This window comes from Verrucomicrobium sp. BvORR106, from assembly GCF_000739655.1.
Taxonomy (GTDB): Bacteria; Verrucomicrobiota; Verrucomicrobiia; order Verrucomicrobiales; family Verrucomicrobiaceae; genus Verrucomicrobium.
The window spans coordinates 172,396-230,066 of the sequence record NZ_BATR01000162.1 but is presented as its reverse complement, the minus strand read 5'-3'; the positions used below and the strand labels follow the sequence as shown (position 1 = coordinate 230,066).

The 57,671-nt window shown below is 60.7% G+C and carries 48 protein-coding genes (1 of these 48 running past the window's edge); 20 read left to right on the top strand and 28 right to left on the bottom strand.

The window, feature by feature from the left end:
- Positions 1–2,005 carry the 3' portion of a PVC-type heme-binding CxxCH protein gene (locus BV106_RS36885; RefSeq protein WP_063768012.1) on the top strand. The gene continues 1,754 nt to the left of window position 1, outside the view, so only the last 2,005 of its 3,759 coding nucleotides appear in the window; its start codon lies off the left edge, out of view; its stop codon occupies positions 2,003–2,005.
- 42 nt (positions 2,006–2,047) lie between these two features.
- Here BV106_RS36885 and BV106_RS28775 read toward each other — a convergent pair whose 3' ends face one another.
- The 4 genes from BV106_RS28775 to BV106_RS28760 form a co-directional block, all read right to left on the bottom strand.
- Entirely contained in the window at positions 2,048–2,365 is a 318-nt protein-coding gene (locus BV106_RS28775; RefSeq protein ID WP_038170522.1) for a hypothetical protein, read from the bottom strand.
- Between the two features lie 65 nt (positions 2,366–2,430).
- Positions 2,431–3,024, bottom strand: coding sequence for a hypothetical protein (locus BV106_RS28770; RefSeq protein WP_265596179.1), 594 nt, complete (start codon positions 3,022–3,024; stop codon positions 2,431–2,433).
- A gap of 61 nt (positions 3,025–3,085) precedes the next feature.
- The gene (locus BV106_RS28765) at positions 3,086–3,364 is read right to left on the bottom strand and encodes a hypothetical protein (RefSeq protein ID WP_038170517.1); all 279 of its coding nucleotides are present in this window, start codon (positions 3,362–3,364) and stop codon (positions 3,086–3,088) included.
- A 141-nt stretch (positions 3,365–3,505) separates the two neighbouring features.
- Positions 3,506–3,919: a VOC family protein gene (locus BV106_RS28760; protein ID WP_038170515.1), complete on the bottom strand. Its 414-nt coding sequence runs from the start codon at positions 3,917–3,919 to the stop codon at positions 3,506–3,508.
- Between the two features lie 165 nt (positions 3,920–4,084).
- Here BV106_RS28760 and BV106_RS28755 point away from each other — a divergent pair, with 165 nt between their 5' ends.
- Both BV106_RS28755 and BV106_RS28750 read left to right on the top strand, forming a co-directional pair.
- Positions 4,085–4,291 (top strand): hypothetical protein, encoded by a 207-nt coding sequence (locus BV106_RS28755; RefSeq protein WP_038170514.1) that lies wholly within the window; start codon positions 4,085–4,087, stop codon positions 4,289–4,291.
- A gap of 62 nt (positions 4,292–4,353) precedes the next feature.
- On the top strand, positions 4,354–4,647 hold the full coding sequence (locus BV106_RS28750; RefSeq protein WP_038170511.1) for a hypothetical protein: 294 nt from the start codon (positions 4,354–4,356) through the stop codon (positions 4,645–4,647).
- A gap of 50 nt (positions 4,648–4,697) precedes the next feature.
- Here BV106_RS28750 and BV106_RS36400 read toward each other — a convergent pair whose 3' ends face one another.
- Positions 4,698–5,711, bottom strand: coding sequence for an alpha/beta hydrolase (locus BV106_RS36400; protein ID WP_051946450.1), 1,014 nt, complete (start codon positions 5,709–5,711; stop codon positions 4,698–4,700).
- A 312-nt stretch (positions 5,712–6,023) separates the two neighbouring features.
- On the opposite strand from BV106_RS36400, the gene BV106_RS28740 reads away from it, so the two are divergent.
- Entirely contained in the window at positions 6,024–6,284 is a 261-nt protein-coding gene (locus BV106_RS28740; RefSeq protein WP_038170507.1) for a hypothetical protein, read from the top strand.
- Positions 6,285–6,309: 25 nt separating this feature from the next.
- Here the strand turns inward: BV106_RS28740 and BV106_RS28735 are convergent, their stop codons facing one another.
- From BV106_RS28735 to BV106_RS36395, 4 genes are all read right to left on the bottom strand, one after another.
- Positions 6,310–6,891 (bottom strand): lipocalin family protein, encoded by a 582-nt coding sequence (locus tag BV106_RS28735; RefSeq protein ID WP_051946449.1) that lies wholly within the window; start codon positions 6,889–6,891, stop codon positions 6,310–6,312.
- Positions 6,892–6,963: 72 nt separating this feature from the next.
- Complete coding sequence (locus tag BV106_RS28730) at positions 6,964–7,599, bottom strand: hypothetical protein (protein WP_038170505.1); 636 nt, start codon at positions 7,597–7,599, stop codon at positions 6,964–6,966.
- A gap of 105 nt (positions 7,600–7,704) precedes the next feature.
- Positions 7,705–8,163, bottom strand: coding sequence for a hypothetical protein (locus BV106_RS28725; protein ID WP_038170504.1), 459 nt, complete (start codon positions 8,161–8,163; stop codon positions 7,705–7,707).
- A 175-nt stretch (positions 8,164–8,338) separates the two neighbouring features.
- On the bottom strand, positions 8,339–9,112 hold the full coding sequence (locus BV106_RS36395) for a helix-turn-helix transcriptional regulator (RefSeq protein WP_265596178.1): 774 nt from the start codon (positions 9,110–9,112) through the stop codon (positions 8,339–8,341).
- Between the two features lie 195 nt (positions 9,113–9,307).
- Between BV106_RS36395 and BV106_RS28715 the strand changes: the two genes are divergently transcribed.
- Positions 9,308–9,844: a hypothetical protein gene (locus BV106_RS28715; protein WP_265596177.1), complete on the top strand. Its 537-nt coding sequence runs from the start codon at positions 9,308–9,310 to the stop codon at positions 9,842–9,844.
- 71 nt (positions 9,845–9,915) lie between these two features.
- Here the strand turns inward: BV106_RS28715 and BV106_RS28710 are convergent, their stop codons facing one another.
- Positions 9,916–10,560: a DUF2959 family protein gene (locus BV106_RS28710; RefSeq protein ID WP_038170497.1), complete on the bottom strand. Its 645-nt coding sequence runs from the start codon at positions 10,558–10,560 to the stop codon at positions 9,916–9,918.
- Positions 10,561–10,710: 150 nt separating this feature from the next.
- Here BV106_RS28710 and BV106_RS28705 point away from each other — a divergent pair, with 150 nt between their 5' ends.
- The 4 genes from BV106_RS28705 to BV106_RS28690 all read left to right on the top strand — a co-directional run bounded on the left by BV106_RS28705 (position 10,711) and on the right by BV106_RS28690 (position 14,399).
- Positions 10,711–11,340 (top strand): LysE family translocator, encoded by a 630-nt coding sequence (locus BV106_RS28705; protein ID WP_038170495.1) that lies wholly within the window; start codon positions 10,711–10,713, stop codon positions 11,338–11,340.
- An 89-nt stretch (positions 11,341–11,429) separates the two neighbouring features.
- The gene (locus tag BV106_RS28700; RefSeq protein WP_038170493.1) at positions 11,430–12,104 is read left to right on the top strand and encodes a hypothetical protein; all 675 of its coding nucleotides are present in this window, start codon (positions 11,430–11,432) and stop codon (positions 12,102–12,104) included.
- 53 nt (positions 12,105–12,157) lie between these two features.
- Positions 12,158–13,081 (top strand): alpha/beta hydrolase, encoded by a 924-nt coding sequence (locus BV106_RS28695; RefSeq protein WP_038170491.1) that lies wholly within the window; start codon positions 12,158–12,160, stop codon positions 13,079–13,081.
- Positions 13,082–13,148: 67 nt separating this feature from the next.
- Positions 13,149–14,399 (top strand): glycoside hydrolase family 2 TIM barrel-domain containing protein, encoded by a 1,251-nt coding sequence (locus BV106_RS28690; protein WP_265596176.1) that lies wholly within the window; start codon positions 13,149–13,151, stop codon positions 14,397–14,399.
- Here BV106_RS28690 and BV106_RS28685 read toward each other — a convergent pair.
- The 3 genes from BV106_RS28685 to BV106_RS28675 all read right to left on the bottom strand — a co-directional run bounded on the left by BV106_RS28685 (position 14,386) and on the right by BV106_RS28675 (position 18,754).
- A complete protein-coding gene (locus BV106_RS28685) occupies positions 14,386–15,141 on the bottom strand; it encodes a response regulator transcription factor (RefSeq protein WP_081892391.1) in 756 nt (251 codons plus the stop codon). The two genes, BV106_RS28690 and BV106_RS28685, sit on opposite strands and share 14 nt — an antisense overlap.
- Before the next feature lie 257 nt (positions 15,142–15,398).
- Positions 15,399–18,044 carry an FAD-dependent oxidoreductase gene (locus tag BV106_RS36390; protein WP_265596175.1) on the bottom strand — a complete coding sequence of 882 codons (2,646 nt, stop codon included), beginning with the start codon at positions 18,042–18,044 and terminating at the stop codon, positions 15,399–15,401.
- 182 nt (positions 18,045–18,226) lie between these two features.
- Positions 18,227–18,754 carry a hypothetical protein gene (locus tag BV106_RS28675; protein ID WP_038170487.1) on the bottom strand — a complete coding sequence of 176 codons (528 nt, stop codon included), beginning with the start codon at positions 18,752–18,754 and terminating at the stop codon, positions 18,227–18,229.
- Positions 18,755–18,929: 175 nt separating this feature from the next.
- Here BV106_RS28675 and BV106_RS28670 point away from each other — a divergent pair, with 175 nt between their 5' ends.
- Both BV106_RS28670 and BV106_RS28665 read left to right on the top strand, forming a co-directional pair.
- Complete coding sequence (locus BV106_RS28670) at positions 18,930–20,015, top strand: hypothetical protein (protein WP_265596174.1); 1,086 nt, start codon at positions 18,930–18,932, stop codon at positions 20,013–20,015.
- Between the two features lie 100 nt (positions 20,016–20,115).
- The gene (locus tag BV106_RS28665) at positions 20,116–20,463 is read left to right on the top strand and encodes a hypothetical protein (RefSeq protein WP_038170482.1); all 348 of its coding nucleotides are present in this window, start codon (positions 20,116–20,118) and stop codon (positions 20,461–20,463) included.
- 104 nt (positions 20,464–20,567) lie between these two features.
- Here the strand turns inward: BV106_RS28665 and fabV are convergent, their stop codons facing one another.
- Together fabV and BV106_RS28655 are read right to left on the bottom strand one after the other, a co-directional pair.
- Positions 20,568–21,776, bottom strand: coding sequence for an enoyl-ACP reductase FabV (fabV, locus tag BV106_RS28660; RefSeq protein ID WP_038170480.1), 1,209 nt, complete (start codon positions 21,774–21,776; stop codon positions 20,568–20,570).
- Between the two features lie 237 nt (positions 21,777–22,013).
- The gene (locus tag BV106_RS28655) at positions 22,014–23,654 is read right to left on the bottom strand and encodes a CocE/NonD family hydrolase (protein WP_265596173.1); all 1,641 of its coding nucleotides are present in this window, start codon (positions 23,652–23,654) and stop codon (positions 22,014–22,016) included.
- 276 nt (positions 23,655–23,930) lie between these two features.
- Between BV106_RS28655 and BV106_RS28645 the strand changes: the two genes are divergently transcribed.
- Together BV106_RS28645 and BV106_RS28640 are read left to right on the top strand one after the other, a co-directional pair.
- Complete coding sequence (locus tag BV106_RS28645) at positions 23,931–24,596, top strand: hypothetical protein (protein WP_265596172.1); 666 nt, start codon at positions 23,931–23,933, stop codon at positions 24,594–24,596.
- 171 nt (positions 24,597–24,767) lie between these two features.
- Positions 24,768–26,261 (top strand): YiiX/YebB-like N1pC/P60 family cysteine hydrolase, encoded by a 1,494-nt coding sequence (locus BV106_RS28640; RefSeq protein ID WP_038170472.1) that lies wholly within the window; start codon positions 24,768–24,770, stop codon positions 26,259–26,261.
- Positions 26,262–26,426: 165 nt separating this feature from the next.
- Here the strand turns inward: BV106_RS28640 and BV106_RS36880 are convergent, their stop codons facing one another.
- A complete protein-coding gene (locus BV106_RS36880; RefSeq protein WP_063768011.1) occupies positions 26,427–30,860 on the bottom strand; it encodes a PVC-type heme-binding CxxCH protein in 4,434 nt (1,477 codons plus the stop codon).
- A 147-nt stretch (positions 30,861–31,007) separates the two neighbouring features.
- Here BV106_RS36880 and BV106_RS28630 point away from each other — a divergent pair, with 147 nt between their 5' ends.
- From BV106_RS28630 to BV106_RS28605, 6 genes are all read left to right on the top strand, one after another.
- On the top strand, positions 31,008–33,068 hold the full coding sequence (locus tag BV106_RS28630; protein ID WP_038170469.1) for an FAD-dependent oxidoreductase: 2,061 nt from the start codon (positions 31,008–31,010) through the stop codon (positions 33,066–33,068).
- Between the two features lie 57 nt (positions 33,069–33,125).
- Positions 33,126–33,890 carry a class I SAM-dependent methyltransferase gene (locus BV106_RS28625; RefSeq protein ID WP_038170468.1) on the top strand — a complete coding sequence of 255 codons (765 nt, stop codon included), beginning with the start codon at positions 33,126–33,128 and terminating at the stop codon, positions 33,888–33,890.
- 15 nt (positions 33,891–33,905) lie between these two features.
- Positions 33,906–34,748, top strand: a complete 843-nt coding sequence (locus BV106_RS28620) for an AraC family transcriptional regulator (RefSeq protein WP_038170467.1) — start codon at positions 33,906–33,908, stop codon at positions 34,746–34,748.
- A 105-nt stretch (positions 34,749–34,853) separates the two neighbouring features.
- Positions 34,854–36,275 carry a DUF1501 domain-containing protein gene (locus tag BV106_RS28615; protein ID WP_038170466.1) on the top strand — a complete coding sequence of 474 codons (1,422 nt, stop codon included), beginning with the start codon at positions 34,854–34,856 and terminating at the stop codon, positions 36,273–36,275.
- Positions 36,276–36,279: 4 nt separating this feature from the next.
- Positions 36,280–38,160, top strand: coding sequence for a DUF1549 and DUF1553 domain-containing protein (locus BV106_RS28610; RefSeq protein WP_051946445.1), 1,881 nt, complete (start codon positions 36,280–36,282; stop codon positions 38,158–38,160).
- A 787-nt stretch (positions 38,161–38,947) separates the two neighbouring features.
- Entirely contained in the window at positions 38,948–39,772 is an 825-nt protein-coding gene (locus BV106_RS28605) for a dienelactone hydrolase family protein (protein WP_081892389.1), read from the top strand.
- Positions 39,773–39,802: 30 nt separating this feature from the next.
- On the opposite strand, the gene BV106_RS28600 is transcribed toward BV106_RS28605, so the two are convergent.
- The 4 genes from BV106_RS28600 to BV106_RS28585 form a co-directional block, all read right to left on the bottom strand.
- A complete protein-coding gene (locus BV106_RS28600) occupies positions 39,803–41,146 on the bottom strand; it encodes a DUF1552 domain-containing protein (RefSeq protein WP_038170459.1) in 1,344 nt (447 codons plus the stop codon).
- A 3-nt stretch (positions 41,147–41,149) separates the two neighbouring features.
- Complete coding sequence (locus BV106_RS28595; protein WP_038170457.1) at positions 41,150–43,684, bottom strand: DUF1592 domain-containing protein; 2,535 nt, start codon at positions 43,682–43,684, stop codon at positions 41,150–41,152.
- Between the two features lie 99 nt (positions 43,685–43,783).
- Complete coding sequence (locus tag BV106_RS28590) at positions 43,784–45,142, bottom strand: sorbosone dehydrogenase family protein (RefSeq protein ID WP_051946444.1); 1,359 nt, start codon at positions 45,140–45,142, stop codon at positions 43,784–43,786.
- A 67-nt stretch (positions 45,143–45,209) separates the two neighbouring features.
- Positions 45,210–46,547 (bottom strand): hypothetical protein, encoded by a 1,338-nt coding sequence (locus BV106_RS28585; RefSeq protein WP_038170454.1) that lies wholly within the window; start codon positions 46,545–46,547, stop codon positions 45,210–45,212.
- Positions 46,548–46,690: 143 nt separating this feature from the next.
- On the opposite strand from BV106_RS28585, the gene BV106_RS28580 reads away from it, so the two are divergent.
- Complete coding sequence (locus BV106_RS28580) at positions 46,691–48,094, top strand: DUF1552 domain-containing protein (protein ID WP_038170453.1); 1,404 nt, start codon at positions 46,691–46,693, stop codon at positions 48,092–48,094.
- A 65-nt stretch (positions 48,095–48,159) separates the two neighbouring features.
- On the opposite strand, the gene BV106_RS28575 is transcribed toward BV106_RS28580, so the two are convergent.
- The 8 genes from BV106_RS28575 to BV106_RS28540 all read right to left on the bottom strand — a co-directional run bounded on the left by BV106_RS28575 (position 48,160) and on the right by BV106_RS28540 (position 57,604).
- Positions 48,160–49,302, bottom strand: coding sequence for an aspartyl protease family protein (locus tag BV106_RS28575; protein ID WP_038170452.1), 1,143 nt, complete (start codon positions 49,300–49,302; stop codon positions 48,160–48,162).
- 213 nt (positions 49,303–49,515) lie between these two features.
- Positions 49,516–50,184: a phosphate signaling complex protein PhoU gene (phoU, locus tag BV106_RS28570; RefSeq protein WP_009963330.1), complete on the bottom strand. Its 669-nt coding sequence runs from the start codon at positions 50,182–50,184 to the stop codon at positions 49,516–49,518.
- Between the two features lie 152 nt (positions 50,185–50,336).
- The gene (locus tag BV106_RS28565) at positions 50,337–50,690 is read right to left on the bottom strand and encodes a DUF3147 family protein (RefSeq protein WP_038170448.1); all 354 of its coding nucleotides are present in this window, start codon (positions 50,688–50,690) and stop codon (positions 50,337–50,339) included.
- Between the two features lie 183 nt (positions 50,691–50,873).
- Complete coding sequence (locus BV106_RS28560) at positions 50,874–51,344, bottom strand: hypothetical protein (RefSeq protein ID WP_038170446.1); 471 nt, start codon at positions 51,342–51,344, stop codon at positions 50,874–50,876.
- 132 nt (positions 51,345–51,476) lie between these two features.
- Positions 51,477–54,602, bottom strand: coding sequence for a CusA/CzcA family heavy metal efflux RND transporter (locus BV106_RS28555; RefSeq protein ID WP_038170445.1), 3,126 nt, complete (start codon positions 54,600–54,602; stop codon positions 51,477–51,479).
- A gap of 9 nt (positions 54,603–54,611) precedes the next feature.
- The gene (locus BV106_RS28550) at positions 54,612–55,781 is read right to left on the bottom strand and encodes an efflux RND transporter periplasmic adaptor subunit (protein WP_081892385.1); all 1,170 of its coding nucleotides are present in this window, start codon (positions 55,779–55,781) and stop codon (positions 54,612–54,614) included.
- 33 nt (positions 55,782–55,814) lie between these two features.
- Positions 55,815–57,071, bottom strand: a complete 1,257-nt coding sequence (locus BV106_RS28545) for a TolC family protein (RefSeq protein ID WP_265596171.1) — start codon at positions 57,069–57,071, stop codon at positions 55,815–55,817.
- A 92-nt stretch (positions 57,072–57,163) separates the two neighbouring features.
- Complete coding sequence (locus tag BV106_RS28540; protein ID WP_038170440.1) at positions 57,164–57,604, bottom strand: hypothetical protein; 441 nt, start codon at positions 57,602–57,604, stop codon at positions 57,164–57,166.
- Between the last annotated feature and the right edge of the window lie 67 nt (positions 57,605–57,671).

The following is a 57,671-nucleotide window of genomic DNA, read 5'->3' as shown; positions in this document are numbered from 1 at the left end:
CTTTGTGCCGGATCCGACCGGTCAGTTGATGGTGCGTTATCATCCTGAACCCAAAGGAGCCAGCTTCAAAGCCACGCGGGTGGGGGAGCACACGGAGTTCTTCCGGAGCCGGGACGAATGGTGCCGGCCGGTCAATGTGACGACCGGGCCGGACGGTGCGATGTATGTGTGCGACATCTACCGTCGCTACATCGACCACGCACGGTTCTTCCCGGAGGAGTTCGCGAAGACGCATGACATGAGGCAGGGAGAGAACGAAGGCCGTATCTGGCGGGTGGTGCCCAAGGGGGGCAAAGGCAAGCTTCGCAAAATTGCCGCTGCTCCGACTGACGTTGCAGGACTGGTGGCGTGGCTGGGGCATGAAAATGCCTGGCAGCGGGAGACGGCGCAGCGGGTGCTGCTTGAAAAGAAAACGGAGGAGCTGAAGGGCTTTTGGGAGGCGGTGGCCAAGCAGAAGCCGACCGAGTTGTTCCGTCTGCACGTTCTGGCCATGAACGAGGTGTCGCTGTCATCGCGTGACCATGGCATGGGCGTGCCTGCGTCGGATGGTAGTGGTGGGGCTATGCAGAAGACCTTGCAGGTGGACGCCAAGGCCAGTCCCCGGCTGCAAGAGGTGTCGTCCGCCTTCATCGTGCCGATGGTTGATGAAGTCACGCTGTCACCAGCAGCCATGAATCGGGTTGAAACAGATGCCCGGGCAGCCTTCATGCAGATCCTGACCGGCGGGCAGAGCTTTGGAGCACGAGCCGCTGATGCAGGCCGGTTTGCAGGAGACGTCTGGATCAACCGTGCCGTTCTGGCGGAATCCAAGGGGGAAGCTGGAAAGGTCCTTTCCGAGGTGCTGAGGGGACCGCTGGCGGCATCATACTCGGTGGAAAGCGCCGAGTTCATCCGAGCACTCGCTTCGGCATCGGCGGCAGACGCGCAGGCGGATGATTTTGCAGCATCGCTTGCGGTCCTCAACAAAGAACCCGGCAAGTTGCTCTGGTGGAAGCCGGCGGTTCTGCAGGGGCTTTCGGAAGGCTTGCCCAAGTCGGGCAAGAAGTTGGGAGTCGGGACTCTCGCGGAACTGGCTGCCAAGGCACCTGCTCCGTATCAAGCCGCCGCGAAGGAAATCAATGCGCTTCTCTCTGAAGTGGACCGCGTGATGGCGGATGGCGCTGCGCCAGTGGAACAGCGCCTGGCGGTGTTGCCGTTGCTGGCCCAGAGATCATGGGACAAGGCTGAACCCGTGCTCCGGATGTTGCTGGCGGATGGGCAGCCGGAAGCGGTGCGTGCGGCGGCCCTGCCTTTGCTCAAGAAGTATGGTGCCGACAAGACATCTTCCTTGCTCTACGAATTGCTGCCCACACTGGGGCCCGCGGCCAAGCGCGAGGTGGTGGCCATGCTCACGGGCAACGGGAAGACGGTGCAGGGATTCTTTGAGCGCATTGAGCGCGGTGAGATCTCCAAAGGTCTTGTGGATGCTGAAACCCGCTGGCGTTACTTGCACACCTCCAGCAAGCCATTGCGTGAGCTCGCAGAGAAGTTGTTCGGCCGGCCGAGCGAAGACCGTGCGGCAGTGATCGCAAGCTATAAAGACTGCCTCTCCATGCAGGGTGATGCTGCGAAAGGTAAAGTGGTCTTCATGACGATCTGCATGGTCTGCCACAAGGTGAAGGGGGAGGGTATGGACGTGGGCCCAGATATCACGGACGTAAAGCTAAAGGAGAAGGAGGCGCTGCTCAGTGATATCCTGGATCCCAACCGGATGGTGGAAGCCCGCTGGAGCGCTTATCAGATTGATACCCGGGAAGGACGCATGGTCTCGGGACTGATCGCTGCAGAATCAGCCGACGCCGTGACGGTCAAGATGGCGGGCGGGATCACTGAGGTGGTGCCTCGCGGTACGATCAGCAAGATGAAGAGCCTCGATGCCTCCCTCATGCCTGTCGGATTGGAAGGCGGAATCAGCAAAGAACAGATGGCGGACCTGCTGGCCTTCCTGAAGGGCGAAGGCAAGTGACGACTGAGGTCTTGTGCAGCACCTCGTGTGCGAATTGATCGCTCAGCCGCCGCCAGCCACGGCGGTCTTGAGCGCATTCAGCCAAAGACCTGCTCCGATCATGAGGACTAGGCCGATGATGACGTAGATGATTCGCAGATTGGTGGGTTCAAACAGACCCACATGATGGTCCACCAAAGAGACGCTGACAGCTCCGACCACAAACATAAGCACACACCGCAACCACGCTTGCTTGACCTTGGCCGGGACATGATACCCTTCTTCTGGTGGGATGGGGACGTCAAAACCTCCAAAAGCGTAGAAGGCACCAAGACAGACCAGCAGGATCAACAAGCGGAGCGGAGCAAAGGTGAAGCTCATGCGTAGAAAATGAGATGGGAGAACTAAGAACCTGTACGCCCCCAGCGTTTTTATCCAAACAGGTTCTAAGAGCTCTCTGGTTCTGCCTTGAACCGCGGGTTGCCTTTGGCAACGCTGAAATCAATCAGCTCCATCTTGGCCAGGAGCAGGATCTCCTGCCGCACGTCTGGATGATCGGGTAGACCCTGCCACTTGTTGATGTTACGAAGGCGGTTCAGCACGGTTCCCAAGCGTTCGTCGAGACCGGCCTGCGTGGGGATGAGATTGCGAAAGTGGGTCATGGCTCTGAGCGCGAGCAAGTGGCCGGCGAGGAACAATTGACTCAGGACGTAAGCGGGCCCGGTCACGCGATGCGCGTAGTAGTCCACCACCAGTGCGCCAGCAGTGTCTTCACCCAAGTCGTGGTAGAGACTGGACTCGTGATAGCTATAGAAGCCGCCGCGCTTCTTCCACTGGCGATAACCTGAATAAGTGACGACGCTCAAAATCAAGAGAGCCAGAGCGTCAAACGCCAGCGCTGGAAACTGAATGCCAAACCCATGGGCCACGAAGGCTGGCATGTAGCGAAAGAACAACCACGCGGCTCCATAGCCAATCAAGCTGCCGAAAGAACTACCAATGCCTGCGAGAATCTGGAAAGTGTTGTAACGGGTGACCATTTGCCCATCTGGTTGGTGCATCCGGTTGACGGATGCAACCAAAATGTTCGGAACAGGCCGGTCAAGACGCCTCGACTGCGGCTTTCATCTGCTGGATCCACCACAAGGAAACGGACATGAGTACGACTCCAAGAATGATGTAGATCCAGCGAATATTGACTGGCTCCATGAGACCAATGCGATGGTCAATGACAGAGACAGCGATCGTGCCCAGGCCGAAGACGATGGCTGTGCGAATCCACTCTGCATTAGCAGGAAGCGAGAAGGCACCTCCATAGTAGAAGACCAGGATGCAAACGACGAGAATAACCAAGCGAATGGGGGCAAAATTGAGACTCATGGATGAACCTTGTTAATCTTTGTGGCCTGTTGAATAAGAACTCATTAGGCGAGGAGAGTGAGAAGGCAAGATGTGAATCGCACGGGATAAAATTTCCGACTGAAATTTTATCTCAACTATGAAGCCGTCGACGATGCGAACTTAGTAAGTGGGCCACACGCCTGGTGAAAGAAGCTCAAGCAGATGTCCGTCGGGATCACGGAAATAGAGGCTGGTACCACCACGCGGCCAGGTGAACTCGCTTTCCACCGTGATGCTGAGGTGGTGAAGGTGTTCACGCCATTCATCAAGCGTCTCCGTAGGGATGGCAAAGCCAACGTGAGATCGACCCGAGGAACCATGGGCGGGGATGTGCCCGCCGAAGGGCATGGTGGTCCCTTCCGGATCACTGCCCTTGAGGAAAAGCAGGAGGACCTGTCGGCCTTGAACATCGAAGGCGCACAGCCTCTCATCGGAGGCAAGGACGGGATAGCTGAACAGCCGGGAGTAGAACTCTCGTGACCGTTCAAGATCCGAGACGCTGAGGGCAGTTTCCAGGATGGATGAGGTGGGCATGGCGGAAGGACCTGCGGCAGGATTCTGTTTGGATGATCTCGTGGAGGGAATACGGTCGATGGGCTGGCGGCGCGTGTCTCCGGCTGCGACCAAGGTAATTTTGAACGGGACGCCAGGACTGGGATCTCATGTGGTGGCCATTAACGAACCTCTCACTACAAAAAAATGGAACTCGTCTCCCTGCTTCGTCCGCTGTTTGCCTCTGTTCTCAGTGCCGGACTTTTGATCGGTGCCCTGGCTTCGTGCGCCAGTTCCAGCAAAGTCAAAGATGAAGGCTCTTACACCACGACGGGGAAAGCCGCGCCAGAGAAGAAGAGTAAGAAAGCGTCCGCAGGAGGAAGCGTGGGGGTGTACACCGGGACGGTCCAGTGAGCCCGCACGGAGGCTCAGCTTAGCCCTTGTCACCCAGTCATTCCCCTCTAGGGTTGGATTGTATGAAACTCCCGTCCACGGTGCGGCCCGTTTTTTATCTGGCAGTCTGGCTTGCCTGCGCTGGACCGGCGCTGCTGCTGTCCAGCTGTGCCAGCAGCAACACGTTCAAAGACGAGGGGAGCTACACCATTGGAGCCCCGCCTGAGAAAGAGCGCGGGGAAATCCATGGGAGTGTGGGGGCGGGAGCGGCCTTTGGGTCCGATGGATACAGCTCCCAATGGACGGGTGGAGAAGTCTATTACACGCGTGGAAACCTGACGGTAGGTGCCGCTGCCGTGCAGGAGTCGGAGCTGTAGGAATGTAGGAATCTTCGGGGGCAAAGTTCGGCCCCGGCAGTCGGCCGCGCCTAGGGCATCAGGTTCTGATTGAAGAACACGATGGTCTCCTGCATGAACCGCTTTTGGTTTTCACGGCTCTGAAAGGCATGTCCCTCGTTTTCCAAGGCGAGCAACTTCGTGGGAGTGCCGTTTTTTGTCAGGGCTTCATGGAGACGCTGGGCGTGGTCGAAGGGTACGATATCATCTTTGGTGCCGTGGATGATCAGGAAGGATGAGGCTTTGGCATCCACATGGCTCAGGGGGGAAGCATCGCTCACCAGGCTGGACTTCTCCGCGACAGGGCCACCGAAGAGCCCTTTGAGGTGGTCATTGACGGCACCTCCCTGCTTCACCTTGCTGCTGAAGTCATCCGCCAGATCGGTCGGCCCGCTGACGTCCACCACACAGGCGACGCGGCTAGACTGATCGGCATATTTGGCGGTGGCGGGATCGCGTGTTTCCCGCAGGCCCAGACTAGCTACGAGCTGACCTCCAGCTGACACACCCACGGCGCCGATACGCTTGGGATCAATACCATACTGTGAGGCATGGTTGCGGAGCCAGCGAACGGCCAGCTGCACATCGTCAAGCTGGGCGGGCCAGGTGTTGGCCGCGTTCGTGGTGAGGCGGTAGCTGACGGGAACTGTCACGTAGCCGAGTTGGGCCATGAGCAAGGCTAGATTCCGAAACTCCTTCTTGTTCCCACCTGCCCATCCGCCTCCGTGCACCATCAAGACCGCCGGGCGGAGTTTGGGGGTTGCAGCAGACCCCGCTTTGGGAGGGGCCACGGGGGGCTGGTAGAGATCCAGCAGCAGTTTTTGACCATCCGCAGTTTCGCCATACACCACGTCCAGTTGAGGGGGCGTCTGAACCGGTTTGGCGGCACCGATTTGAAACGGGGTCGGGGGCTGCTTGGGCTCGGACAGCTGGCCGGGAGCGCGGGTCGAGACCGAGAAAGTGGCCAACGCGGCGCAGGCGGCGAGGATTGAAGGGCGGAGGAAGCGGAATTCAGGGCGCATGGAGAGGGGGCGGGGCTCCACCATGCTCAAGAGGCGGGAGGGTTGTCAATGCTTGAGCGGAATTAGGGGAAGACCGGAAGTCGAAATTTCACGAAGCAAACTTTTTCAGGACAGTTCCAGACAAAAGAAAGATCTGGTGTGTCGGCCCGGCTTCCGACAAGATCGCCCCCGACTCCCCGAAACAGTTCCCGAATCCAAGCGATGCGAAAGCTGCTCGACGACAACCATCTCAGCCATCTGAATCCTAGAGAACGCATCCTGCGATGCGGATGTGACTGGCGGTCAGACATGAGAGCCTGCTCCAGGGGGCGATTTCTGGCGTGGTGGTGCTGTTGCATGACGCCTGCCCTCTTCGCCTGCTGGTACCGGACTTTTTTTCTGCCGCCGATGGCGCTGAGCACCGCCTCCTTGGTTGTCGGCGTGTCAGGGGCATTTGCAGTTCCCCTTGTGTGCGGATTGCTCACAGGTCGGCTGGATACCAATACAGGGCTCTACTTCCGCAAGTCAGAACCGGTGCGTTACTGGATGCATGTGGTCGTCCTGACGGCGGGGGTGCTTTTCCCGGCCGTGGCGCTCATGGGGCATGCGTGGCGCTGAGATGGCTGGAGTCTTTGCCAGTCGTTCAGCCGGGCCCTTGTGGTACGAGGGCGAGCTTTGAAGTATCGAATCCGCTCGCTTTGAGCCGTGCGACAATGGCCTGGTAGGTGGCGGGTGGCAGTGACCTTTCCCGGGCCAGGATCCAGATCAGCTTGCGGCTCGGAATGGTGACGACGGACCATTGATACTCGGGGTCAAGATCCACGACGAGATAGGTGGTGGTGAGCGGCCAGATGAACTGGAGTTTCCATTCTGCATTGGATTCCGGGTTCACCACCCAGGCTCGCGCCTTCCACTGCTGTAGTGGTGCGTCCATCTGCTGCTTACGGAACTGAAAAATATTGTCGATCTGGCCATCGGGTCGCAACCGGTAAATGTCCGCCGTATCCACCTTCCCTTTTTCCAGGAAATAGGGCACATGGGCAATGACGCGCCACTCACCCATGTAGCGGGGGAGATCCACCTTGCTTACGGTGGCGGGACGATCTGAGTGTGTGGAGGCTTGCTTCATGGGCGGCGTGGACCGTGCGGTGGAGCATGCCGCGGTGGTCAGCCCCAGCAGGACGGTGGAAAGTGCCAGGACCAAACGGGGCGCGCAGCGTGACATACGCCCATGATTCGCGGGCGTGGCACATGTTGGATTCAGCAAACGCCGATGGTAGGGGAGTGGCCGGATCCGCTATGAAGGCGTGACGATGCCTTCGATAGCAGAGGCAGCGTCCTCCAGTCGTACTTGAGGCTCCGGCAGTTTTTCCGGAGGGCTGGCACCGGGCAGGGTCACGACGTGTCCGACCTGGTCCGTCTTTACCACGGTCTCAATCACCAGGACATCCACGGAGGCTGCACGGTGCTCAAAGAGGAGGGCGCGATGAGTGACTTTCTTCCCTGGGGCATAGCGGAAGGGCGAGTCCGGAAGGGGGAGGAAACAAACTCTGCGTCCGGCGGAATCGGTGGTCCAGCCCGTTTGCGGCGCTCCTGGCGGGTTCGAGGAAGCGGCCTTGGCCAGTGCTCCCGCAAAACCGGGGCCTTGTGATTCCCCACGACGATACAGGAAGATGTCGTACTGGTGCAGGGTGCGGGTGGCATCCCGGAAGGAATATCCGGCAAAGGCGGGCTGGCTGCCAAAGACGCCCTCGGGCAGCACCAGGTCTCCGGTGAAGGGGCGGCTTCTCAGGGACACCGTGCCGGTGAATTGCATCGTGTCTCCCAGATTCACATCCTTGTTGAGAGAGGCCGGGTTGGTATCGCGGGAAAAGTACCAAAATACCCCCAGGCCTGCCAGGATGATGATGAATGGGGCAAGGAAACGCTTCATGGCGGAAGGAAGGCAGCCTCCGGATGGAGGCTGACACTGGCAGCTTATCTTTTTTTCCGCGGAAGGTAAATGGAACAGTCGGAGAAACGGCCTGTTCGGAAGGGGTCAACTTTCAGGTGGTGGACTCTGGTCCTCCTCCTTCAGACGCTTGCGCAGGCGGCGGACCTCGCGTTCCAGCTCGGCGATCTGGACCTTGGAGGTGGGGTGGGGAGTGCCGTCTGGATGATCCTCGATGGAATCCGGATTCGTGTAGGTGACAAACTGGGCTGGCAGACCGTGGGCTCCAACGATCTCGTCATGCATGAAGTACACGTCAGAGAAGGTGCCAGTGCGGCAGGCCGCCTCATGAAGCCTGCCTCCTGCATCCACATACCGCACCCGGTAGTGGGCCCGGCTCAGGGGGCCGGATTCTGCCCGGTTCCTCCCATGCCACTTGCAGCTCACCACTTTTCCGCCACGATCTGTGATGTAGGCATGAATGCGGGTGGATTTTAGACAATTGCTGATCAGCCAGCAGCTGATCACGATGAGAGAGATGGCGAGGATGATCCAGGTCGATTCCATGAGGCACGCGATATGTACGCAAGAGCCGGTGGAACGTTTTCCGCGCTCGTACAAATGGGTGCAATTGGTCCTAGGACTCAGCCTGCTCTTGGGCCGGTGGAGGTATGCTTGAGGGATCGGTGATCGCCGTGCGCTCCAGCAAATGTCGGGCGAAATGGAGAGGTGAGGCTGGCGATCAGTCGCCCATGAGTTTCAGCGCCGCGGCGACAGCTGCAGTGCGGGTTTCCACCCGTAACTTGCCCAGGATGACCCCGACGTGATGGCTGACGGTGCGGATGCTGGCATTGAGGATGATGGCGATTTCCCCGTCGCGCTTGCCCTCCATGAGCCACAACATCACTTCTGCCTCCCGTCGGGTCAGGCCTAGACGCCGCAGCGCGCTGAAGTCGGTGGTCTGCACCTTCTGTTTCGGGGGCTTCAGGGAATTGATCAGGAGATCGGTCTCAAAGGCGGTGGCGATGTGCGGCCCCAACATGCCGGCAAGCGCCTGCTCCTCGGGCGTGAAATCCCGCCCACCCCGGTTGATCGTGAGTGCTCCCAAGCAGGACTGCCCCTGCACGCCGATGGCCAGCTGCCGGGTGATGGAGACGGTGGTCATCACCTCCTGATAGAGATCCGTTTTGCGCAGTCCGCGCAGGGACATGAGATCGCTCAAGCGCACCGGATCTGTTTCACCTGCAATGAGGAGAGGGTAGATGGGGTTCTCCAGCTTGGCCAGTTCCCCGGATCGTTCGTAAAGATGGTCGCGCTGGGCTTCGGGAAAGGGGATGTCTGCCTGCATGAAATGCGAGCCGTCCCTGCCGTAGATTTGAAAGGCGAACATGCAATCCACAAACACCATCCGCATGGCGGTGAACAACCGCTCATGCAGCGGACCTTGGCCATGACTGTGGAGCAGCCTCGTGGCCTCCATAAGTACACGCAGGTCTCTGGGGGTGAGCTGGGGCACGGGGAAGCATCGCTCATCATGGGCTGCTGTCGAGAAATTCTGGCTTGCCAGCGTGGCTCCCAAACCGGATGATGGATGCGTTCTCTTGTGCAGATCTGGCAGACAGCACCGTTCCGCAAAGCCGCACTTAAGACGTGGTTTGAAATCACCCCGACTTCTCAGAAAATGATACTCAGGACCTCGGCATGTTTGTCAGTGCTTTTACTGTCAATAAGTCTCCTGCTTTTCTCGGGAAAGCTGGCAGCGGAGGAGTTTGATTGGGAAACGATCGGGAAGATCAAGCTCAACACGGCCAAAGATTGGACGGTGGCTGAGAAGGTGCAGGGGGCAGAGGGGTATCACGTCCGGCTTCTGGCTCCGCCGCCGCGCAAGGCTGCCCTGCTGCTCACATTCATGGTGCTGCCCAAGCCAGTGAAAGGAGATGCTGCGAAGCTGGAGATGCTCAACCGCAGTTTTGACGCGGTGCTGCCTCAATCCGTGGAGGGCAAGGCCGACGTCAAATCACTGGGATTGCCCTCACCGTATTTGTCAGGCTATGCCCAGTTCACAGACAAGGACCTGGTGGGGAAAGATCGGGCGGACCACCAGTACCTGCTGCTGCGCGTGGGCCAGATTTGGTTTGACCATCAAATACTGGTGCAGCTGACCCTGTTCTTTGACAACGAGAGTCAGCCGGAGGTGAAAGAGATGATGGACATGGCCCAGTCACTTCGTGTGGTGCAGCAGTTGTAGTTCTTCTCAAATGAGTTGTGGAAAAACTGTTGCCAAGTGGCTGCTGATCGTCGCGGCGGGAGGCTTCTAGGTTATTTCAGCGTCTTCACAAAGCCGTCTGCCTCGGCGATCGCAGAGTTCATGCGGGTGAGGAGCATCTGAATGTCCCCCTCAATCTCCTGGGCGCGTCCACGCAGTGAGCCCAGTGCCTCGGCATTGAGGTTGTGCTTCAAATAGAGGACGTGGTCCTGCAGCTTCTTGAGCACCGGAGGCATGGCCTCATAGGAGCGATGGAGGGCGCTGGAGACGTTGGCAAAGTTCGTCCTCGTCTGGGCCAGCTTGTCCCGGCTGGAGCTTGAAAGCGTAGCGTCATCCATCTGGCGGATTTCTCCCTCCCATTCGCGGAAGAGGTCGGAGGCCACCCGATCCATTTCCTTGATGCGGCCTTGCACGGCCTTCGTATCTGCTGCGCAGGATTCGTACTCGGCTTTGAGCTTGTCGTAGGCCTTCTCCAGATTGCTGCCGCTGCGGCCGTAGATGGCTTGAAGCTGTTGCAGGGCATCCTGGTACTGCTTGCCAGCATCTTGCTGTTCACCGCGGGCGGCCTTCACGGCCCGGCGGAGGAGATCGCGTTTCTCAAAGCCGACCTTCTCCATGGCGGTGTAGTACACCGTGCGACATCCAGCGAAGGCGGGCAAAACAGCAAGAGCAAGCAGGGCGCGACGGGAGGTGTTCATGGGGAGTGATGGCCGATGATGAGGGGCGCATTCCGATGCGGAGTGCGCCTGTGCCATGAGTTGTTATCTGGATGGGAAAATGTTGTCAACCTTTCCCCATGCTTGTTGAGTGAGCGGGTGTCTGTGACGTGATTCCTTCCTCATTGCCCCATGTTTGATCCCGCGAAGTTCACCTTGTTCCTGCTGGCCTCCCTGCTGCTGATTCTCACTCCAGGGCCGGCGGTACTGTACATCGTAACGCGCAGCATCAGTCAGGGGCGCCTGGCAGGATTGGCATCTGTGGCCGGGGTGGGATTGGGGAATCTGACCCATGCCATCTTCGCGGCGCTGGGGCTGTCTGCTATTTTGGCCACGTCGGCGACTCTGTTTTCCGTCTTGAAGTATGCCGGAGCACTGTACCTCATCGTCCTTGGCATTCGCAAGTTCATGTCCAAGCCGATGACCGTGGAGACCTTGAGCTTTCGGGTGGAGCGGTTGAGGGTAGTCTTTTGGCAGGGGTATGCGGTGGGAACGTTGAATCCCAAGACCGCGCTTTTCTTTCTGGCGTTCTTGCCTCAGTTCGTGGCCAAGGGCGCAGGCTATGTTGCACCGTGGTTGCAGATGCTGGTGATGGGATGCGTGTTCGTGATCATGGCCATCCTTAGTGATGGTCTGTACGCGCTGATGAGTGGAACCCTCGCCCCTTGGCTGCGCCGTAGCTCGGTATTGAAACACGAGAAGTATGTATCCGGAGTGGTCTATTGCGGGCTGGGAGTGGCGACAGCGGCGGGTGGGAAGTAGAGCTGAGTGCGGCTGTCGTTCGTGGTTGACGGGAAGGTTCCCTTTTCTCTATCATTTAACAAATCGCTTTGCCGATACCTCGTTTCACCATGAGCCTGTCTTCGTTGCATTGCCTGCGCCCGCTGATCTTCGCGGCATGGGGTGCGCTTGGATTGGGGGCTGCCGTTGCACACGATGTGGTGCTTCGGATTGAACCTCTGGTCGCTAGAATCCCTGCGTCCAGCGGTGCGGCTGTCAAGGTTAGTGTCACCAACAACGGGAGCGAGCCCGTGACCTTGGTACGGCCAGGGGATGGAAGCTTGGAGGGGCAAAAGACGCCCGTCATTGAGTTCTCCTGGGTACCTCGCGATGAGCGGAAGCTTGAGAATCCTCAGGCACCTCCCATGGAGTATCCGAAAAACGGCTGCGCCAACCTGTTGCCGATCACGATGAATGATGTGTTTCGGCTGGCGCCCCACGAAACCCGGGTGCTGGCGGAATTTTTGCCCGTCCGCAAGCTGCCTGCCCAGTCTGGGCGCTATGCGGTGGTGTTTTTTTATCTGAACCTTCCCAGCATGGGGCTGCCTGGTCCTGGCATTCCGAGTGCGGCTTTCCCAAACAAAGCGGGTGGGTTGAGAGAGACCGGGGCAGATGTCGTCGCGGCCTTGCGGGGTAGCTTGCCGTGTCTCCTGCGGAGCAATGAAGTCGTCTTCGAGATCGATCCCGCGGCCCCCAGCCCGGACTACGAATCCTTGCTGAAAGGCAAGCCGTTGCCCGCTCGCTGAATTTCGCCAGTTGCCCCTTGGCAAGGAGAGGGCTCCCCGCTATCCGTGGCGCCATGTTGCGCCTCGGCCACCTATCCGCCTGCCTCTCTCTCTTCACCCTGGGCTTGTGCAGCCCGCTGATCCATGCCCAGGCCCCGGCGACGTCGGCACCCACCCTGGCAAACGTGGCCTACGGTTCGCACCCCAAGCAGGTGCTGGACTTTTGGAAGACTCCCAAGGCTGGCCAGGGACCAGTACCGCTGATGTTCTTTGTCCATGGCGGAGGCTGGATGAATGGGGACAAGGCCAACCCTGACTTCCTGGCCAAGTGTCTGGAGTCGGGCATCTCGGTGGTGTCGATCAACTATCGCCTCATCCCGGATGCCATTGCTGAGAAGGTGTCTCCGCCCGTCAAGGCCTGCCTGGATGACTCGGCCCGGGCGTTGCAGTTCGTCCGGACGAAGGCAGCCGAGTGGGGTGTGGACAAACAGCGCATCGCGGGGTGTGGTGGATCTGCCGGCGGATTCAATGTGTTGTGGCTGGCGCTCCATGATGACCGGGCCGAGCCCAGAAGCACGGATCCGGTAGCGCGCGAATCCACCCGGCTCACGTGTGTGATGGCTTTTGTGCCGCAGACCTCGCTGGATCCCAAGCAGATGCGGGACTGGATTGCCAACAATGACTATGGTCATCACGCCTTCACGCTGCCCAGCTACCAGGACTTCCTGGACAAGCGCGAGTCGCTGATGCCGTACATCAAAGAGTTCTCACCGTATGAACTGGCGTCGAAAGGCGACCCGCCGCTGTACCTGTTCTATGATTCCGTCCCGGCGCTCGGTCAGCCACACAAAGATCCCCCGCACTCCGCCAACTTTGGAGCCGGGCTGGTGGAGAAACTGAAAACAGTGGGCGTGCCGTACGAGTTCAACTACACGGGTGCCAAGGATGTGAAGCATCCGGACATCTTCGGCTTCCTGGTGGAGCAGTTGAAGCCGTGATCGAATCGCGCTGCCAACCCGCAGAAGCTTGCAGAGAGCTTCTGCGGCTGGTTGGATGGGTGGGAATATGATGCGCGTTTCTCTCTTTCTGTGGGGCTGTACTTTGAGTGCGGCATTGAACGCCGCACCTGTGAAGGTGGAGGTGGTGCCGGAAGGGGGGCTCAAGCGCGGCGGGGAACCGTATTTCATTCAAGGAGCGGGAGGGGATGGTCCGCTCAAGCTGCTGAAAACGAGGGGCGGCAACTCAGTGCGCACCTGGGGACACGAAGGGCTGGGGGCCAAACTGGATGAGGCCCACGCGCTGGGGCTCACTGTGGCGGCGGGCATCTGGCTGGAGCCGGAGTGCTCGTGGTTCTCCTACAGCCGTCCGGAGCACTGTGACCGGCAGGCGGCGCGGGTGAAGCAGATCGTGACTGAACACAAGGACCACGCGGCGCTACTGCTCTGGGGCCTGGGAAATGAGATGGAGGGGGATGGGGGGAATGCCGCGCTGTGGAAACAAGTGAACCGGCTGGCGAAGCTGGTTCATGAAACAGACCCTGCCCACCCCACCTTCACGGCCCTGGCTGGCATCAGTGACTTGAAAGCAAAGGGGTTGAACGAACATGCCCCTGATCTGGATCTGGTGGGGATCAATACCTATGGGGCTCTCTCGGGTCTGAGGGAGACCCTGGCGAAGCTGGGGTGGAAGCGTCCCTGGGTGGTGACGGAATACGGTCCACGTGGCTTCTGGGAGGTGGGCAAGACTTCGTGGGGAGCTCCGTTGGAAGATACCAGCACGCAGAAGGCGGAATTCCTGAAGATGGCGGCCACCAAGGCGTTGGGGCCCGGAGCCACGGGGGGATGTGCCGGAGGGTATGCCTTCCTCTGGGGCCAAAAACAGGAGGCCAGTGCGACATGGTTCGGGCTGCTAACGGAGGACGGGGCGGCGACGCCATCTGTGGATGTGCTGCAAGAACTGTGGAGCGGGCAGAAACCCGCCAACCGCGCTCCGGCGGTGGACCCGTTGCGTTGTGACCAGGCGGGCCAGACACTGCGCCCAGGCCAGAAGTTCTCCGCAGGGATGGTGGCGCAGGATCCAGATGGTGATGTGCTCACCTTTGACTGGCGCGTGCTTTCGGCCCACGGAGCACGGGACAAGGAGGGGCGCGAGCTGACGCCGCCCGCCCACCCGGCAGCCCTACTTGAGGTTAAAGGAAGCAACGCCTCATTCGCCGCGCCTGCGCAACCTGGGGAATACCGGATCTATGGCTATGCCCGTGATGGGCAGGGCGGCGTGGGCACGGCCAACTTTGTGATCCGGGTCAGTCAGCCTTGAAAGTTGCCAGTTCCACCGGTGTCTCCTTGCGTCGGCGCAAGGGGACACGGGAGATGGGTTCAATGCGGGGTTGGGGATGGCCGCTGCGTTTGGCCATGATGGCAAACCAAGTCGCCGCCCGCTGGGCGAGCTGGGCCCCATTGTGCACCTGGAGTTTGTCCTTCATCCGCTGGCGGTGGGTTTCCACCGTCTTGCTGCTGACTCCGAGCTCCTGGGCGATGCTGGTGCTGCTCATGCCACGACCGATCATCCGGAACACCTGCAGTTCGCGGTCAGACAGGCGCGACACTTCGGCATCGCGCGGGCGGCCCAGAGCTCCGCAGGAAAGGTCCTGCAGCAGGCTGCTGGAGACACGGTTGCTGGCATAACGCCGACCTTCCTGCACGGCATCCATGGCGGCCAGCACCTCGGCAGGCTCATCCTGTGTGGTCACATAAGCCTCCGCGCCGGCCCGGAAGGCTCGCTGCACCGACTCCGTGTCCACCAGACTGCTGATGACGATCAAGTGGGAAGAGGGCGCGAAGCGATGCAGATCTTTGATCAGCACTACGCCATCCCCCTGGGGGAGCACCAGATCCAGCAGGACAAAGCGAGGTGCGAGTTCTGTAGCGAGAGCCAGCGCCGCTGCCGGGTTGCTGGTCTCTCCACACGTGGCGCATGCGCGTTGTGATTCAACCAACGTCCGCAGTCCAACTCGCACCAGCGGCTCGCCGTGAACTATCAGTACTGAGTGCTGATTCATGTTTACAGAGCATCAGGGGGATCAGGTGGAGTCTTATTACTTATAGTGTGGCATGTGGGTTTGTCGTTAGATTTTTTCATGAAGTGACAACCTGACAGAAATGTCAGGTTGCTGCTGCGAGCATGACGTGTAATCGATTGAATACAAGGTACATGCAACTCTGGGGAGCTCGGAGCTAAGTAAGAGATTTTGTGTCGATTTTGTGCGGCAATATTGCGAATGTTTGCAGGGGCTGGAGTGGGGCTGAAAAGGGGCGGTTAATGTGCTCTTTGGGCCGGTAAGGACTGCCACATCTCAAGGAGCACTGCGCCACGAGTCTTGGCGGTGCTGGAATGAGAGCCTGCTGGAGATGGCTTGCTTTCGGCGATGGCTACAGACTGGGCGAGCTTTTGAGCATCCAGTTTGCCTGCTTTGAGCTTTTGGGTGGCGTCGTCCCAGAGTGCGGCGGTTTCGGGGCGGAGGACGTCGTCCAGCCTGGCTTGATAGTCATGGAAGAAGCCCTGGGTGCCAAAGTACTGGGCGGCCACTGCGACGGGGGACTTGGCGTCTACTTTCACGTCATTGAAGAAGCTGACGAGCTGCCCCTGTTGCGCAAGGGAGCGCACCAGTTCTTCTGAATCAATGGCTGCGGCAGCCTTGCCAGTGCGGCGGGCCTGAGCGGCGGCGAAGCCGGCAGCTTCCCCGGTCTGCATCCAGACAGGTTCCAGGCGGATCGCGCCCCAGGCCACATGGGTGGAGCTCACACACACGGGTACGAGGAGATTATCCACCTCTTTGGAAAGGAGGCTGCGGTAGGGGATCTGGGCGGGGCGCGACTCCTCGGTCAGGATCAGCTTGCCATCGTACTTGTAGCCGGGACGGCTGTCCTTCGTGCAGGAGTGGGAGTCCATGTACCAGTCTGTGATGGCGATACTGTCGGCGTGGACGGGAGTGCGAGCCCCTGGGGCCACGGCCGTGTTATCATGGGAGGTGAAGACATGCAGGCCGACCATGCGGCGGGCCTCGCGGACATACATCTCATAGGGGATGTGGCCATGGTCCTGGAATTCATCCTTGGGCAGGCCCCACTGGCGGAAGCCTTCGCGAGCCTTCTCAGAGATCGACTCGTCGTTCTGCAGGAACCATATCAACCCCAGGGCGAAATTCTTGTGCCGATCAATGATCTTCTCGCGCTCCGCCCACGTTGCCTCGGGATAAGCATGATTCTCGCCCGGCAGGATGGGGCTGTTCATGTGACTCTTCAGATTTGGTCCCGCATTGGTGGCGATGGATTTGCGGTCAAACTTCACATACTCCTCGCGGTTGTAGCCTGGAGGGGGTGCGGTGGGCAAGACACGATTGGCCGGGTCTTTGGTGACACAGAAGCGGTAGTTGTAGGCTTGAATCGCCCCGTCAGCGGTGAAGGGGCTGGTGGGATCCACGGTGCCCTGCCGGGAGCTGTAGTTGCGAATGTTCAAGCCCTCCTGGGATACCGTGGTCGGGCTGCCGTGGTCGATGTTGACGAAGGCCTTGCCGGCGTGAGGCTCATTGTACTCGTCGCGTGCTTCACGGCCCACGCGATAGGGCACCTTGGCCAGGGCGAAGAGGTCGCCCTCGTAGGTGGCATCCACAAAGGTGGCTCCCTGTACCGTGATCTTCTCCTGCGTGCCATAGCGGCATAGGGTGACGCTGCGGATCGTGCCGCCCTGACGATCCACCTGCACGGGGTAGTGGGAGAGAAGCAGGGTCACATTCTTCTCTGCGGCCACCAGGCGGTTGAACTCACGCTCCACTACGTGAGGTTCCCCCCAGCTGATGGGGTAGTGCTCATGCGTGTAGCGCACCGTTTGGTGATCGGGGGAGTCTTTGCCAAACCGCTCCACGTAGTGTTGCTCGATGTTGCGCAGCAGCTCGGTGAAGAGAGGGGCACGGGGGCCTCCGTACAGGGCGTCCCACTGCATGAGGCCGTTGGTCATCATGCCTCCGATATGATCGTTGTGCTGCACGAGCAGCACCCGGCAGCCCTCCCGGGCGGCGCGGACGGCGCAAACGACGCCGCTGCCCGTACCTCCGATGACGATGACGTCGTAGTTCGCTCCTTGAACCTGCGCCGGAGTTGCAGAGGTCGCGAGGCGTACAGGTGCGTCGTCAGGTGCCACGGGGGATTTGCGCGGGGCGGTCTTTTCCGCCAGTGGGGAGAGCGCCGCTTTTGCTGCGGCTGCTTTGGCCGCCGCCGCGGCGGCGGGATCTCCGGCTGTGCCGAGGGAGGTTCGGCTGGCGTTGCCCGTGGGTGGCGCTGAAGGAGCCTCGGATGCGACCTGTGGTGCGGCCAGGATGGCATCCTTCCAGCCGGAAGGGGCTTTGCCTTCCCGCTCCTGTTTGGCCAGGGCCACGGGAATGAACTGCACCGCATCCACCACGACAAATCCGTCAGCGCCATCGTTGGTGACCGTGAGTGCAGCGGGTGTCGCTGATTTGGGGTCAAACCGGAACACCCCAATCGCTCGGGGTACGCCGCTCTTGTCCAGGAGGGGGAGCCTTTGGTCCACCGTTGCTTCCTTAGTCCCGTCCGCTGTCACCAGGGTCACTTTCGTCCGGGTGGAACGGTTGTTCGTGGGCACGTAGCAGAGGCGCACCTCGTACTCGCCTGCTTCAGTGATTTGAGGCGTGAAAGTGGCCTGGCAGGGTCCTTCCTTCTGATGATTGTCATGCCGGTAGGCAGGGCCATACACGGCCGTTTGCTTCGTGCTGCGCACCCAGGCTCCCTGGTAGGTCGCAGCATCGTCATCCAGCACGATGCCTTGTGGCTGGGCGGTGGTTTCTTTGCCCGTTGCGGCAGAGAGGCAGGCAGCGACGGAGAGCAGGGAAGAACCAAGAACCGGGGCGAGCGCGCCGAAGCGGCGGCGGTGCATTTTCAGTTTCATAGGCGTGAGGAAGGGTGAGGTCTTCGTGTCAACGCGGTTTCCGGGTGGTCCTAGCTGGTAACTCTTTTTTGCCAGCATGGAGAAGGGGGCGAAACTGGCGCAATCCATGTTCAAGAAAAACCCCGGAGAGCTGAGCTCTACCGGGGCGGGCAAGGAGTTGGGGGCAAGTGAGAAAGAGACTCTCAGGCTGATGCCGGGGCTGAGGGGGAGGGCAAAGGGCGCTGTAGCACCCGGTCAGTAAGCAGAAAGCAGGGCATGTGCGCCAGCAGCAAAAGGAGGCTAACCCCATAGAACGGGAGATAGTGCGGCCAGGACATGCTTCCAAACCACAGGATCAGACCGTAGACCTCGATGGACTTGACCAGGAGGAGAATCAATCCTGTGGTCAGCAGGGCAACGATGGCGGCGGACCATGTGCCAGGGATGAGGCGGCGGGGTACGATAAGGTAATGAAGGCCAAACCAGCGGACAAAGCCGACAACAAGGACCTGAAAGACAGAACAGGCAACGAGCACTGCCGTGAAATCGTTGTTGATCGGCCGGGGCTGGGAGGGCTGGTTGGGACTATGTCCAAAGGAAGCAATGAGAATGTCCATGCCATAACTCAGGAGCAAAAGCGCCCATGCCAGCCATGCCAGAATCAAGACCGTGATGGAGGCACCAGTCAGGCGCGTTTTAGCGGGGAGAATGGGGGAGGGGGAGGCGGACATGGGTATCGATCAAGACCTTTGCAAGGAGCCGATGAGAGGCCGGGGAGGCAAGGTGAATTTGGCGAATCTGTGTGGAAAATCTTGTCAAAGTACGGTGGATCCAAGCTAATGAAGTGCCCAACTCCCCGAAGAGAGGGCGATGATCTTCGACTTTCCGCAGAGCCCCTCCTTTGCCATGAAGCCCAATCTTCAGATTCTGCTTTCGTTCCTGATCGGTAGTACAATGCCGGCCGCAGATACTCAAACCTTGGCGAGTGATCTCAAGATCCGCCAGATGGAGGGGCGTTATGATCGCTTCTTTGATGCGAAACCGATGACGGAAAAGGAGAAAGACGCTGAGATCGCGAAGATGCGTGATGACATGATCAACGCGCAATTGGCCAAGGGCGAGGAGGACACGGACCGGCATCGAGAGGGCAGGGAGCGATTCCTGGCATGGGTGCGGGAAACGAAGGGGAAGGCCCAAGGCAACCCGTACCGGTACAAGATCACGGTGGGCGGCAACGGCGTGCTCTGCCAATTTATTGCCCAGAGCGGTGGCAGCCTGGTGGAAGGCGGGGTCTCATGGTGCTACGAACGCGAGGGTCTGATGTACGAATACAACGAAGGCGGCGGCGGCTCCGCTTTCATCACCATCCGGGAAGGTACACCGGGGCAAGCGACGGTGTTGGGCGTGATGTTGAATGAGATGGGCCTGCTGGGGCAATCGGCATGGATCCAAAAGATCGCGAATGGAGTTGTTGTCAGCGAAGCTCCGGATACGGGAGAGGGTCGATCCAGGAAGTTGGCCGTCAAATGGCCCTATGGGCACGGCGATGTCTTTCCTCATCGGGAGGATGCCAGACTTTTGATCGGCTCGATTCTTCATTCAGGTCCTGCTGATTTTCCCCAGTTGGTCACCCAGGAGTACGGTGACTTCTTTCGCGCCAGTGAGGCCTTCACTCTGCCTCGCGAGGTGAGGTACAGCTACAAGGGGCCACAATCCAGCCAGCGCAGTGTCATCACGTTGGAGAAGGTGGAGTTCATGAAACAAGGGGAGACGTTGCCCGAGGTGGGGCTTCCGCCTTTTGGCATTGCGGAGGTCGCCGATGTCAGTCACATGGGGCCCGGGCAGGGGGAGGTGCGCTACAAGGTCTTCGATGCGCTGCCCACCCACGTAGAGGTCCAGAAACTGCGAAAGGATCCGGCAGCGAGAAAGGAAATAACTGACAAGACGGAGTGGCTTGAGAAGGCGCAGCAGTCAGTGCCACCGGCCCGGTGAGCGGGGCTGAGGTTGAGTGGGTAGGCCAATTTTTGGCTGTTCATTGGTGAAGAGACTCCATACACTGCTTCAATTCTGCCGGAAAAGGTATCGTGAAACCATGAAGAATCCCGTTGTCCCTCTTCTCATTGGTGTTGCCACGTTCGTGCTAATCGCCTGGACCGTCTGGACCATGCAGCAACTCCCGCCGTTGGGGCCAAAGTTGCCCATGGCGATGATGCCGGTGATGTACAAGCTTTTCAGCCAGCAGCCGGGTGTTCTCCTGGCTGTACCTGTGGTGCTGACTGGGCTTGCTCTACTATTTCTGAGAGTTTGGCCGGGACGTTCTACTCTGTACTATCTGGTGGTGGGAGTGTCGGTTCTCTTCTTGGGCCTGATTGCCGTGGCCGTGCCTCCCACGCTGGAGATTGCAAAGAATGGCCCGACCGTCACCCGTGTGCCACGGTGATGGTAGGAGTCGGTACTGGAGCGCATTCGGCTCAACAAAAAGCCCCGGCGAACGAACGTTCACCGGGGCGCTGAAGAGGATCTATCCTGAGAAACGAAGGCTCCCTAGGCGGCTGCCGGAGCCGCTGCCAGTGAAGGCACGCCGATGGTGACATCGGTGTCGGCTTCGTAGTTCACGCCTTCCAGACCGAAGCCAAAGAGGCGGAGGAAGCTGGACTTGTAGCCTTCGAAGTCACCGAGTTCCGCAAGGTTCTCTGTGTTAACTTCCTGCCAGCGCTGGCCCACGAGTTCCTGGACAGCGGGGGCCATTTCCCAGTCGTCCACACGGATGCGGCCGGCTTCGTCGGGCTGGGGGCTGCCGCTGTACATGCGGTCGCGGAAGAGGCGGTCCATCTGCTCGATGCAGTCCTCGTGGGTGCCTTGGTCTTTCATCACCTTGTAGAGGAGGGAGATGTAGAGGGGGACGACCGGGATGGCGGAGCTGGCCTGCGTGACAAGCGCTTTGTTGACGGAAACCCAAGCCTTGCCCCCGAGGGGCGCCAGGTGGGCGTCGAGCACTTTCTGCACGCGCTCCACATCTTCTTTGGCACGGCCGATGGTGCCGTTCTTGTAGATCGGCCAGGTCACTTCAGGCCCAATGTAGGAGTAGGCGACGGTCTGCACACCTTGGGCGAGCACTCCTGCTTCGAGGAGGGCGTCGATCCAGAACTGCCAGTCATCACCGCCCATGACGGCGACGGTCTGCTCAATGTCATCGCCTGCAGCGGGTTCGATGGTGACCTCATTCACCACGCCGGTGTTGGTGTTGAGGTTCTTGTTGGTGTAGCTCTCGCCGATGGGCTTGAGGACGGAGTTGTACACCTGGCCACTCTTCGGATCCGTGCGGCGGGGGGAGGCGAGGCTGTAAACCACGCAGTCCACCTGGCCGAGGTCGGCCTTGATGGCGGCGATGACTTCCGTCTTGATGGCGTCCGAGAAGGCGTCGCCATTGAAAGAGCGGGCGTAGAGGCCTGCAGCGGCGGCTTCTTTCTCAAAGGCGGCGGAGTTGTACCAGCCAGCGGTGCCGGTGCGGTTGCCTTCGGCAGCGCGCTCAAAAAACACCCCGATGGTGGCGGCGTTCGAGCCGAAAGCGGCGGCGATCCGGGAGGAGAGGCCGTACCCGGTGGAGGAGCCGATCACGAGGACTTTTTTGGGGCCATTCGCCACCACGCCGCGGCTCTTCACGACCGCAATCTGGTCGGCCACGTGCTTTGCACATCCCTCAGGATGAGCGGTGGTGCAGATGAACCCGCGAATTTTAGGGGAAACGATCATAGAGACCGTCAGCGTTGTCCGCTCCGGGCGGGGCCGCAACTGATTTCTGTGAGGCCGGAGGGGGCGGGGAGGGGGCTTATTGAGACAGGATTAACAAGATTTTTGAAGGATTTACAAGATGACTTCGAATTGGCCCAGCGAGGCGGAAAGGGGGTGCGGGGTACCGGCATCCATGGATTGTTGCCGATCTGCCAATCCTGTTAATCTTTTGAAAATCTTGTTAATCCTGTCTCGGTTTCATGAACCCACCTGCGGGGCGATGATCTTCGAGGGGCGGGTGCTGTCGTGCCAGATGGTGTTGATGGCTTTGACGGAGTTCTTCATCCAGTCGCGGGTTTGCGGGCCGCCGGTCTGGTTGTTGGGCTCGTAGAGGGGGGCGCCGGTGGAGGCGATGGTGACGCGGATACGGTGGCCTTTGTTGAAGATGATGCTGGTGTGTCCGACGTGGAAGGAGAGGCGGGTGGGTTCGCCGGGAGTGAGCAGCTTTTGCTTGTCGAATCCTTCGCGATAGCGGGCGCGCATGGGGTAGTCCATGAGCAGCATGCTGCGGCCGTCGGGGTACACATCGCTGAGGCGGATGATGAAGTCGGTGTCGCGGGCGGTGGAGCTGATGTGGAGCTCGGCCTGGACTTCGCCAGTCCATTCCACTGGCTGCTCCAGCACGCCGGTGGTCCAGGTGCGGACCTCTGCCTGTGCTTCGAAAGGACGGGCGTCTTTGGCTCCGGGGAAGGACGTGCCGGGAATGCTCATGGGCTGGCGGGGACCACTGGCGTAGCTGGTGGAACCGCCGGAGGCTGCTGGTGGGCTGGTGGCAAGCTGACCGTCCGATTGCAGGAAATAAGCGGTGGGCGTTGACTTGGGTGGCCAGTCTGCAGTGCTGCGCCATTCGTTGCCCGGGGCGCTTGGCTCACCTGTCGCTCCCATGACGTAGTAGCGCACGGATGGCTCCTTCTCGACGCCGTTGGACTCTCCGTTGAGATAGTGGGAAAACCAACGGATCATGTGCTGCAGTTCCGGGAACGTGGCATTCTCCGGGTAGGTGAGTTCAGCGACCTTGCTGCCTTTGTTAAGCCGGCCGTGCAGCCAGGGGCCCAGCAGAAGCTGTTGGGCGCCGCGAGAGGCGGGGCCACCCTGCTTCTGGCGACCGATGTAGCTGGCGATGCTGCCCTGGTTCATGAAGTCGTACCAGCTCCCGATCGTGAAGCAGGGCACGTTCATCTTGGGGAAATGCCGGGAGGCATCTTCTGCCTGCCAATAGGCATCGAAGTTGGGGTGCAAATCCCATTCGGCGAGCAGGGCATCGTGATCCGCATAGTTCCGTGCCACCTTGCCCATGGCCACGTAGCGTTCCGGACGGGTGGCACCGCCGATGCGGTAGCCTTCATGGAAGAGGCTGAGACCGGTGTCCACCATGTACTGGCAGGTCAGGTGAGGGGGCTGGGAGACAGCCAGGTAGTTCTGCGCATAGCCGCCCTGCGAGCTGCCGAAGGTGCCGATCTTTCCGGTGCACCAAGGCTGTTGGGCCAGCCACTCGCACACGTCATAACCGTCGCGCAGCGGGCCCCACTGCATGGCACGATAGCCCACCCAGGTGCCTTCGCTTTCGTGGGTGCCACGGTAGTTGACCATGGCGACGGCGAACCCGGCCCGGGCCAGATCGGCAGCAGCTTTGCGGGTGCCCAGCCCGGTGAGGTCAGCGTAGCGTTGCTCGAAGATGGCAGGAAGTCTGGCGGGGGCTCGCCGGGGCGTGTACAGATAGGCGGACAGGTTCTTTCCGTCTCTCATGGGGATCCTGATGTGCTCTTCTTTGACCTCCGGATCGCCCAGAGGTTTGAGCGGGGCCGCCGTCACGAGGAGAGCGGAACAAGACCAGAACAAAGCGGGGAGGAGGGGGAGCCGGGAAAACAGCATGGGAACGAGACGCTCGGCCACGCTGGGACCTTTCCCTACAGTGAGGAAAGGAATACAAGGCGTGACAAATGGACCATGGGAAAGGAGTTTTTGCGCCTGCAGTCTGCGCGAGACGTATGGAGTTTGATGCCATCCAATGTCAGAACGCCCTCGCCGTGTCTGGGGCTAGACTATTGTTATGTCCGACCAACATTCATCGTGCTCCGGGGCGAAAGCTCCTCTGATCCCCGAGGTGCCCTCGGAATGCGTCCGGCTCTCGACGCTGCAAGAGCGTTGGCATGGCTCAACCCGTCTGACCCTGGAAGACATGGCGGTGCTGCAGAACGAGAACGCGCAGCCGGAACTGGAGCCGGACCCGGTCATCCTCTGGACAAGCTCCCTGAGGTAGATGCAGCGTCCCTTGTGTTGGGTCTGCGGGAGACACGTCGCCTTACCTCCCGGGAGCACGGGCAGGAGCATGAAGTGTTCTTTGATCCCCAGACGCAGAGAGTCGTCAAGCTTACGAAGCCGGGCTTGTACGGAGCCCGGGGAGGTTTGAGCGACTACCTGAAGCAGATGGAGTATGGCAACCGGAGGTTCCAGGATGATCTGATGATTGAGGGCTGGGCTCTGATGCCAGGCGAACAGGCACCAAGACTGGTCGTCACTCAGAGCTGGTGCGCGGGGAGGCTTTCCACCACCCGGGAGATTGCTGCTTACATGACGTGCTTGGGATTCGTCGAGATCTTTGAGGGGGACTGGTGGCACGCAGGGGAGGAAGTGAAGGTCACGGATGCCTTGCCGAAGAACTTTCGAACCCTCCCTGGAGGGTTGGTTCATCCAATCGATCTTCTCATCTCCTGGCCCCGATCAGCCTCTGCCATTGAACGGATCGAGAACATGGTGTACGCCCGTCAGAGGGGCTTGTGACGGGGGAGTAGTTTCCTAGGTGTGACGTGATGGAAATTATAAGATGGGTCGCCTTGCCGTGCCTTGATTCAGGTCCGGGATTTTCTCTGTACAGGCGTGATGAATTTGGCTAGCCTGAAATCCTCAGAAGCAGCCCCCATGTTTCTCTGGTTCATCCTTTGAAAGGCCAACATGATTCTGCTGCCCCGTGAATGGGTCTGGGAATGGGAGGCGAACCGCGTGGCGCGGCGCTCGGTGCGGCTGCGGAATGCGGAGACGGCCCTTTTGGAGAAGGGTAAACTCGATCGGCAGATCCGGGAGGATGCCCAGGAACTGGTGCAGCGTCTGCGCCGGCTCCAGCGTCTGGAGCGGAGTGCGGCGCGAGCGGCCGATTTTGTGAATGGATGCCGGAGGGGCTACTTCACGCCCGACGAGGATGCGATGGTGCGGCGCATTCAGCAGCACTACCACGAGCACCGGCAGCATTTGTACGGGCTCATTGACCGCTACATCAGCTATCGTCGGATCTCTGATCCAGCGGTGCGAATGCAGGCGTTTTGCGTCGGTTTCGCGGCGGCGGTATCGCTCTACGCCAAGTCTCTCAAACTCATCCGGCAGTACGAGCACAACCCGCTGGTGCGCAGGAAGCTGAACGAGCCGGAGCCGCGATTCCAACTGCCCGGTGGGATGTTTGACGAGATTCTGCGGGCTCACTGCTCCCTCCGGCATGGCTTGTTGTACTTCGCCGCCGTGCGGTTCTGGAAGCGCCACTTCCAGGCAATCAAGACCCTCCACTTGCCGCAGGATCGCGACTTCGCCTTGCTGGTCCGGCTCATCCGGCAGCAGCATCACCGGGTGCGGGCGGGATTCGAAGATCTGTGGTTGCGCCACCTGCGGCGAGACGTGCATGCGTGCTGGTCAGCGGTGGCGGATCCCGTGGTGCACGTGTGGGATCTTTTTCGAAACTGGGCGGCTCATTTTTTCACCCTCCAGCATCAGGCGCCAGTGCGGGACAAGTGCGCATTGAATGAAGGCGTGCTGGAGCAATTGCGGCCGTTGTTGCAGCCCGGCGACGTCTTGTTGATCCGTGCTGAGGGAAGGCTGACGACGACCTTGTTGCCAGGATTCTGGAGTCATGCCGCCATCTATCTCGGGAGCGACCTGGAGGCGGCTGCTCTCGCCATTCCGGCCTCCTTGCGAGCCTTCAATCGTCAGATCATGGACCTGCCAGCTGGCGGTTGGGTGGTGGATGCAGTGAGCCCATGCGTTCGCATTCGATCGTTGGCTGATTGTCTATGTGCCGATCACGTGGCGATCGTGCGTCCGCTGCTCACTGCGGGCGACATGCAACGTGCCTTGAAGGAGGCGCTGAGTCATCTGGGCAAGCCGTATGATCTTGAGTTCGATTTCAATCAGGCCCATCGCATCGTATGCACGGAACTCATTTACCGTGCTCTCCATCGGCGGGGGCATGCGGAGCTGAGGCTCGTGAAACGGCTGGGGCGCTATACTCTGACAGGGGATGACCTGGCGGCGCAAATGCTGGAGGCAATGGCGACTGGGACGGAAGGGCAGAGCCCGGTGTTTCAGATGGTGGCTACGGCGCTGTCCAACCGCCGCGGACGGGTGAACGTGATGTTGGGGGAGGCAGCCCGGAAGGCGTTGGGGCGGGTGATTGATCGTTGAGCGGGCCCGGTCCGGCGTCCCTCCGGGACGCAATGGCATAGGGCGGCAGGTTGACCGGTGGTTGCCACCAACGGATAATTTCCTTGGTCCCTCCGCGACCGGGCAATCCATTGGGATAGTGCTCCTGCGGGACTGAGGACCGCAAGAGCCATCGCCTTAAGAACTTCACTTCACGGTCCGAAGGTACTCAAACAAATCGGACACCTGTTGCTCTGGCAGGGCATCGAGGATGCCCTCGATCATCAGGGAGCGGTTGGTGAATTCAGCCTTGGCCACATCAGCGGCTGGCACGCGTACTTCCGCCCCGCCCATCAACCGCAGGGTGATGCCCGAGTCATCGCGGGTGACCAGGAAGCCTTCAAGCTGGCGGTTGTCCCGGGTGTCCACGCGGAATGCCCGATAGCCGCCCTCAACGGCGGCGTTCGGAGTGATCAGGGCGCGCAGGAGGCCGTCGAGATCCCGGTGACCGGAACCATCCAGAGCGGGGGCCAGGTTGCCTCCTTTACCCGCCAGCGTGTGGCAGCTCAGGCACAGGCCAGCGAACAAGGTCTCGCCAGATTTGGCGTCGCCTGGCTTTTGAGAGATGGTCTTGTACCGGGCGAGTTTTTCCCCAACCACCTGGGCATCGTGGGCGCTCAGGAGATGGGGGCCGGAGAGGACCGGGGCGACTTTGGCCGTCTTGCTGGCCCCTTTCCAATCGGAGAGAGGGGAATGATAGACCACCAGGCCTTCGGGGCGAGGTTCACCGGCAAAGCTGCGGTCAAAGCTGGCGCGAACATCGGCGGCGCTGCGGGCAAGGTTCCACACCCGGTACTCGGTGAGTTCACCCGAGGTGCCCTTCTGGGCGGGGCTGGTGCGGCCAATGTCGCACTGCACGAAGGACTCCGTGGTGGTCTTGGTGCTGGTCGCGTCCAGCTCCCCGTTGAGGTAGATGCGGAAGGTGCCGCCACCATCACGAGTCACCGCCACATGGGTCCAGGCTCCGGGAGTTATTTCCTTTTGAGCCACGACCACGTCATGAAGGCCACCGACATACACGCGGAATTTTTTGCCGAAGAAGTTCAGATCCAGGTTTTTCCCGTTGGAAAGGATGCCATCTCCGTTGTCGATGCCCTCATCGAGCTTCACCCAGGTCTCAACGGTGAAGGGGCCGTTGAGGTCCAGGTTGCTGTCCACATAGCTGTCGTTCTTGCCGTTGAGCTGCAGCACACGGACAAAGTTCTTCGCCATGCGGTCCCAAAGGGATTTCATGGCGGGATCTTCTGGATAGAGTCCATTCAGGCGCTCCAGCAAGGAGGCATCGATCTCATTGTCTTTCAGGATGCCTTTGTCGATTGCCGCGAGCAGGACCCGAGCTGAGGACTTGGCTGAGGCGAGACCGGCGGTCAGGCGACTGCGTTCCACTGGACCCAGCTTGGGCCAGAGGCTGTTGAAAGCTGGGGCCAGAGAATCTTGCTTGCAGGGAGCCAGGGCGACTAGAGCCGCAACGCGCAGAGCTGGCGAGACGGATTCATCCTTTAACAACGGTTCCAGCGGAAGGGCGGCATCGGGGCTGAGCAGTGCAAGAGCTTCGATGGCAAGCTGGCGTCTCGCTTCGGCCTTGGGGGCGGGGATGAAGTTGGCAGATGCTGGCGCGGTGGATTCATCCACGGCATGCAATGCGGTGTCCACCAAGGTGGGCGCGAGGTCCGGAGTGGGGAAGCTGGCGGCATAGGCGACGAGGTCCGCATTCATCTGGGCGCCAGCACCTTTCTTGGCCAGAGCAGAGGCCGCCAGGCTGAGCATGCGGGCGGCGCGGGCGCGGTCCACCCGGTCGCGCTGGCGCACAGCTGCCAGCAAAGCGGGGAGACGGTTGGTCTGCTGACCAAGCAGGATGGTGACGCCTTTTTCCAGAGCAGGAGGGGCCTTCAGCAGGAGCACGATCTCTTCGTCCGTAGGGGCGCGGTTGGCTGCGGCGAAGGCATTGACGAAGCGGGGTAGGGCCTCCAGCTCCGGCAGGGCCAGGGAAGCGAATAGTTTGGCCTCGGCAGGAAGAGGGGCAGCATCGGGGCTGTCCAGGAAGGCGGCCAGCTTGGCGGGATGCTGTTCCAGTGTGGCGCGCACCAGGAAGCGCTGGAACTCGGCCTCATACGGCGTGGCAGAGTCCGGTGGGACAGAAAACCTTGCCGCCAGATCGAGCACGGCAGGCTCCGGCTGTTTGATGCTGTTAAGAGTAAGAACCGCAGCAAAGCGCACCTCGGCATCGGCATCAGTGAGGACGGGTTTCAGGAGATTAACAACCTGGCCCTGGCCCAGCTCCGCGGCAAAGGTGCTGATGGCACGGGCTGCCTCGCGACGGAAATCACGGTCTGCTTCCTTGAGCAGTCCGGCGAGCGGGGCGGAGTCTGCACCACCTAGTTCCTCCCAAGTCCAGAGCGCGTGAATGCGGGTGTCGCTCGATTTGTTCTCGTCCATCGCGAGCGCCTTGAGGGTCGGTGCCAAGTCTTTGGCCTTGCGCAGGACAAGCTGCTGCCACGCAGCATTCTGGGCCCACTGGTTGGGTGACTCCAGGTAGAGCAGGAGGTCATCGGTCGGCATCTTGGTCATGTCCGGCACTTGGGCGGGGCGTTGGTCCTTATGGCGGATGCGCCAGATGCGGCCCCGGGTCTTGTCGCGATCCGGGTGGATGCGGGGCACCTCATTGTGGCTGATGATCTTGTTGTACCAATCCACCACATAGAGTGCACCATCTGGGCCGAACTGAATGGCGATGGGGCGGAACCAGGGATCCGTGCTGGTCATGAAGTCGTCCAGCTTGGTGAAAGTGTAGCCAGAGCCAGTCGCGGTGGCCTTCACCGCCTGCACGCGGTTGGTGATGGGATTGGCCAGGTAGAAGATGCGGTGGTCGCCTTCACCCGTGAAGGAGGCCGGCCAGTCAGACTCCTCTTTGAGCGCCAGGCCGGAGAGGCCCGTGCCGCCCATTTGGGGCGGGCTCAGAGAAGGGGGCTGGACCGGGGCATAGGGCTTGAGCTTTTGACTGCCCACCCCTGGGACATGCGTGCCGGGGCGGAAGGGGATGATGGGATAGCCCATGTCATTGGCTTCCTGCATGAACATTTCCCCGGTGCGATCCACGGTAAGTCCCCAAATGTTGTTGGGTCCGCTGGAGACCAGTTGGAAGTCGGAGCCATCGGCCCGCATGCGGGCGAGCTTGCAGAAGCTGAAGGGCACACTCTTCTGCGGGTTGGCTGAGAACAGGCCTCCGGTGGCAAAATCACTGCCGTCTGGGCGACGCACTTCGCCGTGGTTGAAGGCACCCTGAGCCAGATAGATCCAGCCTCCCGGTCCGGGCGTGAACTGGTGGGCGAAGAGGTGCGAGTCATCAATGCCGAACCCGGAGAGAATGGTGTCAAAGCCATCCGCCTTGCCATCCCCGTCCTTGTCCCGGTAGTAGCGGATATCCGGGCCATGCTGGGCATAGACACCATCGCCCCACGGCAGGATGCCCAGCGGGATGGCCAGTCCTTCCGCAAAGATGCGCGGCTTGGCCGGTCCCTGGCCATAGGGTTGATCGTAAACCACGAGCTTGTCGCGGCCGCCATTTTTATATAGTGCCTCGGCAAAGGGCCGGTTCTCGTTGGCATCCACGGGGTAGTCCAGTGCGGTCATGGTCCACATGCGGCCCGCATGATCCCAGGCCACGGAGATGAACTTGCCAATGCCCTCGGTCTCTGCGGCCACGAGTTCGACCTTGAACCCATCGGGCACCTTGAAGGTGGCCAGTTCCTGCTCTGGGGAGAGGGCGGAGGTGCTGACGGTGTTGTAGCTGATGTCCCTCTTGGGCTTGCTTTCGGCGGCCTTCGCCGGGGCGGGGAGCTTGGCCTTCATCCCTTCATAGCCGCCGAGCTTTTCCCAGGTGGTGGCTCCTGCGGTCGGGGCGAGTTCTTCAATGGTAATTTCCTTAACCTGGACGAGGGCCTTGCCTCCGCCGTGCACCTGAATGCCAATCCGCCCGTCCTGGGCAATGGTTGCTTCGCCTTCGGTGTAATCGAGTGCCGGTACCCCGTTGATCCATGACTGGATGCGCGGTCCTTCGGCTCGGATCCGGTACTCGTTCCAGCCGTTCTTCTTCACTGCGGCAGTCACGGAAGCGGCGTCTTTGGGTTCACCCACCACCTTGTTGCGACGGGACTCGTCATAGAGCTTGCCCCACCAGCCGTCACCGGCGTCCACCTGATAGCCGCTCATCTCGCTGTTCCCCGGCACCCGCACACTGCGGATCTGGACCCCGCTGTTGATGAAGCCTTCGGTACCGGTGACTTTGATTTTCAGCCGGAGGTCAAAGTTGTGATAGCTCCGGGTGGTGGCCAGGAAGTCGTTGTGAGCCACCTTCTCCGTGAGCGAGCCGCCCGTGATCAAGCCTTCCTGCACACTCCACAGTTTGGCATCACCCTCCCAACCCTGAAGGGTTTTGCCGTCAAAGAGAGTCACCGTTTCTGCGTGCGCGGAGGGAAGCGCGAGCAAGGGCAGGAGAAAGAGGAGCAGTCGGATGCGGGTGAGAAGCATGGAGCGGGAGAGGGTGGACAGGGGATTAAACGCTGCACGGAGGACGGAATCCATGGCAGAAATCCACCAGCGGGAGATGCATCTGAAAGGGGTAATGTGTTCCTGCGGTAGTCTTGGGCCGAACGGGTGGATCAAAATACCTGTCCATTTTTCGGGGTGGAGGACTCACCGTAGCAGAATTCAATCTTGCTCCATCCTTTCATGTTTTCCCATCTGTTTCCGCGTTTGAGGCACCTTGCCGTGGCTGCTCTAGGTCTTGCTGCGGGTGCCACGGTGGCACCGGCGGCCTCGTTTGATCTCGTGGTCTATGGAGGCACGCCTGCGGGACTTGCCGCGGGCATCACCGCGGCGCGTGAGGGGGTGTCGGTGGTCGTGATCGAGCCCACCAAGTGGGTGGGTGGGATGGTGACGGGCGGGCTTTCCTCCACAGATCTGGGCAGGCAGGAATGCATCGGTGGGTTTCCGCGGGAGTACTTTACAAAGGCCGCAGTGGTCAAGCCGGAGACACCCCTGTGGTATGCCGAGCCGCAGGCCAACATGGACGCGTTTCAGGCCATGCTGAAAGAGGCCGGGGTGAAGGTGGTGACGGAACAGTCGCTGAAAGCACTGGAGAAGAAGAGTGGACGGATCACGAGCCTCACCACCGCCGATGGGCAGGTGTATGAGGGGCGGGTCTTTGTGGACGCGACATATGAAGGGGATCTGCTGGCGGCTTCTGGCGTGAGCCACACGCTGGGCCGGGAGAGCAAAGCGCAGTACGGGGAGCCTCTGGCGGGCATTCACCCGATGCCCGTTCGCTCGCATGGCGCGGATGTCATGGGCGTGGCGTGCAAATGTGTGGGAGGCACCGGGCCGCACTACATCCATGGCACGCCGTGCAAAATCAATGCGCGGGGAGACGACGGCAAGTTGCTGTTTGGGGTCACGGAACTCAATGGGAAGCCTGGCGACGCGGACAAGCTGACTCAAGCCTACAACTTCCGCGTCTGCGTGACGCAGCGGCCGGACATCCGTGTGCCATTCCCCAAGCCTGAGGGATATGAGCCTGCCCGATACGAACTGCTGCTGAGATTGATTCAAAGCTACCCAGAGGTGGCCTTTGGTCGTCTCGTCCATCTGGGGCAGATCGGTCATGGCAAAGTGGACTTGAACGCGCAGGGTCTCTTTTCCACGGACTATCCTGGTGGGAATGTCGGCTACCTGGAAGGGGATGCCGCTACGCGTGAAAGGATCGCGAAGGACCATGTGAACTATGTGCAGGGGCTCCTGTACTTCCTGGGCAATGATTCCCGCGTGCCACAGAAGCTGCGGGACGAGACCAACACCTGGGGGCTCTGCAAAGATGAGTTCACCGACAACGGTCACTGGCCCTATGCGCTGTATGTGCGGGAGGGGCGACGCATGATCAGCGACTGCGTGATGACCCAGCGGGATGTGCAACGCGAGATCTTCAAAACCGATACCGTGGGCATGGGCTCCTTTGTCATTGACTGCCACATTGTGCAGCGGGTCGTGGCGGAGGACGGCACAGTCACGGACGAAGGTTCTTTCCAGGATGCTCCAGCCAAGCCGTACCAGATCCCGTACCGGTCCCTGGTCCCCAAGAAGTCGGAGTGTGATAATCTCCTCGTACCCGTTTGCCTCTCTGCCTCACACATTGCCACCTGCTCGCTGCGGATGGAGCCGGTGTACATGGCGCTGGGCCATGCCAGCGGGCTCTCCGCGGCCATGGCGGTGAAGGGCAATGTCGCGGTGCAGGATGTTTCGGTGCCGGCACTGCAGGCGAAACTGCGCGAGCAAAAGGCAGTGCTGGATCTGCCCAATCTCGTGCTGGGGCCCGCCTCAGATCAACTGGCTGGGGTGGTGGTGGATGATGCGCATGCGGAGTTCACCGGCTCCTGGGTGTCCAGCGGCTATGGGGCTCCCGTGGATGATGCCAGTCACAACGACGGGGATTCCGGCAAGGGGGAGAAGGCGGCCAAGTTCGTGACCCAGCTTCCGGCTGCCGGCAGATATGAGGTACGCTTCGCGTACTCCTCTGCGCCCAACCGGTCCGCGAACGTGCCCATCGAGATCACCCATGCGGGTGGCATCGCCAAGGTGTCGGTGGATGAACGCAAGCCGGGGGTGCATGACAAGGTGTTTGTCAGCCTGGGAACCTTCGACTTTGTTGCCAATCAGCCTGCCGCCGTGCAGGTGAGTAACGCCGGGACCAAGGGCTTTGTCTCAGTGGATGCGGTGCAATGGCTCCCGGTGAAGTGAGATGGGGCCTCAGTGATTTCCCTTTTTTTCTGAGTCGGGTGGACGTAGGCTTCGGCCATGTCCGACCCGACTGCACGTTTCTCCGACCGTGTTGACAACTACGTCAAATACCGGCCGGGCTACCCTATGGCGGTCCTCGACCTGCTGAGGCAGGAGGCCGGCTGGAATGAGCAATCCGTCGTGGCCGATGTGGGATCTGGCACGGGGATTCTCACTGAGATGTACCTGCAGGCGGGGAATGAGGTCTTCGCGGTGGAACCCAATCTGGAGATGCGCACGGCCGGGGAGCGCCTGCTGGCTGGCTACCCCCGGCTGCACAGTGTGGCGGGCACGGCCGAGCAGACAGGACTGGCGGACCACAGCGTGGATCTGGTGTCCGCCGGGCAGGCGTTTCACTGGTTTGACCCAGTGCGCGCCAAGGTGGAGTTCCAACGGATCCTGCGGCCTCAGGGGGCGGTGGCGCTGATCTGGAACAAGCGTCTGACCACAACCTCTCCGTTCCTGATCGCCTACGAGGCATTCCTCTTGCAGCATGGCACGGACTACAAACACGTGGACCACACGAGGATCTCCGAGGTGATGCTGGCCGAGTTCTTCCGGCCCGGCCACTTTGTCTGCCATTCCTTTTTCAACCGGCAGGTGTTTGACCGGGAAGGATTGCGGGGGAGGATGCTGTCCTCGTCCTATGTTCCCGCAGCGGGGCAGTCAGGCTATGGGCCCATGCTTGCGGACCTCGATGCCCTGTTCGAGACGCATCAGGAGGAGGGGAAGGTCTTCTTTGACTATGACACGAATGTCTATCTCGGCCGTTTTGAAGACTGACGCTCCCTTCGCATCATGAAATCTGGCAAGGAGGAGATGGAGTTCGTGGAAACGACGCGGGATGGCCCGCGGTCGAAACGATGGGTGCTGGAGACCGGTGATTGTCGGGAGCTGGCCGCCCATCGTATCGCCCGGCTGGGCCTGGATGAGGCCCGGGTGCCCTATCGACGGGTGCGGTTGCAGCCAGCGGGGAGTTTTGTGCTCGCCTGTACGGCGGGAGTGGGCCGGGTGCTGCTGGACGGACGCTGGCAGCGGGTCAGTGCTGGCATGGTGTGCATGGCTCCGCCCCGGGTGCTGAATGCCTTTCACGCAGAGGGGGCGGAGGTCTGGCGCTTTACCTGGCTGCGGTACGACGAGCCAGCGTTCGTATCGCCGATGGTGGGCGCCTCCTCGCCGGTGCTTGCCGGTGAAGGGGCGATGGAGATTGCCCGGGCTGTCGAAGGGTTGCGGACGGAGTGGGAGGGGCGTCGCGATCCCAAACTGCTGCATCACTGGATTGAGCTGGCCCACGGGTTGGCGCGTCGCGTGGCGCAGCCGTTTGAGATGGAGGCCCGGCTCTGGACCTTGTGGACGAGTGTGCAGCAGACCCTTGCTGAAGAGTGGACTCTGGAATCACTGGCCAGGGCCTACCACTCCAGCGGAGAGCACCTGCGGCGTGTCTGTCAGCGCGAGCTGGGCCGCAGTCCCATGCAGCACCTCACTTACATGAGGATGCAACGGGCCCGGCAACTCCTGGAGACGACCAGTGACAAGGTGGAGGTGGTGGCTGGTGAGGTGGGCTACCGGGATGGGCTGGTCTTTTCCCGGGCATTCAAGCGCTGGGTGGGCTGTGCTCCGAGCGAGTACCGCCGACGGTGATGCGCAAGAGGATGGACGATTTTTCCATTTGGATAAGATTCGTCAATCCCCACGCAAGAACGAGTGGGCTGGGCGCGTCCAGAGTTCCATTCGACTCGTTTGGCCATGCCTTCACCCTTTGATCCTGCCTTAAGCCGCCGCCAGTTTCTGGGCGGCACCGGCATGAGTCTGGGGAGCGTGGCGCTGGCGCACCTGATGGCGGCGGCCCCTTTGAGGACGGCTGATGCGGCCGGTTCCACGGTGGGGCGCGGGCCTCATTTTGCCCCTCGGGCGAAGCGGGTCATCTGGCTCTTCATGCACGGCGGTCCCAGCCATGTGGATCTCCTGGACCCGAAGCCCGACCTCCTGCGCTATGCGGGGAAGCCGCTGCCAGACAGCTTTGGCAGTTTCGAGACCCGTCGCAAGGTGGCGCAGAATCCTTTGCTGGGGCCGGTGAAGCCGTTCCGACCGCGTGGTCAGTCTGGCATTGAGATTAGCGACTTCCTGCCGCACATGGCGGGTCTGGCGGACGAGCTCTGTCTCATCCGGAGCTGCCATGGGGATAGTGTGAATCACCCCCAGTCTGTGTACCAGATGAACACGGGCTCCATCCTGATGGGGCGGCCCAGCCTGGGCAGTTGGGTATCCTACGGACTGGGGTCCGAGAACGAGGACATGCCCGCCTTCGTGGTGATGCCTGACCCGGGCGGCGGTCTCAAAGGTGGCCCACCGGCTTGGGGGAATGGTTATCTTCCCGCTACCTACCAAGGGACGACGATGCGTCCGGGTGAACAGCCCATTCTGGATCTCAAGCCCGCTGCGAGCATGACTTCGCAGAGGCAGCGCTCCACACTGGATCTCGTGAGGCAGATGAATGAACTGCACGCCGGCCAGCGGGAGATGGACACCCAGCTCATGGCCCGACTGCAGGCCTATGAGCTGGCGTATCGCATGCAGTCCGCCGCACCTGAAGCGGTGGACATCAGTCGCGAGACCGAAGCCACTCGTGAACTCTATGGGCTGGATCACCCGGTCACGCGGGAGTTTGGCACCCGCTGCCTGCTGGCGCGCCGAATGATCGAACGCGGCGTGCGGTTTGTGCAGCTCTACTCCGGCGATACCAACGGCTGGGATGCGCATGAAGATGTGCTCAAGAATCACACACTGCACTGCGAACGAACGGACAAGCCCGTCGCGGGACTGCTACGCGACCTCAAGCAGCGCGGTCTGCTGGAGGATACGCTGGTCATCTGGGGCGGGGAGTTCGGACGCATGCCCATGAGTGAGAAGGGGACAGGGCGGGACCATAACCCCTACGGCTACACCACGGTGATGGCCGGAGCGGGGGTGAAGGGCGGCCATGTGCACGGTGCCACGGATGAACTGGGGCTGCGGGCGGAGCGGGACAAGGTGCATGTGCACGATCTGCACGCGACCATCTTGCACCTGCTGGGCGTGGATCATGAACGGCTGACCTACCGTCACCACGGCCGCGATGACCGGCTCACGGATGTGGCCGGCCAGGTGGTGAAAGGAATCCTGGCTTGACCTTATGAGATCAACGTCCATCACCGGCCTGGCTCTCATGGGCGTGTTATGGGTGGGAACTCCCGAGCTCGGGGCCCGGGCCATCAAGGCCTCCAGCGATCCGGTGCGGGATGAAGCGCCGGTCACTGACAAGGATCGTGAGCACTGGGCCTTTCGGCTCCTGGTGCGCCCCGAGCCTCCGGTGGTCAAGCATACCGATCAGGTACACAATGCCATTGACCGCTTCATACTCGCCAGACTGGAGGACAAGGGGCTGGCGTTGAGTCCTGCTGCGGACCCCGCCACGCTGATCCGACGGGTGACCTTTGACCTCACCGGGCTGCCTGCCACCAAGGAGGAAGTGGCGGCCTTCCAGGCGGATTCGTCCGATCAGGCCTATGAGGCGCTGGTGGACCGGTTGCTGGCATCCCAGCGCCATGGCGAGCATGCCGCGCAGGGCTGGCTGGATCTGGCGCGGTTCGCGGAAACGGATGGATTCGAGCACGACCTGGACCGCAAGCAGTCCTGGCGATACCGGGACTGGGTGATCTCCGCCATCAACCGGGATGTGCCGTATGACGAGTTCGTGCGACTCCAGATCGCCGGGGATGAACTCACTGAAGACCAGGCGATCGCCACAGGCTTCCTGGTGGCGGGGCCGGATATGCCTGACATCAACAGCCAGGACGAGCGTCGGCATGTGGTGCTCAATGAGATCACTACCACCGTGGGGGCGGCCTTTCTGGGGCTGACCATTGGCTGTGCCCAGTGCCATGACCATCCCTATGATCCGCTGAGCCAGGCGGACTTCTACCGACTGCGGGCGTTCTTTGAGAACATCGCCGATTTCCAACGGGACAAACAACTGCCACCCGGCATGGTGGAGCGGGGTCCGCAGGGCCAGACCGCTTTGGTGAGCATTCGCGGGGACTTCCGGCGTTTGGGGCCTTCGGTCGCTCCTGCCTGGCCCCGTGTCGCGGATGCCCAGTCGGCTGCGGCGGTGATCTCGCCGACCCAGCGCAGCAGTGGACGTCGCAGTGCCCTGGCCACCTGGGTGGCGCGGCCGGAGAATGGTTTGTTTCTGCGAACCACGGTGAACCGGGTGTGGCAGGAACATTTTGGGCGGGCGCTCGCAGGGAGCCCGGGCGATCTGGGCACCCAGGGGGAGGCTCCCACTCATCTGGAACTTCTGGACTGGCTGGCCAGCGAACTGCCCCGGCAGCAGTGGAGCATGAAGTCACTCCGCAAGCTCATGGTCATGAGTGCCACCTACCGGCAGGCCAGTGTGGTGCCGGCAGGATCCGCTTGCCTCACCGTGGACTCAGCGAACCTGGACTACTCCCGCATGAACCGTCGCCGCCTCTCCGGCGAGGCGTTGCGGGACTTTCTGCTGTCCGCCGGAGGACGGCTCAGTTTGAAACAGGGAGGACCGGGTGTGAGGCTGCCCATGCCCCCGGAGGTGACGGTGACCATTCCCAAGGGGAAAGCCAGCGTGACGGAAGATGTGGCAGAGCATGATCGTCGCAGCATCTATGTGTTCGCCCGGCGGAACTTGCGGTACCCGCTCTTCGAGATCTTTGACCGCCCGGATGCCCTGGCCTCGTGTGCCCGACGGGAGGTCTCCACCACGGCTCCGCAGTCGTTGATGTTGATGAATTCGGCCTTCAGTCTGGAACTGGTGAAAGGCCTGGCTCGGCAGATCCTGGCTGCGGGGCAGAGTGATCACGACGCCATTGTGGAGGCAGTATCGTGGCGGTGTCTGTCCCGTGCAGCGAGTCCGGCGGAGAGGGCGTTGGGGCGCGAGTTTTTGAACCGGCAGACGGCGGTGACAGAGAGCCTGGAGGAGGCGGTGTCGGATTATTGCCTGGCGGTGATCAATAGCAGTGCCTTTTGCTACGTGGATTAGGCGGAGAGCGCGTGGGGGAGAGGGGAGGAGTCTGGCGAAACGTGGTCTGACGGTTCTTAAAACGGCCTGTGCTTGAGAAGCTCGAGGAGCGCACGCATCCCTGCGTGCTGTTCGCGGCATCTTGCCGCGAACGTCAGGCAGCACATGACCTCGCATCCGCCTGACGTGGAGGTGTTGATGGCGGTGGGGAGAAAGCGGATCCCGTCGGCTTTCCCACCTGATTATCCTCTGCGGAGGTACCCAACGTTGACTCGCTTAGGGCTCGTCCAACGTTGGGCTGTGTTAGAGATCCCCGCTGGGGATCAGCTTCGGATCTGTCTCGGGCGTCTGGCGCTGCTCCAAATCAATCCTTCTGCGGAACTGGGGCCCTTCAGGTTGTCTGCTCGCGATTCAGTCCCCTTTCCCTGATGCCGGAGGCATCGAAGCCACTAGCCGGATGGTTGAAGGAGCCTCGCGACTGATACCTCCGGATCCTACGGTGGTGGTTTGCATCCTGAAGGGATGCCAGCGACGTCCAGTTGCATGGGTACGTTTTGCTGTCACCCCTCCGGGGTGAATGCCTATTTCTCTCTTCCGGGGGTATCGCTGCGCTCAACCCCCGGCTAATGGCTGGGATGCCTCCGGCATCCAACATGCCAGACTCAGCCGTGAACTTGCGACACCATCCCGAGCCTCTGATGCGGGCACCGGATGCACAACGTTTCATGCGACTTTTGAAACCAAACGTCCTCCTCCGGCGAATCATCCGCAGCCGACCTGAATGCGCAGGTAAGTTTCCCAACCGCCGATGAAAAACAAATTGTGGAAATACGTCACTGCATCTGGATCACCCGTGCTGCGCGGACTGGGTGGGTTGGCGATGTGCCTTGCGGTTGTTTCCTGCGGAACGGTGGCGACACCCGGGGTTCTGGTTTCTTCCCATCGATTTCAAAGCGGGGGTAAATCGATTCAGGTGGATCGCTACCGGCCTGAGGCTGTCAAACCCGGACCGGCGCCCACCGCCGTCCTCGTGCTGCATGGGGCAGGGGGCATGGTCTTTGACGGGCCGGAGATCAAAACCATGGCGAAGGAACTGGCCCTGGCCGGGCATGATGCCTATGTCGTGCACTACTTCAACCGTGCGGGTGGGCCGGTGACGTTTGATTCCGGAATGACCCGGCACTTTGATGTCTGGGTGGGCACCGTGCGGGATGCCGTGACCTGGGTGCGGGAGTCGGAGGGGCAGAAGGGGCCGCTTGGCCTCTACGGCTACTCGCTGGGTGGTTTCCTCACCGTGGCAGAGTCGTTTCATGATCCTAGGGTGAATGCCGCCGTGGTGCATGCGGGCGGCATTTGGGAGGGGTATGACAAGGACGTGAAACAGGTGCCGCCGATGCTGCTGGTGCACGGCCGTCAGGATCACCGGGTGGAGTTCACCAAGCATGTGCCGAAGATGCAGCGCTTTGTGAACTCAACGCATGGGGCGGCGCAACTCTCCACATCGATCTATGACGACCAGGATCACCGGTTCAAGGAAACGGCCTTGATCAAGATGCGCCGGGAGACCGTGGCGTTCTTTGACAAGGAGCTGAAGCCCCGCCAAAAAGCGGCCGTGACCCAGTCAGCACAGTAGAGCAACCCGTGCGGACATCGGGCGCCTGCCTCAATCCACGCCCGTGAGCGTGCCGCTGGAGTCCTGGAAGGTGTTGGTTTCGACACCCATTTTCTGGATGGTCGAGAGCAGGAAGTTGGTGAGCGGCGGGCTTTTCGTCGGAACGTGGGCGAGGTGCTGGCCGTGCTTGTAGCCCTGGGCTTTGCCGCCTGCCACGAGCAGCGGGAGGTTGGTGCCGAGGTGGCCGCCACGTTCGCCGTTGTTCATGCCGGAGCCGTAAACCACGGTGGTGTTGTCCAGCAGGCTCTGGTTCTCCTCCTGTGCGCTCTTGAGTTTCGTGAGGAAGCGATCAAGGCACGCGAGATGGAAGCGGTCGATGTTGGCGAGCTTCGCGAGCATGCCCGCATCGCCACCGTGGTGGGACAGCTCGTGGTGGCTTTCACCCGAGCCGCCGAAACCGTGGGATTCGGTGGACCACTCGAAGGTGATCACCCGCGTGGTGTCCGTAGCAAAGGCCAGATAGCTGATGTCCAGCATGGTCTCCAGCCAGGCAGCACGATCCCGGCCGGTGGTCGGCTGGCTTGAAAGACGCAATCCGTCAGCGGAGACGTTCGGCTTCGGGACATCGATCCATTCGACTTGACGCTGCAGCCGCTGCTCTGTCTGGCGAACGGAGGCAAGGTATTCATCGAGCTTCTGTTGATCGCTGACACCGAGTTTGCCGCGGAGCGATTTGGCCTCGCCAAGCACGTTGTCCAGAATGCTGCGCTTCTCCGCATAGAGCTGCAGGATCGCCTCGCGGGAGGAGGCGTCTTCTGGCACGAACAACCGCTCAAACAGCCGCTGGGGACTGTTCTCCGCCGGGAGGGGCGTGCCGTTGCGATCAAACGCCAGGGTGTGGGTTTGCAAAGCCGCCCCAGTGCCGGATTCATCCGAAAGCTCCAGCGAGGGGAAACGTGTCTGCGCTCCGATCGCCTCCGCGATGACCTGGTCGGCCGAGATGGTGTTGGAGTAGTCCTTGCCGGGAACCGCCTTCAGGCGCGCACCGGTGAGCCAGGTGTCCGCGCCGCTGTGGCCGCCCTCAGCGTGATGATGGCTCAGTCCACTGATCACGGAGAAGTCATCGCGATGCTTTTCCAGCACCTTGAGGGTCGGGGAAAGCTGGTATCCGTTGCCGTTGTCCTTCGGGATCCAGTCGAAGATGTTCACGCCATTCGGCACATAGCAGTAGATGATGCGGGGCGAGCTCTTGGCACCCTTCGCTGCGGTCTTCAGCGCGGAGGCTGAGTAGGAGGCGCGTGGTGCCATCGCTTCCAGAAGCGGCAAGGCGATGCTGACGCCCAGTCCTCGCAAGACAGTGCGGCGGGCGAGCGGGGTGTTGGAAAGGATGTGCATGGCTTACTTGGAGGCAAAGGATTCGGAGGCGACGATGGCCTGGATGAGAGAGCGCAGCGTGTAGTGGCTCGATTTCATTTTCGCGACACTGGCATCTACCATCGGCTGATCGGAAAAGCCGAGTTCGCGGCCGAGGGCGTAGGTGTGGAGCTTGGCAGAGAGCCCGCCGAGGAATTTGTCCTGCTGCTTCAATAGTTCGTCCTGCAGCCCTTGTACGCCGACGAACTTCGTGCCGTCCGGCATGGTAGCAGAGGCGTCGATCTTGGGATCATTCGGCTGTTGGCGGCCGTTCCAGCCGCTGGACTCGATCTCCCGCCATTCACCTGCGGCATTGAAGTTCTCCAAAGCGAAGCCCAGCGGGTCGATCTTGTCATGGCAGCGGGCGCAGGCGGCCGCCTCGCGGTGGATGTTCAGCCGCTGGCGCACCGTCGCCTTGCCGATGCCGGGTACCTTGGAAGGCAGTTCGCCGGCATTGGCCACGGGCAGGCCGGGATCGGTGTTGAGCATCGTTTTCAACACCCACACGCCACGCGAGATGGGTGAGGTTCGCGTGCCATTGGAGGTGATCGAGTGAATGGAAGCCTGGGTGACGATGCCGCCGCGGTGTGACTCTGGGGACACCTTCACTCTCCGGAATTCATCGCCCTTCACACCCGGGATGCCATAGAACCTGGCGAGCCGCTCGTTGATGGTGACAAAGTCGCTTTTGATCAAGTTCCGTGAGTCCAGGTCGTTGCGCAGAATCTCCTCAAAAAACGCCTCACTCTCGCGGACAATCGAGATCTCCAGGTGGCGGTCGTATTCCGGGTAGATGTTTTTCACCGGTGGATTTGATCCCACCTTGCGCAGGCCGAGCCACTGGCCGGTGAAGTTCTGCACCAGAGCCTCGCTCTTGGGATCGGCCAGCATGCGATCAATCTGTGCCTTGACCACGTCCGGCTTCATCAGTTCTCCGCTGGAGGCCAGACGGAACAGCGAGTCATCCGGCATGGACGACCACAGAAAATAGGAGAGACGCGAGGCGAACTCAAAAGGCGTGAGCTTCTTCTCATCTCCAGTCCTCGCGGGTTCGATGAGATAGATAAAGTTCGGTGAGGTGAGCACGGAAGCGAGCGGCACCTTGATGGCTTCCTCGAACGATGGCTTCTTCGGCCGGTTCGCATCGAACATCTGCAGGCGGCTTTCGATTTCCTCTTTGGTTACGAGTCTACGAAAGGCCCGCGGCATGAAATTCTCGAGGATCTTCCGGGCCCGCTCACGTTCGTCGGCGATGGAGCGATCGCCCACCAGTCGGTTGGTGCTTTCCGGCGGCCAGACGGTGTTGATCGGTCCTTCCAACTCGAACCAGTCGATCAGCAGGAGCGGGGCAGCAAACTCCGGTTTGATCTGCCAGTCGCGGTCCAGCACGGAAGGTATCGAGTAAGCATACTCGAACTGAATGTGGGACTTCTGTTTGGTGAAATCCGCGGTCACCTCATACACCTGCGGCTCCGCTTCCGTGGCGTTGATGTCCATTTCCGCGATCACCTTCGGCACGCCGCCGATGTTCGTCACCACCTTCACGCGGGGTGCCCCGTAGTCATACATGCGGTGCGTCTCGAAGTGCTTGAGATCGGCATCGTAGAGGCCCTGTTGATATTCACGGCTGGAGCCCTTGGCGATGGCCTGATCGCGGCGCTGGGCCAGGACGACCTTTGCCCCTTCGATCACCTGGGCGCGAGTGGGAATGCGACCCGCAGCGCGGAAGCGGATCGTGTATTTGCCGGGATTGGCGAGCGCGAGATTGCGGGCATAGACCACGCGGTCCCATCCGGCGTGGTGCATCACGGCGAAGCCGTTCTCCGCGGGCAATGAGCCCTTGCCCAGAATGATGTCCTTGCCATCGCGCTTGATGCGCGCGCCGTCGCTCTTGTCCTTGTGCTCTTCCGGCTCGAAGTGCCACCTGATGGTCGGCGGTTTCTCGCCGGTCACGATGGCGCGATCAAGGATGCGGCGCGCGGTGGCGTAGTACAGCTCCATGTGGAGAGGCGAAACCGTGAGCGCCTGGCCGATGTTGTCGAAGCCCCCCGCCGGCGGATCCTGTGGGAAACTCTCTGAGGCATCGAAATCGAGGCCTACGAGATCACGGATCGTGTTGTTGTACTCCGCCCGGTTGAGGCGGCGCATGACCGTGCCGGAACTGCGTTTCGCGATCTCCGCGCGCCCGAGTTCTGAGGTGAGCCAGTCGGTGAATTTGCCCGCGCTTTCTGGCGTCGGCTGGTCCTCCTCCTCCGGCGGCATCTCGTGACTGTTCACGGTGTTCAACACCTCCGCCCATTTCTTGGCCGTTGTTGGATCCGAGAAGTCATTGGGCAGCGTGTCGAGGCGGAGCTCGCCTTTCTGCTTCTTCGGCCCGTGGCAGCTGATGCAGTTCTGCTGGATGAAGGGCTGGGTGATGCTGGCAAATCCCTTCGCATCCGGCTGGTGGGCCGGAACTGCTGCGAAAGCCTGCGCGCTGGCGAGAACGAGGGGGGTGACGGAGAATCTGGAGAACAGCATCGCTATAGTCAATTGTCACCAGCCCGCCAGTCCAGCACATCAAGTGACGTCCCTCAGGGGGGCAGGACTCAAAGGCCGCAGCAGGCGTAGGTGAGGCCCTTAGGGGGCCTTGGGCGGTGCGGGTACCAGGAGTTTCCCCTTGTAGGAAACCCGCCAGATGCAATCGCCCGCGTCATCGCTGACGAGGAGGGCACCGTCCTTGGCGACGGTCACTCCCACGGGACGCCCCCACACATCTCCGTCCGCAGTGACGAATCCTGTGAGAAAGTCCACATACTCGCCCGTGGCAGCCCCATCGTTGGTGGGGATCTGGATCACCTTGTAGCCAGTGCGGCGGGTGCGGTTCCACGATCCGTGCTGCGCGGCAAAGGCGCTATTTCGGTACTGGGCAGGAAACTGGTCATCGTTGTAGAACGCCAGATCGAGCGAGGCGGAGTGAGACTGGAGCATCACGTCGGGCGTGATGACCTTGGCTTTGAGTTCGGGATGTTTACCGGGATGCCGGGGATCCTGACGACCGCCCATGTAGTACCAAGGCCAGCCATAGAAACCGCCTTCCTTCACGCGGGTGACGTAGTCCGGCACCAAGTGGTCTCCGATCTCGTCGCGTTCGTTCACTGAGGTCCAGAGATCACCTGTGATAGGGTGAATGGCCAGCCCCACCGGATTGCGAATGCCGGTCGCGAACACCTTCATGTCACTGCCATCCGGTTTCATGACAAAGATGCGCGCACGGTCGTTCTCCACCTCATCGTCGCTGGCATTGGACTTGGAGCCGATGGATGCATAGAGCTTGCTGCCGTCCTTGGAGAACACGATGTCCCGCGTCCAGTGGCCGCCTCCGGTGAGTTGACCGCCACCTGACAGGCTGGCGATCTGCTCGGGCTTCGACTGGGCCTTCATGAGATCCTTGGTATAAGGAAATCGCACGATGGAGTCCGTGTTGGCCACATAGACATGGGTCGGCTTGTTGCCGGGCGGATAAAAGGCAATGCCGAAGGGTTGCTTGAGATCTGTGGAGAAGACCTCAGAGGCATCAGCCTTGCCGTCGCCATCGTTGTCGCGCAGGACAGTGATGCGATCCGATTTGCTCTCCGCCACAAAGATGTCCCCGTTGGGGGCTGTCACCAGCACGCGAGGTTTCTTCAAGTCCGCAGCATGGAGATCCACCTTGAATCCCTCCGGTACCTTGGGCCAGGCGTCCTCGGGACGTTTCACGATCTTGGGCTGGTTCCGCACCGATTGCTTTTCGTTCGGTGGGGGGAGGTCCTTCAGGGTGAGCTTGCGGCGCACCCCGGGAGCATCAGTCGTCCAATCACCCATGGCGGACTCGCCGGTGAGGAGGTCGAAGTTCTTCACCTTTGCCTCCTGGCCAACGGCAGGGTGGGTGAGGAAGGGGAGAATGAGCAGCGCTGCGGTGCCTGCGCTCAACAGCCGGGAAGGGGACGGGTGTCTCATGGGAACAGAGAGGGGTACCCAAGAGATCGTGATGTCGTTCCAACCCGGCTGTAAAAGGCTCTTGGGGCTAGGAGGAGGGGCCTGCCTCCAGCCAGAGCAGGATGGGCCGTTCACCCACCTTGAGGGCCCCCGAAGCATCAGGCGCAGTGGTGGCGGTGGACTCGTCCTTGGCCAGCGGCATGCGTTCCTGGCGGAGCACCTTTTTTCCGGCCAGATCAAGGGTCAGAGAATGGTCTTCCTTGGTAGGATGCCAGGCTGCCCAGATGATGGGATCACCGGTCTTCTCCGGTGTGAACTCGAACACATAGCCGTCGTCGAGCGACTTCTTGACCGCCTTGGTGAAACGGTAGTTCTCCAGCGAGCGGAGCATCCACGCCACCGCATGGTAGGCGGGCTTGGGCTGGTAGTGCCGGGTGAGGCCGGAGGCGGCGTGCAGCTTGGCTTCGTCCTCGTCGTTGAAAAAGTAGACGAAGGCCTTGTCCACACCCATCTCGGCAAAGAGGAAGAAAGAACGCACCACCCAGCGGGCTTGTTCTTCGTCGGTGCTGTCCTGCCACTTGGCCCACTCACCCTTGGGGTCCGGGGTCTTGCTGCTGGCGTCCCAGCCGAACTCCGTCACCCACACGGGCTTGCCCGCAGCGTGAGCATTGCGCCAGTCGATCAGATCCTGGATGGCGCTCAGGTAAGGCACCTTGGGGTTCTCGGGGTAGGTGCGACGCCAGACCGGCCACTGCTCGGCTATGGCATACCGGTGGATCTGTAGCACATCGTAGTGGCTGCCGAGATTCCGGAAGAGCTCCGCGCCCTTCCAGTAGCGGTCGCTCTTGCCTCCCTCGACATTGCAGGTGGCGATCTTCATCTTGGGATTGCCCTCCCGGATGCCCTTGGTCATGGCCTTGAAGAGCGTGATGTAGGTGGCGTCGTCGTACAGCCCGGGTTCATTGCCAATCTCCACCGTCTCCACATAGGGCCACTTTCCGCCCGGACCGAAGTTTTCGGCAAAGCTGCGGGCGTAGGCCTCTGCGTCCTTGGCGAGGTCCTTCCACGCCGTGACCTTCATGTTGTCGAAGATGAGGCAGACGTTGATCTTGAGGCCTGCCGCATGCCAGGACCCGTACACCTTCTCCCAGGAGACGCGGTTTTTGGCAAAGGGCCACTCTGGCAGAGTGCTGGTGTCATCCTTCAGGTCCCACTCCACGGGGTGGTAGTCCCGCACCACCCGGCAGACGGGTTGGTAGAGGTCCGGCTTGAAGTTCACGGTGTGGCCGTTCAGCCCGACAAATTCCCGGAAAAGGGGGGCGGGTTCCTTCGCCTGAGCGGGGGCAACGGAGAGGGTGGTGAAGGCCGCCAGAGCAGCCAGCAGGGCGACGGACGGGCGGGGTGCCCGGGGGAGGGAGAGCTTCATGCGATGTGAGTGAGGAAGAAGCGTAGCGGCCCATCAGGCAAATGGTGATGATCTGGGCACACCCGCTGCTACGTTGCGAATTGAGACTTTTTCGCAGTCACCTCCGCAACATTCGTCCTTCAAGGCACGTAGTTTCTCAGTCCATGCCGAGTTTCATCATCCCCCGTGAACCGCTTTCCCGCCGCCAGGTGCTTCGTGGCCTTGGCGCAACTATTGCGCTGCCTTTCCTGAATGCCATGGTGCCCACGGCGAGGGCGGCAGCGGCTAGCGCTGGGAAGCCTCCGGTGCGGATGGCGTTCATTTTTATGCCCAACGGCGTGCGCCAGGATCGCTGGACGCCGGAAGGCGAGGGGGCGGACTTCAAGCTTTCACCCATCCTCCAGCCGATTGATCGCCATCGGGGCGATATCAACATCCTCACGCACCTCGGTCACGAGAACTGCGAGGGTGGCGACGGCCACTATGCGAAGACGGCCAACTGGCTGACCGGGACGAAGATCGCCAAGACCACAGGCAAGGACCTGCACTGCGGCGTGAGTGTGGACCAGGCCTTTGCCCAGCAGTTCGGGCACGAGACGCGGTTCTCCTCCCTGGAGTTGGGCACGGAGCCCATCCATACCGGCGTGGATTTCAATGTGAACTACACCATGCTGTATGGTTCACACATCGCCTGGCGCACGCCGACCTCGCCGCTGCCGCCGGAGATCAATCCGCGCTTTGTCTTTGATCGGCTCTTCCGCGAGAACGCCCAACAGCGCCGTGCCTCGGCGCTGGAGAACAAGAGCGTGCTGGATCTCGTGCTCTCTGATGCCAAGACGCTGCGTTCCAAGGTGGGAACGGAGGACCAGCAGAAGCTGGATCAGTATCTGGAAAGCATCCGCTCCGTGGAGCAGCGCATCGAGGCGGACATCGCCCGCGTGGCCACGGGTGAGAACCTCGACCCCGGCTTGCAGGGAGAGATCAAAAATCTGGACGAGCGCATCAGCAAGATCATGGCGGGAAACAACGCCGACCCCGGCGGTCGTCTGCGGCTCGATCACACGGAGCACTCCCGCCTGATGATGGACCTCATCACGCTGGCCTTCTGGAGTGACAGCACCCGGGCCAGCACCTTCATGTTTGGCTGGGCAGTGAGCGGCAAGAACTTCTCATTCCTGCCCGGCGTGACCCAGAGTCACCACGAGCTGTCCCACCATGAGAACCGCCAGGAGAAGCTGGATCAATACGAGAAGATCAACACCTGGCACGTGGACCAGTTTTCCTACATGCTGGACCGCATGAAGTCCATCAAGGAGGGCGAGGGGACGCTGCTGGACAACAGCATGGTCCTGTTTGGCTCCAGCCTGCGGGATGGCAATTCCCACAACCCCAACAACTTGCCCCTCATTCTGGCGGGCAAAGGCGGCGGGAAGCTGGCCACGGGACGTCACCTGATGAATCCGAAGGACACACCCATGTGCAATCTGTTCCTGAGCATGTTGCAGACGGCAGGCATTAAGACGGACCGGTTTGGCGACAGCAAGGAGCCGCTCAAAGGTCTCGCGTAGGCCGGGTTCTAGAGGGTGACAAAAAAGTCGATCTCGGTGGCTTGTTTCGTTCGACGGGCTGCATCCTAGTTATTGGTCGGAAGGGTAAGTGCAAAAGTGTAGAGCGCCTCATTGCGTCGAACAAGAATCTGGATGGTTTCACCCGCACGCTTTTCGCATAGCTGGGTAAGCACCTCTATATCCAATTTGTGTGCGTCCATCTCGCCGCACTGTACGAGTACGTCCCCTTTTTGAAGTCCAGCATTTTCAGCGACTCCTGAAGGCTGCAAGGCAAATACCGTGGGGGAGTCGCCAAAACGGAGGATCATCCCAAGCGACTTCTGGCTGCTGAAGACCTTGTTTGTCGCACGTTGCTTGTAGTGAAATTTTTCTCCTGCGTAGTCGATCACGGAATTGAAACGGAGCAGAAACCGCGATCCCACGACTCCATGTGTGCCGCTGCCGGTGACGATGGTGCCAGAGAGATCGATTCCAAACAATTGGAAGTTCTTGAACCTCCCTCTCGTGGTTGCTTGTGAGGTAGAGGTTGAGAGCAAGCGTCCCTTTCCGGTTGTTTCGATCATTCCATCACTTGTCAGAGCCGCAAACTCTTCTGAGGATAGAGCGATATCTTCATTGGAAGCCAAGTCTATCATAAGATTCAGGTCTCTCTGCCCTCCTTTTGCAATCAAAAAGGGGACTGCGTCCACCATCACAAGCCGACACGTTAGATAGCCATTGGCTGGAGGGGAGTCGTCCCTGAGGAGTCTCAGTTTTTGCGCGTCATAATTTAGTTCTAACTGGAGATTCGCCAGGCTGGAAGATCCCAACACTCCCTCCACGGCAAATCCGGTCATTGACCGAATCTCAGTCGTGTCGAACGCACCAATGACGGAGTCGGGTAACCTGAGCTTGCCGACGGTTAGCGCAGGGCTGGCATAGAGAGGGACGTCTATTGAGCCTGAAGGAGTCTTGACCACAGAGACTGCCTTGCTGGTTCCCAGTGGCCCATACAGAGTCGGATCAAGCAAGGTGTGGGTTGAGCCGGTGTCGACTACAAGCTTGAATTGCCGGTCCTTTTGCGAGCAGGTTACCCGACAGGGCACGGCGTACGGTGATAAAGCCGTCTCATACAATACCTCGGCGGAAGTAGGTGACTGAATTGAGAGGATGAGCAGGATGGAGCTGAAAAATGTCGGTAAACAGTGAACGTGCAAAAGCGAGTTCATGTCATGCTTTTACGAACCGATCAACCGCGGCACAAGACATTTCCCTCTCTCGCAACGAGTGGGTTGAACTCAGGGAATTGCTGATCCGCGGTCCAGTTGAGAGTAGATGGTAGTTTCGGTCCGCTTCCACGCCGGGGACCAAAACAAAAATCCCAGGCGGGACATGGCCAGCCCGGGATGAATTGGGAAGGAGATGCTCCTGTCGGGCAACTCTTAGTGCTCGTGGCGGATGTCCTTGGCGACACCGGCGTACACGGCGTCTTCGCCGATGTTCACGGAGTGGTCGCCAGCGCGCTCGAGGAAGCGGGCGATGAACACGAGGTCGATGTAATCCTTGAGGCGAGAGGTGTCTTCCTCCATGCGCTTGGTGAGGCGGATGATGAACTCGTTCTGCTGGTGGTCCAGCTCCTTGTCACGGGCCTTGAGGCTGGTGGCGAGGGGCACGTCTTCCACGCTGAAGGCCTGCACGGAATCCTTGAGGAGGGCCATGGCCTGGGCGTGGATCGGCTCGATCATGCGGGTCTCTGGCAGATCCAGGCTCTGCAGGATGCGCTTGGCACGACGGGCGATGTTCACGGCCTGGTCACTGATGCGCTCCAGGTTGCTGGAGGCCTTCATGGTGCTGACCACGCGGCGGAGGTCCTGCGCGAGAGGGGTGAAACGGGTCAGGATGGAGATGCCGGTGGCGTCGATCTTCTTCTCGTACTGATCCACCTGCTCGTCTTCGGCGATGACCTGATTGCAGAGGTCGGTATCGCGTTCGATCAGGCCACGCACGGCATCGTTTAGGTTCTGCGTGGTGACGCTGGCCATATGAAACAGATCCTGGCGCAGTTGATCGAGGGCTTGGTCAAAGCTGGAGAGGATGTGGCGGTCGTTCATGATGACGGAAGACGTACTGAGATGGAATGGTGGAATTTGTGCACCACCCAACATCACAGGGGGGCTGCAAGCTAATGCTGACATGTGAAGTTTGCGTCACATTATCCGATTCCAACGGACAAAATGCGATAGAAAGCCTCACACGGTCCCAATCATAATCTCACCCCGGCGACACGCAACAACCACATGGTGAGCAGGTAGAGTAGAAATGTGCCGACGATGCAAAGCCCCAGTCCCGGCCAGAAGCCCCACCCGCGTCGCAACAGGAGGGGCAACACCAGAAACATCGGCAGCGTGGGGAGGACGAACCAAAAAGTGCCGAAGGCATGGCTCGCGATCAGCTCGGTGTCCTTTTTCTCCGCATAGAGCCAGATGAAGGCGAGCAGGGAGGTGAGGGGCAGGGAATGAATAATGGAGGCGGCGAAGTTGTTGCGCTTGGCAACTTCTGTGACCGCGACGATCACCGCGGCGCTGAGAAAGAACTTCAGAATCTGGAACGCGGTCATGGTGAGGATGCGGGTTGGGAACGGGAATTCTGATCGTGAGGATTGATGGAATTGTCAGAATTTACAGAACTTTGGAAGTTCCGAGGCTAGGGATCGAGGAAATGAAGGGGAGCTTAAAAAAACACCCTCCATGCAGGGAGCAGGGAGGGTGCCGTGGATCAGAAGAGAGCGGAAATGCCGGGATTACTTCTTCTTCTCTTTTGTTTCACCTTCAGGGGCGCATTTGCAGAGCCATTCGGCAGCTTTGCACTCCTCGCAGATTTCTGCGTTGTAGTGGAGGCGGGCGGTCACGGGCTTGGCTTTGGCGCTGGCCTTGAACTGGAAGATCACCCAGTAGGCTTCGCCTTTCTGCATGGGCACCACGAACTTGCCGTCGGCTTTGGTCACTTCCACCTTGGTGGGCTTGTCGCGGTCTCCTGCGGTGACGGTGAGCGTCTGTTCGGCCAGGGCGACTGGCTTCATGTCCTTGTCGAGCAGGGCGATGTGGAACTTGCCATCCTTGGCAGTGACTTCGCCGTGCATGGTTTCGTCCTTGCTGAACTCAAGGATGCGGCCGCCATTCGGTCCCAGTTCCACGCCGCCATGGGCGAAGAGGGAGTTGGCAGCGAGCAGCACGGCGGCGAAGACGGAGGCGATTTTCAATTGGGATTTCATGTTATTGTTTGGCTCAGGGTTGTGAGAGGGTTGGACTTGGTTTGATTTGAATCGATTCGGTTTTTGTTGGTTTGTTTTTTGACTGTCGTGGGTCCCCTGGCATTCAGGGGAAAGGGGCTAAATTGCAGAACATCAATGGGCAGCGGGTGCTTCCAGCCGGATCGCTTTCTCCGCAGCCTTGCGGCCAAAGAGGGAGAAGGCGGCTGGCGTGACGAGCAGGTCGAGCAGCGTGGAGCTGACCAGACCGCCCACGATGACCACGGCCACAGGGTGGAGGATTTCTTTCCCCGGCTCACCAGCAGCCAGTACCAGGGGGATAAGGGCGATGCCAGCGCTGAGGGCGGTCATGAGCACGGGAACGAGCCGCTCCAGTGTACCGCGGGTGATCATTTCCCGGGTGAAACCCTCACCCTCATGTTTCATGAGGTGGAGGTAGTGGGAGATCATCATGATGCCGTTGCGGGCGGCGACACCGCCAACGGCGATGAAGCCCACCAGCGTGGCGATGGAGATGTTGTTCACCACCTGCCACGTGAGCACCAGACCGCCCATGAGGGCGAGGGGAATGTTCACCAGCACCTGGAGAGCCAGGGAGACGCTCTTGAAGTAGCCATAGAGCAGGACGCTCACCACCGCGAGAACGAGGGTGAACAGCAGTGTGATGCGCTGGGCGGCTTCTTGCTGGGCCTGGAACTCCCCTTCAAAGCTCACGAAGTAACCCGTGGGTAGTTGCAGCTTCTCCCGCACCTCTTTCTGCAACCGGGTCACGATGGACTCCAGGTCGCGCTCGCTGGTGTTGGCTCCTATGACGATGCGGCGTTGGGTGTTCTCGCGGTTGATGACGTTGGGCCCTTTCGAGTCCTTCACATCCGCGACGAGGTGCAGCGGGATGCGGCGTCCGCTGCTGGTCTCGATGGGCAAGTCCCGGATCTTTTCCGGGGAATCCCGCCACGATTCCGGCAGCCTCAGCACGAGGTCCATCGTGCGCTGGCCTTCCCGCAACTCGGTCACGGTGGTACCCCCCACCAGCGCAGAGAGCTGGGCGTTGAGTTCCCCCGGTTGCATGCCGTAGGCGTGAGCCCGTTCACGGTTCACCTCGATCTTGAGCTGGGGGATAGGCACCTGGGCCTCCAGGTTCACGTCAGTGAGCCCGGGTATCCCACGGGCGATGGCCTCTACTTGTTTGCCGAAATCGCGCAGCTTCTGCAGATCCGATCCATAGATTTTGACTGCGATCTTGGCGCTGACCCCGCTCAACATGTGGGAAAGGCGGTGGCCGATGGGTTGCCCCACGTTCACAAAGGTGCCGGGAATGGTGCCTAGTTTCTCGCGGATTTCCTTGAAGACTTCGTTGCGATGACGCCCGTCTTTGTTGAACTCGACATCGAACTCGTTGACCGAAACCGGCACGACGTGGTCGTCGCGCTCAGCGCGTCCAGCGCGGCGGCCCACGCTTTTCACCTCGGGTATGCTTTTAAGAATGCGCACGCCTACTTCACCAATCTCGTTGGACTGGCGAAGGCCGGTACCGGGAGGCCCGGCCAGGGAGATGGTGGCGCTGCCTTCATTGAAGGTGGGCAGGAACTCCTTGCCCATGCTGGGGTAGAGCATGAAGGAGCCCATGAGGAGCACGGCAGTGACACCTAGAACCAGGAGCGGATTGCCCAGGGCCACCTTCAGCAGGGTGTGCTTCACGCCACCCTTGAGCTGGCGCACCAGCCATCCATCGTGGGAGCCGTGGGCTTCCTTGACTGGCTTGGGATTGAGCACCAGAGAGCAGAGCACCGGGATGACGGTCAGCGAGACCACGAAGGACGCGATCATGCTGGTGATAGTCGCGATCGCGATGGGGGTGAAGAGGCGTCCCTCCAGCCCTTCCAGTCCCATGAGGGGCAGGAAGACCAGCACGATGAGCACAGTGGCGTAGAGGATGGAGTTTCGCACCTCACCCGATGCCGTGGCGATGACCTCCAGCTTGGGCTTGGGTGTGGATGAGGAGGCGTTTTCCTGGAGGCGACGCCAGACGTTCTCCACATCCACGATGGCGTCATCCACCACCATGCCGATGGCCACGGCCAGACCGCCGAGGGTCATGGAGTTCACGCTGACCCCCTGCCACTGAAACACCAGCAGCGTGATGCCGAACGAGAGCGGCATGGCCATGAGCGTGATGAGGGTGGTACGGACGCTCAGCAGGAAGAGCAGCAAGACCACCGCCACCATGACCGCTCCTTCGCCAATGGCGTCTGCGAGGTTGTCGATGGCGCTTTTAATGAAGTCCCCCTGGCGGAAGAGAACCTCCAGCTCCACATCCTCCGGCAGCGAGGGCTTCAGGTCCTTCAAGGCCTTCTCGATGCTCTCGCTCAGTTTGAGTGTGTCAAAGCCGGGGGCCTTGTCCACGCTCAGGATCACGCCCATGTGTCCATCTACGCTGGCGTCTCCGCGCATGAGTTGGGGGCCATATTGGAGCGTGGCTACATCCCGGATGAGCACGGGGCGATGGTCGAGCTGCTTGACCACGGTGCGCCCGAGCTCGTCGAGATCGGTGGTCATGCCCAGATTGCGCACCATGATCTCCCGGGTGTCGGTCGTCAGGTAGCCGCTCGTGGAGTTGTCCGCAGCACGGGTGGCCGCCTGTTGTAACTCCTCGAACGTGATGCCGTACGCGGCCAGCTTTTGCGGATCCGGCAGGATTTGGGCCTGCTTCACGCCTCCGCCGATGGCCAGTACTTCCGCCACGCCATTGATGCTCTGCAACCTTCTGCGGACCGTCCAGTCAGCAAGGGTACGCAGGTCCATGGGGGCGGTCTTGTTGTCCTTGCTGCGGATGCCCACCAGCAGGATCTCGCCCATGAGGGAGGACACGGGTGTCATACCGGGCTGGGTGCCTTCGGGCAGGGTATTGAGCACGGCCTGCATGCGCTCCTGCACGAGTTGACGTGCGCGGTAGATATCCGTGCCCCACTTAAACTCCGCAAAGACCAGCGAGAGGCTGACGTCTGAGCTGGAGCGCAAGCGATCCAACCCACCCACACCTTGGAGGGCGGATTCAATGGGCTGGGTGACGAGGGTTTCCACCTCCTCAGGTGCGAGGCCCGGAGATTCCGTGAGGATGGTCACGGTCGGTTTGGTCATGTCTGGCAGCACTTCCACCGGCAGGTTCTTCAAGACCTGCCATCCAGACACCAGGATCAACAACGCCGCCGCCAGAATGAGGGGGCGGTGTCGCAGCGAGAATCGAATGAGATGATTCAGCATGACCGGGGCTTACAGGCTGCGTTTGCGGAAGATGAAACTCAGCGCGAGCATGCAAAACAGCAGCGCACTGGTGCCGGCGAAGAAGGTGGTCAGGCGGGTCCACCCGCCTTCACCACCACCGTCATGATCATGGTCGTGGCCGCCTTTGCCGCCTGCCGCGATCTGCTCCTTGGTCATCTCCGTGCCGTCCTCATTGTGAGGATGGCCGTGGGCAGCATCGAGCGCTTCACGCAGTGAAACGCTGCCAGCTCCAGCGAAGCTCAAGGCATAGGCTCCCTTGGTCACCACCTGGTCACCTGGCAGCAGGCCGCTGAGGATCTCCACACGCTCATCGTTCTGGGCACCGATCTGCACCGGCGTTTTCACGAAGGCATTTTTCAGCTCGTAGTCCGCGATGAAGACATACTTCTCCCCGGCATCACCCTGAAGGGCAGAGCGGGGAATGGAGAGAACGGCGTCACGCTTGCTGGTGACGATGCTGAACTCCGCACGCATGCCGGGGCGCAGCAACTTGTCCGGATTGGGCACATGGAATGCGGCCTCCACAGTGCCGGCGGTTTCATCTGCATAAGCCCCGAGGTGGTTGAGCTGGGCCTCGAACACCTTGTCCGGGTAGGCAGAGATGCGGATGCGGGCGTGCTGTTCCTTGGCCAGCTTGCCAGCCAGATGTTCGGGCACGCGGGCGGCCGCCTCCACCTGGGAGAGGTCCACGATCTCGATGAGTGACTGGTCCGGGCTGATGGGCTGGCCTTGGGCGATGTCCACCTTGGCAATGGTGCCAGCGATGGGGGCCTCCAGACGCACGGTGGGCGGGGGATCGCCGGGTTGGCGGCTCTCCACCCACATCAGCTCCTCACCCTCGTCCACCTCCTGGTCTGGCAGGGCCAGCACAGAGAAGGCGCGACCGGCGATGCGGCTGCTCACCACGGCTTTCTTGCCCGGCAGCACCTCGATGCCACCGAGGGCAAAGATGGCTTCTTCGAATTCTGTTTCCTCGGTCTCCGCGAGTTCCAGGCCCAGGTTTTTGATCCGGGTCTCGTCCAGAATGATGGTGCTGTCCTTGCGATTGCCGCCTCCTTCGGCGGCGTGGGCAGGGAGGGCGTGCAGGATCACCAGGCAGGCTGCTAGCATAAGCAGCCTCATGCCGCGCCAGGCGGCGGTAGAAGTAAATGGGGTCATGTAACGAAAAGAATAAAATGGGGAACGAGGAAACTATTTTCCGCTGTGGTTGCGAAGGGCGGGCTGGGTCGCGGTGGCGGCTTCATGCCGTGCCCGGGCCAGATGGTAGCTCTGGAGAGCGTCCAGGGCGGCCGTTTCGGCATGCAGCTTCTGTTCTCTGGATCGCAGCAGCGCCATGGCGTCCGCTTCACCCACACCGTAGGCCTTTTCAATGGTCTGCGAGTGCTTCTCAATGGTGGGCAGAAGCTTCGTCTTGGTCTCGTTGTAGAGACGGGCGCTGGCGGCCATCTCGGCTCGGGCGGCGGCGGCCTCGCTCTGGATGCGGGACTCGAGCGCCTTGGTCTCGAGGATGGCCCGCTGTTGGGCAGCCTCTTTCTCGGCGATCAAACCTTTCTGCTTGTTCCAGAGAGGGAGGGGAAGGCTGATGCGGAAGCCGACGAAGCTGTCGCCTCGGATGCCTTCAGGAGCGTCCTCGCTCTTCTCATGCTCGACGGTCAGACCCACGCCGATGTCTTCCCAGCGGGATGACTTGGCGAGATCCACCTCACTCTGGGCGACGGATTGAGCGATTCGGGAGGAGTCCAGATCGGGACGACCCTGCACGTCGATGCCTTTGGCCCCATTGCTGATGGCCGGGAGCGATCCGGTGAGCGTCAGGCCATTCGTCGCACTCACGCCCAGCAAGGGCTTGAGCTCATTCACGAGGACTGCTTTTTGTCCCGTGATCTGCTGTAGTTCCAGCAGACGATTTTGGTTGTCGATCGCCAGTTGGGCGGCATCGCTGGCGGCAATTTCTCCCGCTTGCGTGCGTTTCTCGACCACCTCGACGAGCGAGTTGGAGACCTTCAACTGGGCTTCCACGAGGGCCAGCTTTTGGTCGGCCACGAGGAGTTTGATCGCTGCGGCATTGACCTCAGCGATGAGCTTGCGCTCTTCATTGCGGACTTCCGCCTCGGCCTGCGCCAGTTGCTGGCGGCTCAGGGTCTTCTCCTGGCTGAGCCGGGCGGTGAGGGGGAACTTCTGGTTGAAGGCGACGCCGACATTTCGCTCGGAGCTCCGCGGGTTCTTGTTGTAGTCGAACTCCAGCTCGGGGTTGGAGAGGCGGCCGGCCTGATGGAGGCGGCCCTGCGCCTCCACGATGCGCATGCGGGCAGCAGCGATGTCAGGATTGTGTTTCAGCGCGTAGGAAGGCGCGCCGTTGATTGAGATCTGGACGTCGCCTTTTAGCAGGGCGGGGCACAGCAGGAGGCTGGAAAAAAGCAGGGGAGTAAAGTAGGAACGTGGTTGCATGACGGGTGCATGAAGCAGGTGATGCGCGAGCATGACGAAGCCGCGCAGGTTTTATTGCGTAGAAGGTGGTATGATCACCACCACGTTCCGGCTCAAACGAGCAGGACGACGCACTCCTTGACCTGGAGTGCCGCCGGGGGACTCTCCGCCAGATGATGTGGCGGACGAGAGTCGATTTGATCTTCTGCGATCAAAAGGGGAATGACCGGCCGAGCAAAGTCGGGCAGGTCAAAAAGCATCACGGGAGCGGGGGCCTGAATCGTGACCGTGGCAGTGGTCTTGTTCTGCGCCTTGAACTCCTTCTTAAGTGGAGTGTGCGGCTGGGAGTCGTGATGATCGGCGTGTTCGTCGTGACTGCCTTCATCATCGGTGACCACCTGGCTCCCGTGGGCGTGGCAGTGGTCAGAGGCCACCTCCACCGGCTCCCCGGTGCAGACGCACACATAGTGGTGATTGAGCCCCGCCACCTGCGCCCAGCCCACCGCGATGAACGCGAGGAAGAGGATGCAGAAGTTGGTGAGGGACTTGTTCACGTTGGGTAGTTAGCGACAGGGAGCGCAGAATGTCAATCCTTCGCTTCAACCCGTGCTTGCGGTGACA

Coding starts and splice junctions, on each gene's coding strand:
- BV106_RS28560 (WP_038170446.1), bottom strand. CDS start 51,344: ATGAAATCCCAATTGAAAATCGCCTCCGTCTTCGCCGCCGTGCTGCTC.
- BV106_RS28740 (WP_038170507.1), top strand. CDS start 6,024: ATGACGCCTGCCCTCTTCGCCTGCTGGTACCGGACTTTTTTTCTGCCG.
- BV106_RS28605 (WP_081892389.1), top strand. CDS start 38,948: ATGAAAAACAAATTGTGGAAATACGTCACTGCATCTGGATCACCCGTG.
- BV106_RS28705 (WP_038170495.1), top strand. CDS start 10,711: ATGTTTGATCCCGCGAAGTTCACCTTGTTCCTGCTGGCCTCCCTGCTG.
- BV106_RS28645 (WP_265596172.1), top strand. CDS start 23,931: ATGCGTCCGGCTCTCGACGCTGCAAGAGCGTTGGCATGGCTCAACCCG.
- BV106_RS28565 (WP_038170448.1), bottom strand. CDS start 50,690: ATGACCGCGTTCCAGATTCTGAAGTTCTTTCTCAGCGCCGCGGTGATC.
- BV106_RS28760 (WP_038170515.1), bottom strand. CDS start 3,919: ATGCCCACCTCATCCATCCTGGAAACTGCCCTCAGCGTCTCGGATCTT.
- BV106_RS28730 (WP_038170505.1), bottom strand. CDS start 7,599: ATGAAGCGTTTCCTTGCCCCATTCATCATCATCCTGGCAGGCCTGGGG.
- BV106_RS28695 (WP_038170491.1), top strand. CDS start 12,158: ATGTTGCGCCTCGGCCACCTATCCGCCTGCCTCTCTCTCTTCACCCTG.
- BV106_RS28735 (WP_051946449.1), bottom strand. CDS start 6,891: ATGTCACGCTGCGCGCCCCGTTTGGTCCTGGCACTTTCCACCGTCCTG.
- BV106_RS28690 (WP_265596176.1), top strand. CDS start 13,149: ATGATGCGCGTTTCTCTCTTTCTGTGGGGCTGTACTTTGAGTGCGGCA.
- BV106_RS36880 (WP_063768011.1), bottom strand. CDS start 30,860: ATGGATTCCGTCCTCCGTGCAGCGTTTAATCCCCTGTCCACCCTCTCC.
- phoU (WP_009963330.1), bottom strand. CDS start 50,184: ATGAACGACCGCCACATCCTCTCCAGCTTTGACCAAGCCCTCGATCAA.
- BV106_RS28670 (WP_265596174.1), top strand. CDS start 18,930: ATGAAGCCCAATCTTCAGATTCTGCTTTCGTTCCTGATCGGTAGTACA.
- BV106_RS28710 (WP_038170497.1), bottom strand. CDS start 10,560: ATGAACACCTCCCGTCGCGCCCTGCTTGCTCTTGCTGTTTTGCCCGCC.
- BV106_RS28600 (WP_038170459.1), bottom strand. CDS start 41,146: ATGCACATCCTTTCCAACACCCCGCTCGCCCGCCGCACTGTCTTGCGA.
- BV106_RS28590 (WP_051946444.1), bottom strand. CDS start 45,142: ATGAGACACCCGTCCCCTTCCCGGCTGTTGAGCGCAGGCACCGCAGCG.
- BV106_RS28755 (WP_038170514.1), top strand. CDS start 4,085: ATGGAACTCGTCTCCCTGCTTCGTCCGCTGTTTGCCTCTGTTCTCAGT.
- BV106_RS28615 (WP_038170466.1), top strand. CDS start 34,854: ATGCCTTCACCCTTTGATCCTGCCTTAAGCCGCCGCCAGTTTCTGGGC.
- BV106_RS36390 (WP_265596175.1), bottom strand. CDS start 18,044: ATGAAACTGAAAATGCACCGCCGCCGCTTCGGCGCGCTCGCCCCGGTT.
- BV106_RS28575 (WP_038170452.1), bottom strand. CDS start 49,302: ATGAACTCGCTTTTGCACGTTCACTGTTTACCGACATTTTTCAGCTCC.
- BV106_RS28775 (WP_038170522.1), bottom strand. CDS start 2,365: ATGAGCTTCACCTTTGCTCCGCTCCGCTTGTTGATCCTGCTGGTCTGT.
- BV106_RS28545 (WP_265596171.1), bottom strand. CDS start 57,071: ATGCAACCACGTTCCTACTTTACTCCCCTGCTTTTTTCCAGCCTCCTG.
- fabV (WP_038170480.1), bottom strand. CDS start 21,776: ATGATCGTTTCCCCTAAAATTCGCGGGTTCATCTGCACCACCGCTCAT.
- BV106_RS28580 (WP_038170453.1), top strand. CDS start 46,691: ATGCCGAGTTTCATCATCCCCCGTGAACCGCTTTCCCGCCGCCAGGTG.
- BV106_RS28725 (WP_038170504.1), bottom strand. CDS start 8,163: ATGGAATCGACCTGGATCATCCTCGCCATCTCTCTCATCGTGATCAGC.
- BV106_RS36400 (WP_051946450.1), bottom strand. CDS start 5,711: ATGGTGGAGCCCCGCCCCCTCTCCATGCGCCCTGAATTCCGCTTCCTC.
- BV106_RS28620 (WP_038170467.1), top strand. CDS start 33,906: ATGAAATCTGGCAAGGAGGAGATGGAGTTCGTGGAAACGACGCGGGAT.
- BV106_RS28630 (WP_038170469.1), top strand. CDS start 31,008: ATGTTTTCCCATCTGTTTCCGCGTTTGAGGCACCTTGCCGTGGCTGCT.
- BV106_RS28675 (WP_038170487.1), bottom strand. CDS start 18,754: ATGTCCGCCTCCCCCTCCCCCATTCTCCCCGCTAAAACGCGCCTGACT.
- BV106_RS28750 (WP_038170511.1), top strand. CDS start 4,354: ATGAAACTCCCGTCCACGGTGCGGCCCGTTTTTTATCTGGCAGTCTGG.
- BV106_RS28765 (WP_038170517.1), bottom strand. CDS start 3,364: ATGAGTCTCAATTTTGCCCCCATTCGCTTGGTTATTCTCGTCGTTTGC.
- BV106_RS28640 (WP_038170472.1), top strand. CDS start 24,768: ATGATTCTGCTGCCCCGTGAATGGGTCTGGGAATGGGAGGCGAACCGC.
- BV106_RS28625 (WP_038170468.1), top strand. CDS start 33,126: ATGTCCGACCCGACTGCACGTTTCTCCGACCGTGTTGACAACTACGTC.
- BV106_RS28665 (WP_038170482.1), top strand. CDS start 20,116: ATGAAGAATCCCGTTGTCCCTCTTCTCATTGGTGTTGCCACGTTCGTG.
- BV106_RS28770 (WP_265596179.1), bottom strand. CDS start 3,024: ATGGTCACCCGTTACAACACTTTCCAGATTCTCGCAGGCATTGGTAGT.
- BV106_RS28685 (WP_081892391.1), bottom strand. CDS start 15,141: ATGAATCAGCACTCAGTACTGATAGTTCACGGCGAGCCGCTGGTGCGA.
- BV106_RS28595 (WP_038170457.1), bottom strand. CDS start 43,684: ATGCTGTTCTCCAGATTCTCCGTCACCCCCCTCGTTCTCGCCAGCGCG.
- BV106_RS28585 (WP_038170454.1), bottom strand. CDS start 46,547: ATGAAGCTCTCCCTCCCCCGGGCACCCCGCCCGTCCGTCGCCCTGCTG.
- BV106_RS28700 (WP_038170493.1), top strand. CDS start 11,430: ATGAGCCTGTCTTCGTTGCATTGCCTGCGCCCGCTGATCTTCGCGGCA.
- BV106_RS28555 (WP_038170445.1), bottom strand. CDS start 54,602: ATGCTGAATCATCTCATTCGATTCTCGCTGCGACACCGCCCCCTCATT.
- BV106_RS28550 (WP_081892385.1), bottom strand. CDS start 55,781: ATGACCCCATTTACTTCTACCGCCGCCTGGCGCGGCATGAGGCTGCTT.
- BV106_RS28610 (WP_051946445.1), top strand. CDS start 36,280: ATGAGATCAACGTCCATCACCGGCCTGGCTCTCATGGGCGTGTTATGG.